The sequence below is a fragment of the Bradyrhizobium sp. 179 genome, assembly GCF_023073535.1.
GTDB lineage: Bacteria > Pseudomonadota > Alphaproteobacteria > Rhizobiales > Xanthobacteraceae > Bradyrhizobium.
Window position 1 is genome coordinate 1 of record NZ_JADPJR010000107.1, and the last position, 51555, is coordinate 51555.

Annotated in this window: 43 protein-coding genes and 5 pseudogenes; 25 read left to right on the forward strand and 23 right to left on the reverse strand. The window is 62.9% G+C overall.

Annotation, left to right across the window (positions count from 1 at the left end; all coding sequences use genetic code 11):
* Positions 1-941 precede the first annotated feature (941 nt).
* Positions 942-1163, forward strand: a complete 222-nt coding sequence (locus tag IVB12_RS24645; protein ID WP_247302891.1) for a hypothetical protein — start codon at positions 942-944, stop codon at positions 1161-1163.
* A 450-nt stretch (positions 1164-1613) separates the two neighbouring features.
* Here IVB12_RS24645 and IVB12_RS24650 read toward each other — a convergent pair whose 3' ends face one another.
* Positions 1614-2039, reverse strand: a complete 426-nt coding sequence (locus IVB12_RS24650; protein WP_247302894.1) for an NUDIX domain-containing protein — start codon at positions 2037-2039, stop codon at positions 1614-1616.
* A 444-nt stretch (positions 2040-2483) separates the two neighbouring features.
* Positions 2484-2981 (reverse strand): annotated as a pseudogene (locus IVB12_RS24655) (transposase); the annotation flags it as partial.
* On the opposite strand from IVB12_RS24655, the gene IVB12_RS24660 reads away from it, so the two are divergent.
* Positions 2941-3162, forward strand: a complete 222-nt coding sequence (locus tag IVB12_RS24660) for a hypothetical protein (RefSeq protein WP_247302966.1) — start codon at positions 2941-2943, stop codon at positions 3160-3162. The pseudogene IVB12_RS24655 and the gene IVB12_RS24660 sit on opposite strands and share 41 nt — an antisense overlap.
* Before the next feature lie 189 nt (positions 3163-3351).
* On the opposite strand, the gene IVB12_RS24665 is transcribed toward IVB12_RS24660, so the two are convergent.
* From IVB12_RS24665 to IVB12_RS24675, 3 genes and pseudogenes are all read right to left on the reverse strand, one after another.
* On the reverse strand, positions 3352-3969 hold the full coding sequence (locus tag IVB12_RS24665; protein WP_247302896.1) for a hypothetical protein: 618 nt from the start codon (positions 3967-3969) through the stop codon (positions 3352-3354).
* Positions 3966-5131: pseudogene (locus IVB12_RS24670) on the reverse strand (ERF family protein). The gene IVB12_RS24665 and the pseudogene IVB12_RS24670 overlap by 4 nt, the downstream one beginning before the upstream one ends.
* Positions 5115-5666 (reverse strand): annotated as a pseudogene (locus IVB12_RS24675) (endonuclease); the annotation flags it as partial. The pseudogenes IVB12_RS24675 and IVB12_RS24670, both read right to left, overlap by 17 nt.
* A 321-nt stretch (positions 5667-5987) precedes the next feature.
* Here IVB12_RS24675 and IVB12_RS24680 point away from each other — a divergent pair.
* Positions 5988-6527, forward strand: a complete 540-nt coding sequence (locus tag IVB12_RS24680; RefSeq protein ID WP_247302898.1) for an HAD family hydrolase — start codon at positions 5988-5990, stop codon at positions 6525-6527.
* Positions 6528-8434: 1907 nt separating this feature from the next.
* Here IVB12_RS24680 and IVB12_RS24685 read toward each other — a convergent pair.
* The 3 genes from IVB12_RS24685 to IVB12_RS24695 form a co-directional block, all read right to left on the reverse strand.
* Positions 8435-8692 (reverse strand): hypothetical protein, encoded by a 258-nt coding sequence (locus tag IVB12_RS24685; RefSeq protein WP_247302901.1) that lies wholly within the window; start codon positions 8690-8692, stop codon positions 8435-8437.
* Positions 8693-9344: 652 nt separating this feature from the next.
* Positions 9345-9650, reverse strand: a complete 306-nt coding sequence (locus tag IVB12_RS24690) for a hypothetical protein (protein ID WP_247302903.1) — start codon at positions 9648-9650, stop codon at positions 9345-9347.
* 484 nt (positions 9651-10134) lie between these two features.
* Complete coding sequence (locus IVB12_RS24695) at positions 10135-11358, reverse strand: AMP-binding protein (RefSeq protein ID WP_247302904.1); 1224 nt, start codon at positions 11356-11358, stop codon at positions 10135-10137.
* Between the two features lie 89 nt (positions 11359-11447).
* Here IVB12_RS24695 and IVB12_RS24700 point away from each other — a divergent pair, with 89 nt between their 5' ends.
* Positions 11448-12599 (forward strand): AGE family epimerase/isomerase, encoded by a 1152-nt coding sequence (locus IVB12_RS24700; RefSeq protein ID WP_247302906.1) that lies wholly within the window; start codon positions 11448-11450, stop codon positions 12597-12599.
* Here the strand turns inward: IVB12_RS24700 and IVB12_RS24705 are convergent.
* The 6 genes from IVB12_RS24705 to IVB12_RS24730 all read right to left on the reverse strand — a co-directional run bounded on the left by IVB12_RS24705 (position 12596) and on the right by IVB12_RS24730 (position 19741).
* A complete protein-coding gene (locus IVB12_RS24705) occupies positions 12596-13435 on the reverse strand; it encodes an ABC transporter ATP-binding protein (protein ID WP_247302908.1) in 840 nt (279 codons plus the stop codon). The genes IVB12_RS24700 and IVB12_RS24705 overlap by 4 nt on opposite strands.
* Before the next feature lie 141 nt (positions 13436-13576).
* The gene (locus IVB12_RS24710) at positions 13577-14860 is read right to left on the reverse strand and encodes an ABC transporter substrate-binding protein (RefSeq protein WP_247302910.1); all 1284 of its coding nucleotides are present in this window, start codon (positions 14858-14860) and stop codon (positions 13577-13579) included.
* 42 nt (positions 14861-14902) lie between these two features.
* Positions 14903-15976 (reverse strand): branched-chain amino acid ABC transporter permease, encoded by a 1074-nt coding sequence (locus IVB12_RS24715; RefSeq protein ID WP_247302912.1) that lies wholly within the window; start codon positions 15974-15976, stop codon positions 14903-14905.
* 3 nt (positions 15977-15979) lie between these two features.
* A complete protein-coding gene (locus IVB12_RS24720) occupies positions 15980-16873 on the reverse strand; it encodes a branched-chain amino acid ABC transporter permease (RefSeq protein ID WP_247302914.1) in 894 nt (297 codons plus the stop codon).
* 118 nt (positions 16874-16991) lie between these two features.
* Positions 16992-18923 (reverse strand): long-chain fatty acid--CoA ligase, encoded by a 1932-nt coding sequence (locus IVB12_RS24725; RefSeq protein ID WP_247302915.1) that lies wholly within the window; start codon positions 18921-18923, stop codon positions 16992-16994.
* Positions 18920-19741 (reverse strand): ATP-binding cassette domain-containing protein, encoded by an 822-nt coding sequence (locus tag IVB12_RS24730; RefSeq protein ID WP_247302918.1) that lies wholly within the window; start codon positions 19739-19741, stop codon positions 18920-18922. The genes IVB12_RS24725 and IVB12_RS24730 overlap by 4 nt, the downstream gene beginning before the upstream one ends.
* Before the next feature lie 336 nt (positions 19742-20077).
* Here IVB12_RS24730 and IVB12_RS24735 point away from each other — a divergent pair, with 336 nt between their 5' ends.
* Entirely contained in the window at positions 20078-20752 is a 675-nt protein-coding gene (locus IVB12_RS24735; RefSeq protein WP_247278766.1) for a Crp/Fnr family transcriptional regulator, read from the forward strand.
* Here IVB12_RS24735 and IVB12_RS24740 read toward each other — a convergent pair.
* Both IVB12_RS24740 and IVB12_RS24745 read right to left on the reverse strand, forming a co-directional pair.
* Positions 20749-22011 carry an MFS transporter gene (locus tag IVB12_RS24740; protein WP_247278765.1) on the reverse strand — a complete coding sequence of 421 codons (1263 nt, stop codon included), beginning with the start codon at positions 22009-22011 and terminating at the stop codon, positions 20749-20751. The two genes, IVB12_RS24735 and IVB12_RS24740, sit on opposite strands and share 4 nt — an antisense overlap.
* Positions 22012-22188: 177 nt before the next feature.
* Positions 22189-23028 (reverse strand): uroporphyrinogen-III synthase, encoded by an 840-nt coding sequence (locus tag IVB12_RS24745; RefSeq protein WP_247302921.1) that lies wholly within the window; start codon positions 23026-23028, stop codon positions 22189-22191.
* Between the two features lie 145 nt (positions 23029-23173).
* Here IVB12_RS24745 and purU point away from each other — a divergent pair, with 145 nt between their 5' ends.
* Positions 23174-24037, forward strand: a complete 864-nt coding sequence (gene purU / locus IVB12_RS24750; RefSeq protein ID WP_247302923.1) for a formyltetrahydrofolate deformylase — start codon at positions 23174-23176, stop codon at positions 24035-24037.
* Between the two features lie 113 nt (positions 24038-24150).
* On the opposite strand, the gene IVB12_RS24755 is transcribed toward purU, so the two are convergent.
* On the reverse strand, positions 24151-24435 hold the full coding sequence (locus tag IVB12_RS24755; RefSeq protein WP_247302925.1) for a hypothetical protein: 285 nt from the start codon (positions 24433-24435) through the stop codon (positions 24151-24153).
* Between the two features lie 507 nt (positions 24436-24942).
* Between IVB12_RS24755 and IVB12_RS24760 the strand changes: the two genes are divergently transcribed.
* From IVB12_RS24760 to IVB12_RS24785, 6 genes are all read left to right on the forward strand, one after another.
* Positions 24943-26121: an ABC transporter substrate-binding protein gene (locus tag IVB12_RS24760; RefSeq protein WP_247302927.1), complete on the forward strand. Its 1179-nt coding sequence runs from the start codon at positions 24943-24945 to the stop codon at positions 26119-26121.
* 240 nt (positions 26122-26361) lie between these two features.
* Positions 26362-27231 (forward strand): branched-chain amino acid ABC transporter permease, encoded by an 870-nt coding sequence (locus IVB12_RS24765; protein ID WP_247302929.1) that lies wholly within the window; start codon positions 26362-26364, stop codon positions 27229-27231.
* A gap of 8 nt (positions 27232-27239) precedes the next feature.
* Entirely contained in the window at positions 27240-28268 is a 1029-nt protein-coding gene (locus tag IVB12_RS24770) for a branched-chain amino acid ABC transporter permease (protein ID WP_247302930.1), read from the forward strand.
* On the forward strand, positions 28265-29020 hold the full coding sequence (locus tag IVB12_RS24775) for an ABC transporter ATP-binding protein (RefSeq protein ID WP_247302932.1): 756 nt from the start codon (positions 28265-28267) through the stop codon (positions 29018-29020). The genes IVB12_RS24770 and IVB12_RS24775 overlap by 4 nt, the downstream gene beginning before the upstream one ends.
* Complete coding sequence (locus tag IVB12_RS24780) at positions 29013-29729, forward strand: ABC transporter ATP-binding protein (protein ID WP_247302933.1); 717 nt, start codon at positions 29013-29015, stop codon at positions 29727-29729. The genes IVB12_RS24775 and IVB12_RS24780 overlap by 8 nt, the downstream gene beginning before the upstream one ends.
* Positions 29730-29808: 79 nt before the next feature.
* Positions 29809-30927 (forward strand): cobalamin-independent methionine synthase II family protein, encoded by a 1119-nt coding sequence (locus tag IVB12_RS24785; protein WP_247302935.1) that lies wholly within the window; start codon positions 29809-29811, stop codon positions 30925-30927.
* Positions 30928-31157: 230 nt separating this feature from the next.
* Here IVB12_RS24785 and IVB12_RS24790 read toward each other — a convergent pair.
* Positions 31158-31635: pseudogene (locus tag IVB12_RS24790) on the reverse strand (tetratricopeptide repeat protein); the annotation flags it as partial.
* 175 nt (positions 31636-31810) lie between these two features.
* Between IVB12_RS24790 and IVB12_RS24795 the strand changes: the two are divergent.
* From IVB12_RS24795 to IVB12_RS24835, 9 genes and pseudogenes are all read left to right on the forward strand, one after another.
* Positions 31811-33166 carry a hypothetical protein gene (locus IVB12_RS24795; RefSeq protein ID WP_247302938.1) on the forward strand — a complete coding sequence of 452 codons (1356 nt, stop codon included), beginning with the start codon at positions 31811-31813 and terminating at the stop codon, positions 33164-33166.
* Between the two features lie 60 nt (positions 33167-33226).
* Positions 33227-34423 (forward strand): methionine adenosyltransferase, encoded by a 1197-nt coding sequence (gene metK / locus IVB12_RS24800; protein WP_247302940.1) that lies wholly within the window; start codon positions 33227-33229, stop codon positions 34421-34423.
* Between the two features lie 128 nt (positions 34424-34551).
* Positions 34552-35973 (forward strand): adenosylhomocysteinase, encoded by a 1422-nt coding sequence (ahcY, locus tag IVB12_RS24805; protein ID WP_247302942.1) that lies wholly within the window; start codon positions 34552-34554, stop codon positions 35971-35973.
* Positions 35974-36138: 165 nt separating this feature from the next.
* The gene (locus IVB12_RS24810) at positions 36139-36555 is read left to right on the forward strand and encodes a nuclear transport factor 2 family protein (RefSeq protein WP_247302944.1); all 417 of its coding nucleotides are present in this window, start codon (positions 36139-36141) and stop codon (positions 36553-36555) included.
* A 50-nt stretch (positions 36556-36605) separates the two neighbouring features.
* Positions 36606-38069, forward strand: a complete 1464-nt coding sequence (locus IVB12_RS24815; RefSeq protein ID WP_247302946.1) for an NAD(P)/FAD-dependent oxidoreductase — start codon at positions 36606-36608, stop codon at positions 38067-38069.
* Between the two features lie 161 nt (positions 38070-38230).
* Positions 38231-38386 carry a hypothetical protein gene (locus IVB12_RS24820; RefSeq protein ID WP_007612486.1) on the forward strand — a complete coding sequence of 52 codons (156 nt, stop codon included), beginning with the start codon at positions 38231-38233 and terminating at the stop codon, positions 38384-38386.
* A 129-nt stretch (positions 38387-38515) separates the two neighbouring features.
* The gene (locus IVB12_RS24825) at positions 38516-39445 is read left to right on the forward strand and encodes an aspartyl/asparaginyl beta-hydroxylase domain-containing protein (protein WP_247302948.1); all 930 of its coding nucleotides are present in this window, start codon (positions 38516-38518) and stop codon (positions 39443-39445) included.
* Positions 39446-39458: 13 nt separating this feature from the next.
* Positions 39459-39915: pseudogene (locus IVB12_RS24830) on the forward strand (nuclear transport factor 2 family protein).
* A gap of 164 nt (positions 39916-40079) precedes the next feature.
* Positions 40080-41420: an MFS transporter gene (locus IVB12_RS24835; protein ID WP_247278749.1), complete on the forward strand. Its 1341-nt coding sequence runs from the start codon at positions 40080-40082 to the stop codon at positions 41418-41420.
* A gap of 61 nt (positions 41421-41481) precedes the next feature.
* On the opposite strand, the gene IVB12_RS24840 is transcribed toward IVB12_RS24835, so the two are convergent.
* From IVB12_RS24840 to galE, 3 genes are all read right to left on the reverse strand, one after another.
* The gene (locus tag IVB12_RS24840; protein WP_247278748.1) at positions 41482-42183 is read right to left on the reverse strand and encodes a fumarylacetoacetate hydrolase family protein; all 702 of its coding nucleotides are present in this window, start codon (positions 42181-42183) and stop codon (positions 41482-41484) included.
* A gap of 38 nt (positions 42184-42221) precedes the next feature.
* Complete coding sequence (locus IVB12_RS24845; protein ID WP_247302951.1) at positions 42222-44024, reverse strand: ABC transporter ATP-binding protein; 1803 nt, start codon at positions 44022-44024, stop codon at positions 42222-42224.
* A gap of 118 nt (positions 44025-44142) precedes the next feature.
* A complete protein-coding gene (gene galE / locus IVB12_RS24850; protein ID WP_247302953.1) occupies positions 44143-45156 on the reverse strand; it encodes a UDP-glucose 4-epimerase GalE in 1014 nt (337 codons plus the stop codon).
* A gap of 126 nt (positions 45157-45282) precedes the next feature.
* Between galE and IVB12_RS24855 the strand changes: the two genes are divergently transcribed.
* Entirely contained in the window at positions 45283-46320 is a 1038-nt protein-coding gene (locus tag IVB12_RS24855; RefSeq protein WP_247302955.1) for a glycosyltransferase family 4 protein, read from the forward strand.
* 10 nt (positions 46321-46330) lie between these two features.
* Here the strand turns inward: IVB12_RS24855 and IVB12_RS24860 are convergent, their stop codons facing one another.
* Together IVB12_RS24860 and waaF are read right to left on the reverse strand one after the other, a co-directional pair.
* Positions 46331-46501, reverse strand: coding sequence for a hypothetical protein (locus IVB12_RS24860; RefSeq protein ID WP_247302956.1), 171 nt, complete (start codon positions 46499-46501; stop codon positions 46331-46333).
* Positions 46498-47568 carry a lipopolysaccharide heptosyltransferase II gene (waaF, locus tag IVB12_RS24865; RefSeq protein WP_247302959.1) on the reverse strand — a complete coding sequence of 357 codons (1071 nt, stop codon included), beginning with the start codon at positions 47566-47568 and terminating at the stop codon, positions 46498-46500. Before waaF ends, IVB12_RS24860 begins: the two co-directional genes overlap by 4 nt.
* 157 nt (positions 47569-47725) lie before the next feature.
* Here waaF and rfaD point away from each other — a divergent pair, with 157 nt between their 5' ends.
* From rfaD to IVB12_RS24880, 3 genes are read left to right on the forward strand one after another with little or no spacing between them, the layout of a single operon-like run.
* Positions 47726-48706, forward strand: coding sequence for an ADP-glyceromanno-heptose 6-epimerase (gene rfaD / locus IVB12_RS24870; protein ID WP_247302961.1), 981 nt, complete (start codon positions 47726-47728; stop codon positions 48704-48706).
* Positions 48707-48734: 28 nt separating this feature from the next.
* Positions 48735-50219 carry a D-glycero-beta-D-manno-heptose-7-phosphate kinase gene (rfaE1, locus tag IVB12_RS24875; protein WP_247302962.1) on the forward strand — a complete coding sequence of 495 codons (1485 nt, stop codon included), beginning with the start codon at positions 48735-48737 and terminating at the stop codon, positions 50217-50219.
* On the forward strand, positions 50216-51502 hold the full coding sequence (locus tag IVB12_RS24880) for an O-antigen ligase family protein (RefSeq protein WP_247302964.1): 1287 nt from the start codon (positions 50216-50218) through the stop codon (positions 51500-51502). The genes rfaE1 and IVB12_RS24880 overlap by 4 nt, the downstream gene beginning before the upstream one ends.
* Positions 51503-51555 lie beyond the last annotated feature (53 nt).

Below are 51555 nucleotides of genomic sequence, written 5' to 3' on the forward strand. Positions count from 1 at the left end.
ACCGATCTCGATAAAACTTGCCAGCGTCCAGACCGGCCATTCCGGTGGTTGCGTCAGCCCTTTCTGGACTTGCGCCAGGTAGCGCATGACCTAAACTTTCCGAACCGTCAAAAATGGGGCGGATAGAGGGCGTCTCGTGCTATGCATCGACCTAACATTGCGATCCGAAACACGCTAATGCGCTGCGTCTGCGCACTGTTTTCAACAGCTCGGCACGCATAGGAAAGGAACACTTTCATTCCGGCAATTTGAAGCGCCGTAGAGCAGCTGCTGATCGAAAGCAGCCCTTTAGGTTGCTGTGTAGTTCGAAGAGTCGCGACAGAGTCAGGGGGTAGGCTGTCCGGAATCCACTTGGCATGTTGCTTACGCGTTGCCTCCGATCATCCCGGACGATCGGCTCGACCGTGCATAAATGCTCAGGCCACTGGGTAATCAGTCTCCGCGCATCCACAACTCTTTCGCAGTGGAAAAATTCTGAGGCGGCAGACCCGTGCCGTTTCGCCCCACAAAACTGGCCCGCCACAACAAGCGGTTTTGTCCGGCATGAATGCCGAGTGGCTGCGCAAGCGGAGCTGCCCGAGGCCATTCACCTTGCGTTGCGTGAGTCAACGAAGGGACAGGCGGCGAGCGGGATCAGGACGGGCGTCCGTGCAATGTGAACATTTTTCCGTCCCGAACGGTTGAGCGCCGTTCGGCCGGCTGAGCAAAATTTGCCAGACATCGCCCCGTACGGATACGCTGGAAGGCCTATCAGTGCCGGATTGAAGCTTCGCGACTGGCCTCTACTGACAAGACTTGGACCAAAACCAAACATGCGTGGCTGCGGCCGAGCAGTCAGCATCTTGAAGCATCTGCGCCCTTCGGCCACCTGAAGACAATGACCTTCATCGCTGCGCTGCGCCGCGATTGGATTGGTGCGCCCTGGCTCGGTGGCGCGCCCCGTGAATGGTGAGCTCTTCACGCTCTACGTCGAAAAGGTGCTGGCGCAAAGTCTGGCAGAAGGCGAAATCATGATCTTCAAAAACCTCAGAAAACCCAAGGGCTCGAGGCAACTTGGAAAGCCAGTGCCGGGGAAAATATTCATTCGTGGCGTGCATTTATGCAAAAAGCGTAGAAGGCCAGGAGCTGAACACGAGCTAGATGCACTCGCCGAACGCTTTTAAGGGATTCCCCCTCTGGACATGGCGCACGATCCTGGCCGTAGGCTAAAGTTACCATCCAGCAGGACCAAAAGAAACCGGGCCGAAGTTGCGAGTCGGCAGGAGTATGGACTGTAGATTACGAACGGCATCACCGACCGCGGCCGGCATCTATCATGAAACGTAGGAGGGGGAAGGTGAAGCGGCGCCGGGCAATCCACTGCTGCCTACGTCTTGTCCGTGCGCTCACCCACGGGTGAGCATCATACTGTTCAGTTTAATTCGGAGACCTGCTCACGAAGGCGAATTGCTCGCGATGATTTTGCTCGTTTGTGCCTTTTGGAGCAGCAGCCAAGCGCAAATATGCGGGACTCATCCGGTGGGACCTTGGCGCCTCGATCTCCGACCGGCAATGAACTCAGGCGGCAAACGCCACGCCAAACTCGAGGGCAGTTTGCAGCTAAACGCACAGGACTAAAGGCGAAATCCAAAGCACTGGAGGGCAACATGAGCGGACGGGACCAGCTTATGGGCGATTTTTGGAATCGATGCAGGCTGCATCAGAAGTAGCGTTCCTTCACTGACAATCAACTGTTCGAGGGGGACATTGCGGGCTACGAAGATCTCTCCATGTACGACGCCCCCTGGCACGTCGGGATCGTCTCCAGCTCGCGTAGCCAAGTGCTCAAAACGGCAAGCCGGCAAACGACAGCCGATCTCCTCATAAACCTCTCTTACAATACATTCCAGGAAAGACTCGTTGCCTTCGCGATGGCCTCCAAACAATCCAACTTTCCCCGGATGTAGGATTCCAGGAACAGTGTCACGCTGCTGCAATAGAAGACGCCCGTCCTGAGCAAGAAGAATGGCGGCGGTCGCTTCCCGTCGTTTACCGTTCATGAGATTGCATCAAAGCGCCATCGGTGGTCGATGATAGAATTGATCGTCGCCGACCGTTTGCGCTGACAGGTGCCTCCTTGATCGACGACGAGCCGAACAGGACCTTGCTGAATCGTAAGGTTTGGCGGCGCAACCGGCGCGCCGAAAACACTAATGCGAGCGCGCGAGATCTGCATATTTAAACAACCATGTCTCTCGTCGTCAGAGCTTGATCTAGGAGCGAAGGTCGAGCGGCAATTGGTCGCCTATGTCCGGTCTTCGGGTTGCGCGAACTTCACGTGGTGAGCATCGCCGGAGCTCTCGTTACAAATTAGACGAGTCTGTGACTTGGCAATCGTGTCCCGTGGAGTGGTGTAGCTGGCGGAAGACATCAGCTTGCCACGACGGGCAAGCCACCCGGGAAATCATAGCTCAATGGGACGGTAGTTTCTAGCGTAGGATAGCGGCGCGCTGCACAGCCCATTCTCGTCTTGTTTGAGCAGGATCGTGCCGACAAGGCGAACGAGGTCCTTGTCGGGAAGCTGCCGACGACCTCGGTCACCGCTGGATCTGGCCGATAAGGCGCTCGATCGGGTTGATCGAGTGCAGCTTGGCGGGTGCGGAGCCGGAACAGTCATGCTAGGCAAGCATAGCTTCAATAATGAAAGTGAGCGAGCTTGGGGCAGTTTGGGACGGAGCTGGTCGGCAACCGGTAGCGATGGCTGAGACGACGCGCCTGCCGCTCTTGCCGGCATGCGCCAGGTCCTTGTTGGCGCGGCAGCTCTGCTGGATGCCGTTGAGCTTGGCGACAGCCTTGACCTGCGAGGCGTCACGCTGGTGGTCTTCGACGCCCATTAGGGCCCTAGGGCGGGGAACCTTGCGCAAGAACGCGGTCCAGAATGCCTCGGCCTCGGAGCAGCCGATGTCCATGCCGAAAATCCCGCGTCGGCCGTCACTGTTGACGGCGGGAGTTCTGCCAGGGATTAGAAACAGCGGCCAAGTTGTGGCTGTTCCCGCCCGGCAGCCAATCCTGCTGGAGCAGATCTTTGCGATTTCCGCTGCGACAGGTATCCCGCTCCTGATCCTCGCGCTTATGCTCACCATGGTCGCAGCCCAGCTTCCAATTGGCTTCCATCTGGTCTGAACCGAGAAACATGAGTTGGGAAATTCTGCGCAAAAGGTAGGCCGCTTAATGCCCCTCGAGCCCATTTGTCGCTGAGCCCACCCCTGTCGGCCAGGTGCACAGCCATCGAGGCGTTGAGACTTGGCGTGTTTTGATTTACGAGGGAGGGCTCTGATGGTGCTTCTGCAGTTTATAAGTCCATACGTGAGGTCAGTCCTGATCTTCGGATCTTCGTGCTATCGTGCAGTTTGATGTGGCGCGATTGGAGTTTGCTTGGCCCGATCGGCGAAAATTTATCAATTCTCTTATTAGCAGGAGCCGCCGAAGCTGCGTTCCGTTCAGGAGCGCTTCAAACAGGGACAGAATTTCGCGTGCCTGGATGTAGACTTCCATGTTCAGGGCGTGCTGATCGAAGCCGTAGGAGCGGAGCCGGGTTTCGATTTCAACCGCGGCAGACCGGTCGAGCTGCCAATCCAGCGCGTTCCTAATCGTGTAGATTTCGGCGGCGTCCTGTAAGTCGGGAGGCATGCCCGCGACGTCCACGCGCCGAAGCGTCATCTCGACAGCCTTCTGCCGGTACGCGCCAAGGAGCCTGTGTCGCAGAACCCGGTAGCGCTGCATCTCCCAGGAGAGTTCGGCAATGTCGATGGTGAGGAGCCATTCGATAGCGGACCGCGGATTGATGTCGCGAAAGATTGCAGCCTGAAGCGCGTGATAGTGATCGATGTTCTCTCCAGCCAGGAGCTGTGGTGGAGGACAAAGCGCTTCGAGGTGAGGGGGCAACACAGCCAGCGTTAGCGGGTGAGGACGATCGATTGGAGTATTCATTGCCGTTGCACGTGCAAGAGTGGAGTTTGGCTAGGTGCAGAGTGGCTCGCTCCATCCGTCAGATGAACGGGGCTCGCATCCCAAAGATCCTTGGCGATTGATAACAGGTTCGCCCACCAAGCTCGCTCGTTGCCGTGGCGGTGGAGCGATTGATGGTGCGATCGGCAGAGCGGCACCGTGAACTCGTCGCTCACCTTGCGCCCTAATGTTCTTGGCTGAGCAAACTTCAGATGATGCGCATCAGCGGAGGTCTTCTGGCAGACCAGGCAACCCTGGCTGCGGATGAACGCGAGGTGATCCTTGCTGCGTCGTCGGGGCGGCTCTTTCGGGAAGGCGAGGCCGACTTGCTCTTCGGGAGTAGGAGCAGCTGCATGAACTTTGCTGGGCGCCGCCGTTGGGCCTCCATCGGCGGGAACTCGGTCCACTGAGGACACAGGCTGCTGGTCTGCTAAATAGGCGTCGGGAAGGGCGGCTTCCTCAAATGTTTTCTGGTAGGCGGCCTCGAGTACGCGGGCGTCCGCCTCCAGAAGGGTGTTCTTGAGCGGGAGGCCGATCTTGGCCCAGGCAAGCAGCTCTTCGCTGCCCTCCCGCTGCGCAAGCTCGCCCAAGAGCCGGTCCAGGAGCTCGGCGGAGCGTTCAGGGCTAAGAGAGGAGGGCGGTTCAGGCCGCTTTTAGGGGCCTTCCCCTTCGGTCCTAGCGCACTCTGTGGTCGCTTGGCAGCTGGAGGCGCTGGAACGATGTCAGGGGCGTCCAAATCATCCTCCCCGGCGATCCCGCCCAGGGCAAAGAGAGCATATCGGCGAGCGTAGGTCAGCGCTGTTCCCATCCGATGCGGCGCTTCAACCTCCTTGGCGGCGCACACCGGAAGGTCCGAGGAGATCCATTCGCCGGAGGCGTGGGCCAGCAGGGTCGTGAGATGGATCTGGCCCGTGCCCTGCTCGATCCGGCTGGTCTGGATGGTGGCGATCTCCTGCTGGCTTAGCGTCTTGCGGACGATGTCAAGGCCAGAGGCTAGCGAAGCGTAACGGAAGGTCCGGTCGTCTTCCCGCGGGAAGGGCGACCGGATCACGGCGGTGAGGGTCTTCTCGGGGTTCATGAGTTCAGCCCGGGCGCGGGCAAGCGCGGCCGCGATGGTCCCGATCCGCTCACTGGACTGGTGCATCGGAGCCCTCCGTCGCGCCGTGGGCCTCGAAACTCACCGCGCCGGACTTGGAGCGCTTGGCTTTGATGCCGTGGCCGGTCGCCTCCTTGGCATCCTCCGGCATGAGCTTCTTCAGATCAGCCTTGGCGGTCTCATGCTCGCCATGGGCCTCCCGGGTTCGAAGGTAAGTCGCTGCCAGTTCAGCCCAGTGATTGGACGTCGACATGTCGACGACTCTGACGGCTTCCAGGCGTGGGCGCGGCGTCTCGATATTGAAGAGTGCTGGAGGCTCACCGCTTTGGACGCAGCGCCAGAACTTCTTTTCGGCCGTGAGCAATAGGTGCTGGTAGAGCGGATCGGCGTGGACTCTGATTTCTACCTATTTTCCGCCGCCGGTGATGATTGAGAGCACCGAGCTTCGCGCGGCCGTGACCCACATGTTATGCTGTAGCTGCGCCATGTGTTTTTCGGCTGCCGCTTCCTCGGTGAAGGCCCACGGCAGCATGAACTTCGCCTCAAACACTGCGTCGGTTTGCTCGACGGTGCCGTCCAGGGTACCGGCGCTATAGTCGCGCTACGCGCCCGGTGGAATCAGTAACGCTCCAATCGCATACGAATGCCAGTCCTTTCTGCAGCAACATTGTTGCTCGCTTTAGCCGCAGCAATGGCTCTTATTCTCACCCGCTTAGGGCAAGGACGGGAGGAGTCTGACCGGTATCAAAGCGACAAAACGAAGCCAATCGACGCATGAACAGCAAAGAGAAAGACGCGAGATGCGCTGGCAGAGCACGATCCTGCCTAATCCTGCGACATGTTGAAAAGAAGCAGGGATTGTCGGAAGATCAGCTGTTCTCCATGAAACGTGGGCCCGTAAGAATTGATGCGTCCGGCAGTTTTTTTTGATCGTGATGGCGTCCTCAATGAGGACGACGGCTATGCTTTTGACCCGAACAAAATCCGGTGGGTGAAAGGGGCCCAGCAGGCCGTCAAGGCAGTCAATGATGCTGGTTATTTCGCGTTCGTCGTGACGAACCAATCAGGAATTGCCAGGGGGATTTACGAGGAGCAGCATGTTCGCAATTTGCACGAATGGATGTTGCGTGAGCTTGCTGTCGTTGGTGCGCATATTGATGCGTTTGAAGTTTGCCCGCATCACCCTGATGGTCTGATTGCGCGGTATCGTATCCTCTGCAACTGCCGCAAGCCGCAACCGGGGATGATCAAAGCTCTGCTTGAACGGTATCCGGTAGATGTCGGTGCCAGCTTCATGATCGGCGACAAGCAGAGCGATCTTGCTGCAGCGCAAGCGGCCGGCATCGCAGCCCATTTGTTCGATGGGTCAAACCTCCATGCGTTCATCGCCCCGCTGTTGAATGAACGGGGTTCCGATCACCCCGCATCGAACACGGTCGCATAACCGCCGCGGGAAAGGGAGATTCACGCTTGCGATCGTTCACTCGTTAGCCGAATTAAGGAGGTAAGTTGGCGTCAAAGCGACAAATCGAAGCCAATCGGTCGAACGCAGCAAAGAGTACAGGCCCGCAAACGAGCGCCGGGAAAGCAACCTCGAGCCGCAACGCTTATAGGCATGGCTTATCGCGGTGGGACGAAGCCGCTGGTTCTGGGCCCGCCGGGTTCGATGCAGCCCTTGCAGAGGAGCTTGACGACACGGGCTTGGAAGTCGCACTTCAACATCTGGCTCAAGCCAGGAGCCGACAGGATCGCCTCCGAACTCTTAGGCTCCGTCTGATCGCCGCCGTGATCGAGTGCGCTGAACCAAAGCCAAATGAGAGATCTGTCGAGTTTGGAACGATATGAGAAGGCCGCCCTGTCGCGGCAGCGGAGAGGGCTCAAACGCCTGAAGCGGAAAAGTGGATAAGGTCGTCCACAAGGAGCCGTGCCGACCATCGAAGCGGGAGTTCACTGTTCTACTTGATGGTGCGGCAGAACTTACGTCGACCCAGCCCGCCCTTGAGGTTCCTCATTGGCCCAATTCGATCCTCTGATAAGACGCCGTAGCGAGTCGGTCAGCAATTCCGTATTAAGTTCCTTCGAGATCACATCGAAAAAACCGAAATGAGACTTGCATCGTCGGGCAAAACAGTGGTTTATAGGGTGCTGGTCCCACTCAGAAACGACGAACCAGCCATGACTGATGACTTCAAAGCGTTATCTGATTTGCCCGCGCTCGCTAGGCTCAATGGTTCCGAAGGAATTACGGCAAGCTTCTCGGCGCTCTATACCTGCGCTCCATCAATGCCGCCCGTGGACGCTCCTGGCTTTGGACCGCGTTGCTTTCGGCCGCTTGCTCCGCGGCACTGGCATGGCTCGGCAGGCGGGGTGCGTTGTTATAAGCTGCCGGGTAATAGCTTGAACGAGGCGATTGCCGGATTGAAGTGAGTAATTCCTGTCGCGCTCTCGCTGCTCCGGAAAAATCGCGGAAAGGGGCGGCGCAACCTACGACCAGGCGAGCGATCTTCCCCATGCGTTCTTGCACGAGCTCCGGCGCAAGGTGCAGCCACGTAGCTCTCGGCGAAGCGGCTAAACCACGCCGCCAAAATCGATGCCTTCCTTGGCAAGCTCCTCGGCTTCCTCGGCGGAAGTGGTGGGCTTCGTATCAAGGTAAGGATGCTCGGAAGCCGGCAGGATGGTGCGGATGTTCTGGCCGTCGGCCCGGGTGATGCGGGCAACCCAGCGCCTATGCCCGCGCTCAAAACGCTGGATGTGGTACTGCGTGTCGTAGTCAAAACGCTTGAACGCAACTGACGCTAGCGCGGTCCTCCTTCTAGCCGCGGTGATGCCGCTGCAAAGGTCTTAAAGCCAAGCTAAGATCGCCACCGTGAGCCGCGCAATGGGTCGGACTGCAACGTTCTACGATTCGGGAAATCGGGCCGGAGAGTAAGGCGTCCTCAGTCCGTCATATTGATCCTCCGGACAATTTGGTTTTGCTACCTTCTCAATCGCGTCGTAGGGTGGCACGGCGAGGCGATGCAAAGCGGCCAGGCCCAAGAACTCGCAGCTCGCTTGAGGCGTTGCCGGGAGCTTGCCAGCCCTTCAGGACAGAACCTGCGGCGAATGATCCGGGACCTCGAAGTCCAGAAGTAGCAAGGCCGGCTTCGCCGCTGCGGCCGGGAGCCCGGATTTTGCAACGGTGTTGTATCGCCATGCCAAGGGAGATTACCATAACGCTTTGGTCTTTAGCCGCCGCCTGCGTGGTGGCGTTTAGCTTTGCGGCTATCCTTTCTCCTCAGTAGCCTCCAGTTGTGATGGGCCGGCCGATTGGCAGCCTCTGCTACTTTGGCCGACTTTTTGGTCTGCTCAGAGTCACGGCAGGAAAACTTCGGCAAGCGTGATATTACTCGGAAGCATTCCAATCTTCGGTTGACGATCCCCCGAGGGACCATCGTGCAGATTAAGCTTCCAGTGACCGATCTCAAAGCAGCACAGCGTATCGAAAGCATTGCGCTCCAGGACGAAACCGGGAGCCACGTAGGCCAATACCTGTTTGGGAAGGGCCATGGCCGAACCGTATTCCTGTTGGGGAAGTACAGAGGCAGTTTCAAAACGCACGCGGAGTGCCAAGCGTTCGTCGATGGAGTCCTTGCGGTGATCAGTGCTTCTGATGAGTCAGCACCTCTGCTGTAGGGCGGCGCGCGTCCACGTCGGCAGACTACCATGGCCATCGACTCGTCACGGCGGGCGTAGCAAATCCGATATTGGCTTTGAGCCCTTCTGTGACACTGGGCTCATAACCGCAATTCCGCCGCCATGGGGGTGAGCGGATATTGGTCTCGGTATCAGCGCCGCCCGCGGATATCCAACGAGCAGCTCTTACGGAAAGGCAGGCCGTCCCGTTCACACGCAGGCAATCGCTCCAGCCGCCCGAACTGATGCGTCCTCCTGCCGCTTTAATCGCGGCGGCGGCGTGTTCGACAAGCCGTGCCCTCAGCTCTGACCAGACAGGACGCCCATCGAGAAATTCGCAATTCGGCTTCGGTGTGTAGCCGAGCAATCGATAGAGATTCCGAAAATTGCCAAAGTGGGTTCGACAGGTCGCAGAGCAGGGAAGGCCCGGAGTTCGATTGATAATGGTCGGTGTCAGACGGCCTTCTTTGAGAAGAGTCTTGCGTAGACGAACGAGCAGAGCTTCAGTCGAATCGCCGCAAATCAGACGGTGCGCTCCGATCCGCCATAGGTCTTTCGCCCCGAAGCGGAGATGCCTTGCCGCGTCTTGCTAGTAGACATTCTCGCCCCCTGCGCGGGCAATGGCGAGTGCCTCCTCCAACGCCCTGAGGCGCCCGACGTCGCGCTCATATTCAACAAGATACGGATGCAGCGTCTCTTCGTCCCAGGGCGGCGGTCCCTCCCTTAGGAACACGTATCCTGCGAGATCAATCGGCACGTCCTTGGGAACATGGAAGACTGATGACTGCCGCAGGGCCTCTGGTTCAAGCAGCCCAGCCCGATCAAATTCCCGCAAGAGCTGCTTGATGGCTTGCAGCTGTCCGCTAGCCGCTTTGGCGAACTGGCTATGAAGCATAGCCTCATGCGGATGCAGTTTCGTTGGCCGGCCGCCGAGCTTGACGATCTAGCAGGGACGCGACATCCGGCCTCTTCGATGAGCGGCCTGCGTCTACCTCTTTATGTCGATTTGGCTGTCGCCGCGTCCCGAACTGCGTGTGCTTTGGCGGCTTGCCGTACCCTATTTCATAGGAACGCGACTTCGCTCCAGCGCGAGCTGGCTCGTGTTCGGGACTGTCGTCATCGTCAGATTGCATCGTCTCAACTCCTCGTTTGGCGTAACGCCCCAGGAGTGAGACCATCTTCTGCAGCAGAAGCCACGCAAAGACGCCGCACACCGAGGCGCCACTGGCGCGCATCCGGTTCATGTCGGTTCTATCGGTGTTGCGGGAGTTCGGCCGCTAAATGGTTGAATTCACTATTTTTGTCACGGGCTTGGGTCGGCTGCCGGCCGAAGTTTATTGAGTTTGGCCTGTTAATGCCCGATCGCGTGATTAGCGGCGTCAGCGTTCGTCCGCGATCACCTTGCCGTCATTCGGCAGCACGCCGGGGCTGACCAGCTCGACGTTGCCGCCGAGCTTCGTCACGGCACGCAAGGTGCTGGCGATCTGCTCGCGCAACGCGTCGCTCACGGCTGTCGTTTCCGCTTTCAGCGTCATTGCGTCGGTCTCGCCCTGGCGCGAGACGACGAGGCGTAGTCGTCCGAGTGCGGAATGGCGCTTGCCGATTTCGGCGATCTGCTCGGGGCGGACGAACATGCCCTTCACCTTTGTAGTCTGGTCGGCGCGGCCCATCCATCCCTTGATGCGCATGTTGGTGCGCCCGCACGGACTGACGCCCGCCAGAGTCGCGGTGAGGTCGCCGAGTGCGAGGCGGATCCAGGGATGGTGCGGGTCGAGCGAGGTGACGACGATCTCGCCGACGTCGCCCGGCGCAACCGGATCCCCCGTGCCGGGCTTGACGATCTCCAGGATCAAGTCCTCGTTCACGACCATGCCTTCGCGAGCTTCGGTCTCGAACGCAATGAGGCCGAGATCGGCGGTGCCGAAGGCCTGATAGGCGTCGATGCCGCGCGCCTTGATCTCTGCCTGGAGCGAGGGCGGAAACGCCGCGCCCGAGACCATAGCGCGCTTGATCGAGGAGACGTCGCGGCCGCCGCTTGCTGCGGCGTCGAGCAGGATCTTCAGGAAATCCGGCGTGCCGCTGTAGCCGACCGGCCGGTAAGCCTCGATCAGCTCGAATTGCTGTTCGGCATTGCCGGGACCTGCCGGAATCACCGCGCAACCAAGCGCGCGTGCCGATGCGTCGAAGATGAAGCCGCCCGGTGTGAGATGGTAGCTGAAGGTGTTGAGCACGATGTCGTTCGGGCGGAACCCGGCTGCGAACAGCGCCCGTGCGCCGCGCCAGGGGTCGGCTTGGCGCCCCTCCGGCTCGAAAATAGGCCCAGGGGAGGTAAAAAGGCGGGCGAACGACCCTGGCGCGGCCGCCACAAGGCCGCCGAACGGCCTAGAAGCCTTGTGCAGGGCCGGTAGTTCCGACTTGCGCAGCACCGGCAGGCCCGCCAGCGCCTCTCTAGACCTCACCGAGGCGGGGTCGAGGCCCCTCAGCCGCTCGGCATAGGCTGGAGCGGCCATCGCGCCGCGCAGGACCTCCGGGAGCCGCGAAAACAGCTCGGCCTCGCGCGCGCCCTGGTCGCGCGTTTCGAGGGCGTCGTAATGAGCGGTCATGGCTGATCTTTCCGGGTTGGCATGGTCCGTTGCACGCCGCCGCCGGCATCGGTATCAGACCGCCATTGGCGAGGCTTGAAGACGACCCGATGGCGGACGAAGGAAGTATTGCGGCGGACGAGGCGGTGGGCGTCGTCGCGCGCCTGAAGTGCCGCATGATCGACGAGGCGCTGCCGCTGTGGTCGACCGTGGGCTGGGATCACGCCACGGGCGGTTTCATCGACCGGCTGCACCCGAACGGTACGGCGGACGCGGCCGCGCCGCGCCGCGTGTTCGTGCAGGCGCGCCAGATCTATTGCTACGCCAAGGCCGCGCAGATGGGCTGGTATCCCGAGGGGCGAGCGATCGCGCTGAAGGGGCTGGAGCATCTGTTGGACAGAGCGAAGGCGCCAGACGGCCGGCCCGGCTATGTGCACCGGCTGACGCCGGAAGGGGCGGTGCTGGATGCCCGCCGCGATGCCTATGACCACGCCTTCATCCTGTTTGCGCTCGCGACGGTCTACGCCTTCGACCGGGATGCACAGGTGCGCGCCGAGATGGATGCGCTGCTCGGCTTCCTCGACGGCCATCTGCGCTCGCCGCATGGTGGCGTCCACGAAGGCCTTCCGGTCTCGCTGCCGCGCCGGCAGAACCCGCACATGCATCTGTTCGAGGCGATGATCGCCTGCTTCGAGGCGACCCACGATCTGTCGTTCCAGAACCGCGCCGGTGAGTTCTTTGCGCTGTTCCTCGCCAACCTCTATGACAAGCGGAAGTGCGTGCTCGGCGAGTATTTCGAGGAGGACTGGTCGAAGATCGAGCCGATCAGCGTCGAGCCGGGTCACCAGGCGGAATGGGTCTGGCTCCTGAAGGGTTTCGAACGCATCACGGGATGCCCGACCGGGCAGCGGCGCGCCGAACTGTTGGCGACCTCGCTGCGCTACCGCGACGAGGCCACGGGCTGCCTGATCGACGAGGGCGACGACGCCGGCAACATCCGCCGCAGCACGCGTCGGCTGTGGCCCCAGACCGAGATCGCGAAGGCGTGGATCGCGCAGGCCGAGTCCGGCGAGGCCGGCGCGGCGGACGAAGCGCGCGCAGCGCTGTTGCGGCTCGAACGGCATTATCTCAGCCATCCTGTGAAGGGCGGCTGGTACGATCAGTTCGACCGCGACGGCAAATCGCTGATCGACACCATTCCTGCGTCGTCGTTCTATCATGTTCTGTGCGCCGTCACGGAAGCGGAGCAGGTGTTGGGTTAGAGCCAACGCTTGCGCCGCTTGAAGCTCTTGAGGTTCTTGAAGCTCTTGCGCTGGTCGCCGGCGCCGCCGAGGTAGAATTCCTTGACGTCCTCGTTGTCGCGCAGTTCGTCCGCGGTGCCGTCGAGCACGACCTTGCCTTGCTCCATGATGTAGCCGTGGCTCGCCACCGAGAGTGCGGCGCGCGCGTTCTGCTCCACCAGCAGAATGGTGACGCCGAGGTCGCGGTTGATCTTCTGGATGATCGAGAACACCTCCTTCACCAGCAGCGGCGACAATCCCATGGACGGCTCGTCCATCAAGATCATTTTCGGGCGCGCCATCAGCGCGCGGCCGATCGCAAGCATCTGCTGCTCGCCGCCCGAGAGATAACCGGCAAGTCCGGTGCGTTCCTTCAGGCGCGGGAAGTAGTTGAAGACCATGTCGAGGTCGGCATCGACCTCGCGATCCCTGCGGGTGAAGGCGCCGAGCCTGAGGTTCTCTAGCGAGGTCATGTCGGCGACGATGCGCCGGCCCTCCATCACCTGGAAGATGCCGCGGCGCACGATCTTGTCGGGATCGATGCCGTTAATGCGGTCGCCCTCGAACAGGATCTCGCCACGCGTGACCTCGCCGTCCTCGGTCTTGAGTAGTCCCGAGATCGCCTTCAGCGTCGTCGACTTGCCGGCGCCGTTGGCCCCTAGCAGCGCCACGATCGCGCCCTTGGGCACATCGAGGCTGAGGCCGCGCAGCACCAGGATGACGTCGTCATAGACGACCTCGATGTTGCGCACGCTGAGGAGGGCGGACGCAGGCACGATGCTGGGGTTGGGGCGCGTTGCTTCGGCAGTCTGGGTCATACAGTCTTCTCCGCTGTCGTCACCCGCGAAGGCGGGTGACCCAGTATTCCAGAGACGCCCAACGTTCCCGAGAGGTCGCGGCGTACTGGATCCCACGCCTTCGCGGGGGATGACAGTTGTGTGGGGGGCGAAAGCGGGGGCTCACCACCCCAGCAATTCCGCCTTGCGCGGCAGTTCGACGGTCTTGACCTTCTCGAGCTTGATCGTGCCCTTGGCCATGAGGTCGTTGAGGTCGCCATCGGTCGCACCTGAGACCTTGGTGCGATAGAGATCGACCTTCAACGTGCCGCGGTGGTCCTTGTCGGTCCAGGTCGAGGGATTGCAGACGCCTTCCATCCCGGCCGGAACCCAGTCCTTCTTCTGGTAGAAGCCTTTGGCAACGTTCTCGCCCGTGGCGCCGCCGTTCTTGGCAGCCCAGTCGAGCGCTTCCTTCATGTACAGCGCTGAGCAGACGGCGGCGACGTAGTGTACGGGGCGATAGACCTTGCCGGTGGGATCTGACATCTTGGAGATCTCCATCAGGGTCTTCATGCCGGGCGCATCGCCGCCCCAGCTCACCGCGGTGCGCAAGGGGAAGATCACGCCGTTGGCGGCATCGCCTGCAGTCTTGGCGGCGTTCTCGTCCATGCCCCAGACGTTGCCGAGGAACTGGATCTCGACGCCCGCGGTCTTGCAGGCCTTCATCACCGAGATATTGGAGGCCGCGGTGTTGCCGAGATAGGCGTAGTTGGCACCCGAAGATTTCAGGCTGAGGCACTGCGCGCTGTAGTCACCGGGTGCGAGCGCGAACACGAGCGGCGGCAGCACCTCGAAGCCGAGCTCCTGTGCCATGGCTTCGCCGGCGGCCTTCGGCGCGTTCGGATAGGGATGGTTGGCGCCCATGTGGACGAATTTCGGCTTGCCGGACTTTCCCTTGGCCTTCCAGTCCTCGGCCGCCCACATCAGCATCGCGCGTAGCGCGTCGGAATAGCTCGGGCCGTAGAAGAAATTGTAGGGAGCAGGCTTGGCCTTGCCGCTGACGCCTTCGGGATCGGTCAGCGCGGCGGCATAGGAGCCGGACATGTCTGGAATCTTGTCCTGTGCGAGGAAGCCGGTCAGCGCCTCGGTGTCCGCGGTGCCCCAGCCCATGATCGCAGCGACCTTCGAGTCCGGCGCCGACCACTTCTTGTAGAGCGCGATCGCACGCGGCACCTGGTAGCCATAATCGTTGGTGTCGACGTTGAGCTGCTTGCCGCCGACGCCGCCGTTCTTGTTGACCCAGGCGAAGGTGTCGGCGACGGCCTGTCCATAGGGCGTGCCCACGTCGGAGGTGCCGCCGGAATAATCGGCGAGATGTCCGATCGCGATCTGTGCCTGCGCGCTTGCCGAGAATGCGGCGATCGCAAGCGCGAGCGATGCGGTGCTCAAAAGGGACTTCATCGTCATGGGTCGGTTCCTCCTGTTATTGTTTAAGTGAAGCTTCCGCGCTCAATGCGAGAACGGGTAGAGTTTCCAGTAAGCCTTGATCTGCCGCCAGCGATGCGCGAGGCCATCAGGCTCGAACATCAGGAACGCGATGATGATCACCCCGATCGCGATCTCGCGCAGGAAGGTGATGTTGTTGTTGAGCGAGAGCGCCTTGTCGATTGCGCCTCCCTTCAAGTGCAGGCTGAGGAATTCCATCGATTCCGGCAGCAGCACCACAAAGGCGGTGCCCATCAGCGTGCCCATGATCGAGCCGGTGCCGCCGATAATGATCATGGCCAGGAACAGGATCGAGCGCTCTATGCCGAAACCTTCCTGGGAGACCACGAGCTGGTAATGCGCATAGAGCGCACCGGCAATGCCGGCGAAGAAGGCGGCGAGGCCGAACGACAGCGTGCGGTACTTGGTGAGATTGATGCCCATGATCTCCGCTGAGAGATAATGGTCGCGGATCGCCACCAGCGCGCGACCGTCGCGCGTGCGCATCAGATTGGTGACGAGGATGTAGCTCGCCAGCACATAGGCCAGCACGACGTAGAAATACTGCCTATCGCCGCGCAGCGTGTAGCCCAGAATCGAGAACGGCTCGGCGCTCGCAGGCACCGATCCGCCCGAGAACCATTCGGCGCGGGAGAAGAAGTCGAGCAGGATGTATTGCGCGGCCAGCGTCGCGATGACGAGATAGAGGCCCTTCAGCCGCGCCGCAGGGATGCCGAAGATCAGCCCGACCAGCGCAGTGACGATCCCGGCGAGCGGGATCGCGAAGAATACCGGGATCGGCGCGTTGTTGGAGATATAGGCCGATGTGAACGCGCCGAGCAGGAAGAAGGCAGCGTGCCCGATCGAGATCTGGCCGGTGAAGCCGACCAGGATGTTGAGGCCGAGCGCGGCGATCGAGAAGATGCCGATCTGGATCAGGATGCTGAGCCAGTAGCCGCTGAAGAATTGTGGCGCGAGACACAGCAGCAGCACGCCGGCGATCGCAAAATTGCGGCTGGTCGTGGTCGGGAAGATCGTGGTGTCCGCGCCATAAGTGGTGCGGAAATCACCAGCGGGGATGAGGGCAGGGCCGGCCATGGGTCAGATCCGCTCGATGTCGTGGGTGCCGAACAGGCCGTAAGGCTTGATCATCAGCACGATGATGAGGACGTAGAAGGGCGCGATCTCGTAGAGATTGCCCCAGTGCAGATATTCGCTGTCAACATATTGCGCGACGTTCTCCAGTAGCCCAATGATGATGCCGCCGAGCACGGCGCCGCCGACCGAATCGAGTCCACCGAGGATCGCCGCCGGAAACACTTTGATGCCGTAGGCCGCAAGGCCAGAGGACACACCGTTCACGACTGCAACGACGACGCCGGCGACGGCCGACACCGTCGCGGAGATCGCCCAGGCCATCGCGAACACGCTTTTCACGGAAATGCCGAGCGACTGCGCGACCTGCTGGTTGAATGCGGTGGCGCGCATCGCAAGACCATATTTGGAGACGCGGAAGAACCAGGCCATGCCGATCATCATCGCCACCGACACCACAAGGCTCATGACATAGACGGTCTGGATCTGAAGGCCGAACAGGCTGACCGACTGGCTCTCGAACACGCGCGGGAACGGCTGCGGATTGACGCCGAATATCCATTTCAGCGTCGCCTGGAGCACGGTGGAGAGGCCGATCGTCACCATGATCACCGAGATGATGGGCTCGCCGATCATCGGCCGCAGGATCAGGACCTGGACCGCGATGCCGAAAACGAACATGAACACCAGCGTCATCGGCATGCCGATCCAGAATGGCACCTGGTATTTCGCCAGCAGGGCCCAGCACACCCAGGCGCCGACCAGCAGGAGCTCGCCTTGCGCGAAATTGACGACCTGCGTCGCCTTGTAGATCAGCACGAACGACATCGCGACCACGCCATAAAGCGTGCCGACCACGAGGCCATTAACCAGGAGCTGAAACAGGAAGGCGGTGTTCATGTCGGTCGACCCAGCTCGTCATTGCCAGGCCCGACCCGGCAATCCATCGATGTGGACGGAAGCTTGCTCGGAAGAGGATGGATGCGCGGGTCAAGCCTGCGCATGACGATCATGCGTGTCACTCCGCGGCCTCCGCCATGTGCCGATGCCCACCCAGATCCACGACGCGCAGGGTCGTGCGGACGCGCTGCGTGGTGCCGTCCTGGAAGCGGATCACGGTGTCGACGGGAATGTCTGAATCGCCGCGGTAGATCGCATCGATGATCCCTGCGTACTTCTCGTTGATGACGCTGCGGCGCACTTTGCGTGTGCGGGTGAGTTCGCCGTCGTCGGCGTCGAGCTCCTTGTAGAGCAGCAGGAAGCGCGAGATGCGCTGGGCCGGCGGCAGCGTCGCGTTGACGGTCTCGACCTCCTGGCGCAGCAGCGTATAGACCTCGGCCCGCGAGGCGAGGTCGCTGTAAGTCGTGAACGAGAGCCGGTTCTTCTCCGCCCATTTCGAGATGATGGAGTAGCGGATGCAGATCATGGCGGCGAGGGTGTCGCGGGCGGCGCCCAGCACCACGGCCTCGGCGATATAGGGCGAGAACTTCAGCTTGTTCTCGATGAATTGCGGCGAGAAGCGCTCGCCGCGCGATGTCTCGGCGAGATCCTTGATACGGTCGATGACGACCAATTGCCCCTGAGCGTTGAAATAGCCAGCGTCGCCCGAGCAGAGCCAGCCGTCCTTGAGGTCAGCGACGCTCGCTTCGGGGTTCTTGTAATAGCCGAGGAACATGTTGGGATGCCGCACCAAGATCTCGCCGACGCCGTGGACGTCGGCGTTGTCGATCCGGATCTCGACATTGTCGGCCATTGGTACGCCTGTCGTGTCGGGATCGACCTTGCCCTCGGGATGCAGCGTATAGGCGCCCAACAGCTCGGTCTGGCCATAGAGCGTGCGCAGCGGCACACCCATCGCCTGGAAGAACTTGAACGTATCAGGACCGAGCGCCGCGCCGCCGGTCGCCGCCGAGCGCAGACGGGTGAAACCGAGCCGGTCGCGCAGTGCGCGGAACAAGATCGCGTCGGCAAAACCCGAGCGCTTACGGTGCGCGAGTGCGGCCAGACCCGATTTCATGCCGACATCGAACAGGCGCTGCTTCAACGGCGTGGCGTCCATCACCTTGGCGCGGACATCGGCTGCGATCGATTCCCAGACGCGCGGCGCGAACAATACGAAGGTCGGCGCGATCTCGCGCAGATCGTTCATCATCGTATCGGGCTCTTCGACGAAGTTGATCTTCATCCGGCACAAGAGGCCTTTGCCGAGCACGTAGACCTGCTCCATGATCCAGGGCAGCGGCAGCACCGAGACGTATTCGTCATCAGGTCCCTTCGGATCGAAGGCGAGATAAGTCGCGCAATGGCCGAGCACGCGGCCGGCCGCGAGCATCGCCAATTTTGGATGCGAGGTGGTACCAGACGTCGTGCAGAGGATCGCGACGTCCTCACCCTTGGTCGCATCCACGAGCCGATCGTAAAGCTTCGGATCCCGAACGGCCCGCGCGCGGCCGAGCTCGGCGAATTTCTCGGCCGACATCAGCCTGGGATCGTCATATTTCCGCATGCCGCGCGGATCGGAATAGATGATGTGCTTCAGCTTCGGCACGCGCTCGGCGAGGGTGAGCAGCTTGTCGACCTGCTCCTCGTCCTCCGCGAAGACGAGCTGCGCTTCGCCATAGGTCAGGAGATAGGCGGCTTCCTCGTCCAGCACGTCGCGATAGAGCCCGAGGCTCAACCCGCCAACGGCATGGGTCGCGACTTCCGCCGCGACCCAGTCCGGCCGGTTGTCGCCGATGATGCCGATGACGTCGCCGCGGCCGAGGCCGAGCTCGACGAGCCCGAGCGCGAAGTCGCGCACCCGCGTCTGGTAGTCGTTCCAGGTGAAGATGCGCCAGAGCCCGAGATTCTTCTCGCGCAGCGCGATCTCGTTGCCATGCTCCCTCGCATTGAGCCGGAGCATCTTGGGATAGGTGTCGGCCTGCGCTACGCGTCCTGCGTAATCCATCATGCCGCGCTCTCCTGCGCCGGCGGGGCATCGTCCGGATCGACCAGCACTTCGTCTTCCTCACCAAGATAGGCACGCTTGACGTGAGGGTCGGCAAGGACCGCCGCGGGATCGCCCTCGGCGATCTTCTTGCCGAAGTCCAGCACCATGACACGATGCGAGATGTCCATCACCACGCCCATGTCGTGCTCGATCATCACCACCGTCATCCCGAACTCCTCGTTGAGATCGACGATGTAGCGCGCCATGTCCTCCTTCTCCTCGAAGTTCATGCCGGCCATCGGCTCGTCGAGGAGGATGAGGCGCGGCTCCAGCGCCATGGCGCGGGCGAGCTCGACGCGCTTGCGCAAGCCGTAGGAGAGGGTGCCGGCGGTGGCTTTTCGCACCGATTGGAGATCGAGGAAGTCGATGATCTCCTCGACCTTGCGGCGGTGCTCGAGCTCTTCCTTGCGCGCGCCGGTGAGCCAGTACAGCGAGCCCGTGAGGAAATTGTTCTTCAGGAGGTGATGGCGCCCGACCATGATGTTGTCGAGCACGCTCATGTGGTGGAACAGCGCGAGATTCTGGAAGGTGCGGCCGATGCCGAGCGAGGCGCGGGCGTTCGGCGTCAAACCGGTGATGTCGCGACCCTGGTAGAGGAGCTGGCCTTCGGTCGGCCTGTAGCGGCCGGAAATACAGTTCACGATCGAGGTCTTGCCGGCGCCGTTGGGCCCGATGATCGAGAACAGCTGGCCTTGCCTGATGGCGAAGCCCACATCGGCCAGCGCACGGACGCCACCGAATCGCAAGGACACGCCGCGCACTTCTAGACTAGTACCCACCAACAAATCCCTCCCGGTGACGGCGCCTTCAGTGGCGCTCTTCATCCGTTGTTTTCGGGCGATCCTAGTACGGTCGTCCTGGTGAGGCCATGCAGCCATTGGTCTCGACCGGAGCCGCGCGACCTTCGTTCCCATCAGGGCTCAAAGGCCGCATCGCCCAAGGTGGCTCTCAATACGGGAAAGCGCTATTTTGAAATGTCTTCGGCCTGACAATTCGGTGACAAAGTTTTTCGGACGGGCGCGGCGTCCATCTTTGGTCGGATGGCCGCCGAGGTGGTCATGTTGCAGTGCAGCAGAAGGGCGGAGTGACGAAACGGTGCGGCTGGCTTCGAGATCATGATTTCAGAGGATCAACTGAAGCGCATCGCCGCCTGGTCGCGCGAGCTCACGGAGGCCGAGATCGAGGTCGCACGCGCCGGAATCACCGAGCGGTCCTACGGCACCGGCGAGACCGTGTTCATGCGCGGCGACACCTTTGGCTACTGGGCCGGCATGGTCTTTGGCCTTGCCCGGATGGGCGGGGTGTCGCGCGACGGCAAGGAGACGAGTCTTGCCGGGCTGACGGCAGGGGCCTGGTTCGGCGAAGGCAGCGTGCTCAAGAACGAGCCGCGACGCTACGACGTGGTCGCGCTGCGCGACAGCCGGGTCGCACTGATGGAACGCAGCGCCTTCATGTGGCTGTTTGAAAACAGTGTCGGCTTCAACCGCTTCCTGGTCCGCCAGCTCAACGAGCGGCTCGGCCAGTTCATCGGCATGCTCGAGGTCAACCGCACGCTTGATGCCACCGCGCGCCTCGCGCGCAGCATTGCCTCGCTGTTCAACCCGATCCTCTATCCCGAATCGACTGCGCATCTGCAGATCACCCAGGAGGAGATCGGCGCGCTCTCCGGCATGTCCCGCCAGATCGCCAACCGCGCGTTGAACCGGCTGGAGAAAGAGGGGCTGCTCCGGCTCGAATATGGCGGCGTCACGATCCTCGATATCGAGCGGCTGCGCGGATACGGGGACTAACGCGCATTGGCGGGGGCGTGCACCGGCCAGAGGTCGGCGCGCCAGCGGATCGCGATTGCCAGCATCGCGATGATCCCTGAGGCGGCATAGAGCGAACCCGTGGCGGAATAGCCGATGATATCGATCAGGCTGCCGGCCGCGAGTAGTCCGAGCGGCAGGCCGTAGATCACCATCATGCGGACGCCCATGACGCGACCGCGCAGATGTGCGCTCGCCGTCCGCATCAGGATCACGGCTGCCGAGATCATCGACATGCTCTGCGCAATACCGGCGAGGACGAGGCAGGCCATCGCCACCGGCAGGGTCCTGATCTCGACGAATACCAGCAGCATGGCGTACCAGGCCAGCGTCGCGCCGATCAGGAGCCGGGCAATGCGCAGTCCGTTCACCAAGCTCAGCGTGATGGAGCCGATCAGCGAGCCGACGGCGAAGCTCGCCGAGAGATAGCCGAGGCCGGTCTGGTCGGTCTGAAAGATCTCCCGCGCGATGTAGGGCAGCAGTCCGCCGGTGAAAGGAAATGCGGTGAGATTGGCCAGGAAGGCGACACACAGCGCCGCGCGCATTCCCGGGCCGTTCCAGGCGTAGACGATCCCCTCCTTGAGGTCGGCAAATAATCGGGACATCGCGTGACTGTTCGCCGGGAGATCGCTCGTGGTGACGGTCCTTTTCGGCCGGGTCAGGCAGAGCATGAGCAGCGCGGCCACGAGATAGAGGCATGCGATCGCCACATAGACGAGGCCAATGCCAAGAACGGCGAACAATCCGGCGCCCGTCAATGCTCCGGCGATGCGGGCGCTGTCCTGGGTGGTGCGCGCAACGCTGATGGCGCCGACCAGTTGCTCGGCCGGCATGATCTCGGCAAGCAGCGCGCCCCGGACGCCGAGATCCGACGGCCGAATCAGGCCCATGATCGCGACGATGACCATGACACTGAGCGGCGACAAATGACCGGTCAACGCCAGAGCCATGATGGTCGACGAGAGCACCGTATAGGCAAGACGCATCGCGACCAGCAGGTCGCGATGACCCATGCGGTCGCCGATCATGCCGAATACCGGCGCCACCAGCGTCCCGACGAACTGGAGCGATGCAAGCACGGTGAGCAGCAGCACTGAGCCGGTCTCGACCAGGATGTACCAGCCGAGCACCAGCGTCTCGACCTCGAATGCCCAGGAGGTCAGCAGGTCGGACGGCCACTGGAAGCGATAATTGCGGATGCGGAATGGCGCGAGCGCCGATCGTCGCGCGGCTGCGCTCACGACGCGATGACGCGTGTCACGGCGATTCCTTTACTTTGTTTCTTCTTCTGCGCGAGAAGGTAGCGTCGGTGACGCCGGTGTCAATCGAAGCTGCCGCATGCCGCCATGCGCCGCCGTTTCAGCGCGCCGGCCCACCGCAAGCGCGCGACCGGATTGCGGAGACCCGGCCCCCGCGGATCAACGCGTCGCCACTGGCTTCCGTTCTGCCAGCGCCGCGGCCATCGCCGAGATCAGCGGACGCATGAAAAAGGCGTCCTCTGGCGGTGAGATGTCTGTACGCAGCCCGTGCGCGGCGAGTTCGCCGGAGACCGCCGGACCTACCGAGGCGATCAGCGTCCGTTCGAGGCCTGCGCGCAACTTCGCCTCGATGCCATGCGCTTTCGCGGCCTCAATCAGGCGGCGGACCTGGCCGAGATTGGTCAGCGCGATGGAATCGATCCGCCCCTCGGCCATGTCGTCGATGGCCGTGACGATGTTGGCATCCGCCGCCTTGGAATCGTAAACATACGGCAGCACGGTATCGACCTCGGCGCCTTGCGCGGCGAGCGCGCCGGTCAGCGCGCTGTGGTCCTTGTCCGGATAGAGCTGAAGGCCGAGCCGCCGGCCCTTCAAGTCGAGCCTGCCCAGCATCTCGATCACGCCCTCGGTGGTCGGCTTCTCCGTGGTCTGCTGCGCCTCGAGGCCGATCTCGCGCAGCGCCTTGCCGGGCTTTGGTCCGCGGGTGAATTTTCGCGATTTGGCAAGCGCTGCCACGAGAGCCCGATCGAGCCCACGAGCCACGGCGAGCTTCATGATCCGGCGCAGGCCTTCGCCGGTCATCAACACGAGGTCGTCGAACGGCCTGTCGATGGCGCGGCGGACCCAGGCCTCAACGGGTGCGGGGTCCGGCGCATCGTGAATGGTGAACATCGGGCACTGCACGACCTCGGCCCCTTGCTCGGCGAGAAGCTTGGAAAACTGCGCCTCCTCGCGCGTCTCCAGGATGAGAATGCGGGTGCCGTTCAAGCGATCGGCCATAGGCGTGCTCCGGTCAGTCAAATCGCAATGGTACGTTCATCCTGACTCCGCGCTTGGGATTGGCGCAAGGGCGGCGTCGGTGCTAGAGGAGGCCGCAAATCGCAGCTAGTTCCGCGGGCCTTTGCCCAAACCTTCATCAAGAGACATGCCCGATCATCAATATGTCCTGACCCTGTCCTGTCCGGATCGCCCGGGCATCGTGTCGGCTGTGTCGACGTTCCTCGCCCACAATGGACAGAACATTCTCGACGCCCAGCAGTTCGACGATGTCGAGACCAAAAAGTTTTTCATGCGCGTGGTCTTCACCGCGGCCGATCTCGCCGTGGAGTTGTCGGCGCTCCAGACCGGCTTTGCGGCAATCGCCGAACGTTTCAGCATGGAATGGCAGATGCGCGACCGCGCCGCGCACCGCAAGGTCATGCTGCTGGTGTCGAAGTCCGATCACTGCCTGGTCGACATCCTCTATCGCTGGCGCACCGGCGAATTGCCGATGATCCCCACCGCGATCGTCTCCAATCATCCGCGCGAGGTCTATGCCGGGCTCGATTTCGGCGGCATTCCGTTCCACCATCTGCCGGTGACCAAGCAGACCAAGAGCGAGCAGGAGGCGCAGATCCTCGACCTCGTCGCCAGCACAGGCACCGATCTCGTCGTGCTCGCCCGCTACATGCAGATCCTGTCGGACGATCTCTCGGCAAAACTGTCGGGGCGCTGTATCAACATTCACCACTCATTCCTGCCGGGCTTCAAGGGTGCAAAGCCCTATCACCAGGCCCACGAGCGCGGCGTCAAGCTGATCGGCGCGACCGCGCATTACGTCACGCGTGATCTCGACGAGGGTCCGATCATCGACCAGGACGTCGAGCGCATCAGCCATCGCGATACGCCCGAAAACCTGGTCCGCAAGGGCCGCGACATCGAGCGCCGTGTGCTGGCCCGCGCGATCCGCTACCATCTCGACGACCGGGTCATCCTCAATGGCCGCAAGACCGTGGTGTTTGTGGATTGATGCGCTGTCATCCCGGGGCGCCTCAAAGAGGCGAACCCGGTATCTCGAGATTCTCGGCGTGCGCAAGTTGCGCGCGATGGTCCGATGCTGACGCATCGCCCCGGAATGACGGCCTACCGCATCGCGCTGCTTGACGAAGATCCCGTCGCGCCCTTCTGCGCCTGCTCTTCCTTTTCGCGATCGGCGGCGGGCATCAGCCGCTTGCGTTCGCGCTCCTTCATGTAGGCGTCGTATTGCGGGGTGCCCGGCCGGGGCGGGGCATCCGCCGGCAGGCCGCCGGCCCATTGCGGGACGTAGTCGCCCATGCCGGCAGAGAGTCTTTCGTTGACGGTGCCGCAGCCGGCCAGCCCCGCTGCGAGGGCAGCGAGGACGAGGACGGAACGAAGAATCTTGGGCATTGTATCGGTGCGCGCGCGTTCGGTCGTTGGACGCCGGACCGGGCCGGCGCGAGGAGAATAGCCTTCAACACGGTAAAATAGACTTATTCGAGGTGGGTATTTTACTACCGAGGAGTGTCGATAGCTGAGGTACACATTCTGCAAAAGAGAGCGAAATCCTCCATCCACGCAGTCCGTCGCGCTTCTAGACTGCGGGCCGAGGCTCGCGAGGAAGTAGCGTGACCGCGAACAACGGGTTTTCGTTGATAAGTCCATTTTATTTGTACAATCGTACAAATGGCGTCAATCTGGACGCTCGGGTCGCCGGCGTAATCGCGATGCCGCTTGCCGCCGTCGACAATCGGAGCGCGGCTTGCGCCGAATGGTCGCCAAACGTCCGATTGACAATAAGGGCGCGAAAGACGCCATGTGGCGCGGCGACATGGCGCGTGCGCGCTAAGGTAAAGGCAAGGACCGGGCACTCGGTTCGATGCACAAGAGGTCAGGAATGAAGGGGAGGGACATCTGATGTTCGAGCTCAAAACGTTTTCACGGACGGCAGCAGCGGCCGCCATCGCGGGCCTCGCCGCCATCGCCCCTGCGAAGGCGCAGGACGCCGTGAAGATCGGTCTGATTCTGCCGATGACCGGCGGCCAGGCCTCGACCGGCAAGCAGATCGAGAACGCGATCAAGCTCTACATGCAGCAGAAGGGCGACACCGTCGCCGGCAAGAAGATCGAGATCATCGTCAAGGATGACGCCGCGATTCCCGACAAGACGAAGACCGCCGCGCAGGAGCTGATCGTCAACGACAAGGTCAATTTCATCGCCGGCTTCGGCGTGACGCCCGCCGCGCTCGCGGCGGCGCCGCTCGCAACGCAGGCCAAGATTCCGGAAGTCGTCATGGCGGCCGGCACCTCCATCATCACCGAGCGTTCGCCCTACATCGTGCGAACCAGCTTCACGCTTGCGCAGTCCTCGACCATCATCGGCGATTGGGCGGTCAAGAACGGCATCAAGAAGGTGGCAACGCTGACCTCGGACTACGCGCCCGGCAATGACGCGCTGAACTTCTTCAAGCAGAATTTCACCGCCGGTGGCGGCGAGGTGGTCGAAGAGGTCAAGGTGCCGCTGCAAAACCCCGACTTCGCGCCGTTCCTCCAGCGCATGAAAGACGCCAAGCCTGACGCGATCTTCGTGTTCGTGCCGGCCGGCCAGGGCGGCAACTTCATGAAGCAGTATGCCGAGCGTGGTCTCGACAAGGCCGGCATCAAAGTAATCGGACCGGGCGATGTCACTGACGACGACCTGCTCAACAACATGGGCGACGCCGTGCTCGGCACGGTCACCGCGCATCTCTACTCCGCGGCGCATCCCTCGCAGATGAACAAGGATTTTGTTGCCGCTTACAAGAAAGCCTTCGGCAACCGTCCGGGCTTCATGGCGGTGAGCGGCTATGACGGCATCCACCTGATCTACGAAGCGCTCAAGAAGACGGGCGGAGACACCAACGGCGACAAGCTGATCGAAGCCATGAAGGGACAGAAGTGGGAGAGCCCGCGCGGCCCGATCTCGATCGATCCCGAGACCCGCGACATCGTGCAGAACATCTACATCCGTAAAGTCGAGAAGGTCGACGGCGAGCTCTACAATGTCGAGTTCGCGACCTTCGAGGCCGTCAAGGATCTCGGCAAGACCAAGAAGTGATGCGCTCTTCTAAACCTCTCCCGCTTGCGGGAGAGCGTAGGCCACCTTTGGTGGCCGTCCTTTAAGAGTCGCCGAGGCGAAGCCTCGGCTATCGCGAAGTGCAGGGTGAGGGCTCTTTTCAAGTCGGGGATTGTCCCGTTGCCGAGATACCCTCTCCCCAGCCCTCTCCCGCAAGCGGGAGAGGAGCAGAGCAGCCTACTCCGCTAGACCTGATACTTTTTCGACAACGATCTGCTCCCGATGACCGCAATCCTCACCAACCTGTTCGATGGCGTTGCCTACGGCATGCTGCTGTTCGTGCTCGCTTGCGGGCTTGCAGTCACGCTCGGCCTGATGAACTTCGTCAATCTTGCCCATGGCGCCTTCGCCATGGCCGGAGGCTATATCTGCATGGTGCTGGTCAACCGGATGGGCTGGTCGTTCTTCGCCGCCCTGCCGCTCGCCTTCGTCTCCGCAGCCGCGATCGGCATTGCGCTCGAACGCACGCTCTACCGCCACCTCTATGCGCGCAGCCATCTCGACCAGGTTCTGTTCACCATCGGCCTGACCTTCATGTCGGTCGCGGCCGTCGACTACATCCAGGGATCCTCGCGCGTCTTCATCAATTTGCCGGCCGCGCTCCAGGGCCAGTTCGACCTGTTCGGCGTCGGCATCGGCCGCTACCGGCTGATGATCATTGTGATCTGCGGCTTGCTCACCATCGCTTTGCAGATGGTGCTGGCCAAGACCCGCTTCGGCAGCCGTCTGCGCGCCGCCGTTGACGATCCGCGCGCCGCCAGCGGTCTCGGCATCAACGTGCCGCAGGTGTTCGCGCTCACCTTTGCCTTTGGTTGCGGGCTCGCCGGCCTCGGCGGCGCGCTGAGCGCCGAGATCCTCGGCCTCGATCCGTACTTTCCCCTGAAGTTCATGATCTACTTCCTGATCGTGGTCACCGTCGGCGGCTCGTCCTCGATCACCGGTCCGTTTTTGGCCTCGCTCCTGCTCGGCATCGGCGACGTCGCCGGCAAATATTACGTGCCGAAGATGGGCCCCTTCGTGATCTACACCATGATGATCGTGATCCTGATCTGGCGCCCGAACGGCTTGTTCGGCCGCACGGCCGCGCGCTGAGTTTGCCGATGAGCGCCTCCTCCGACGTCGGTTATCACGCCCAGCGCCAGGCGCGCTGGCACTTTGGCGAAATCGCCTTCTGGCTCATCGTGCTGGCCTGCGGCTTCGCCTTCCCCACGCGCTATCTGATCATGACTGACATCCTGCGGCTGGCGCTGTTCACGATGTCGCTCGATCTCATCCTCGGCTATGCCGGTATCGTCTCGCTCGGCCATGCCGCATTCTTCGGCGTCGGCGCCTATGCGGCGGGGCTTCTCGCGCTGCACGGCATCATCAAAGAGCCCGTGCTGGCGCTCGTCGCCTCCGGCCTTGCCGCGATGGTGCTCGGCTTTGCCACCAGCTTCCTGGTGATCCGCGGCGTCGACCTGACCCGACTGATGGTGACGCTCGGCATCGCCCTGCTGCTGGAAGCACTGGCCGAGCGCTTCTCCAATATAACCGGTGGCAGCGACGGCCTGCAAGGCGTCGAGATGCAGCCGATCTTCGGCGAGATCCCGTTCGACATGTTCGGCAAAGCCGGCTTCTTCTACTCACTGGCTGTGTTGTTCCTGCTGTTCCTGTTCGCGCGCCGCGTCGTGCATTCGCCGTTCGGCCTGTCGCTACGTGCGATCAAGAACAATCCGCTGCGGGCCGCCGCGATCGGCATTCCGGTCAACCGCCGCCTGATCGCGATCTACACGCTGGCGGCGTTCTATGCCGGCATCGCAGGCGCACTGTTCACCCAGACCACCGCGATCGCCTCGCTCGACGTGTTTGCGTTCGAGCGCTCCGCCGATCTGATGCTGGTGCTCGTGATCGGCGGCACCGGCTATCTCTATGGCGGGCTGATCGGCGCGGTCGTGTTCCGCATGCTCCAGGAATTGTTCTCGACCATCACCCCGCAATATTGGCAGTTCTGGATCGGCCTCGTGCTGGTCGTGATCGTGCTGATCGGCCGCCAGCGCCTGCACCGCTGGGTACTTTATGTGCCGAACCTGATCATCAAGCAGGTGGCCGGGCGCAAGGCCGTTGTTGCTGTGCCGGAGAGCGACGCATGACTATCGCGCTCGAAACGAAGAATCTCGAAAAGCAGTTCGGCGGTCTGCGGGTCACCCGCGACCTGTCGCTCAAGGTCGAGCAGGGCGCCCGTCACGCGCTGATCGGCCCCAATGGCGCGGGCAAGACCACCGTCATCAACCAGCTCACCGGCGTGCTCAAGCCGAACTCGGGCCGCATCGTGCTCGAAGGCCAGGACATCACGGATCTGCCCGTGCACAAGCGCGTGCTGCGCGGCTTGTCGCGCACCTTCCAGATCAATCAGCTCTATCCCGACCTGACCCCGCTCGAAACCATCGGCCTTGCCGTCTCCGAGCGCCTTGGCCATGGCGGCGACTGGTGGCGGCGGATGGGCACTCGCAGCGACGTCAATGGCGAGATTGCCGATCTGCTCACGCGCTTCCATCTGCTCGACGTCATGAACGAGCAGACCGTGACACTGCCTTACGGCAAGCAGCGCCTGCTCGAGATTGCAGTCGCAATCGCGGCCAAGCCGCGCGTGCTGCTGCTGGACGAGCCTGCCGCCGGCGTGCCCGAGAGCGAGCGCCACGACATTCTGACGGTCGTCGGCGCGCTGCCGCGCGACGTCACCGTGCTGCTGATCGAGCACGACATGGACCTCGTGTTCTCCTTTGCCGACCGTATCTCGGTGCTGGTCTCGGGCGCGCTGCTCACGGAGGGGCCGCCCGAACAGGTCGCGCGCAATCCGCAGGTCAAGGCAGTCTATCTCGGCGAGGAGGCGGTCAATGTCTGACTTGCTCGCGATCGACGCGCTTCGCGCCGGCTATGGCGAAGCCGTGGTGCTGCCCAACATGTCCTTGCGCCTCGCCGAGGGGCAGGTGCTGGCGCTGCTGGGCCGCAACGGCACCGGCAAGACCACGCTGATCAATTCCATCGTCGGCGTCACCCGCCGCTTCTCCGGCTCCATCGCGCTCGCCGGGTTCGACGTCACGGCCATGCGGCCGGACCAGCGCGCGCGCGCCGGGATTGGCTGGGTGCCGCAGGAGCGCAACATCTTCCGCTCGCTCACGGTCGAGGAGAACATGACCGCGGTGGCGCAGCCCGGCGCGTGGACGGTGGAGAAGGTCTACGAGATGTTCCCGCGGCTGAAGGAGCGGCGGAGCAATTTTGGCAACCAGCTCTCTGGCGGCGAGCAGCAGATGCTGGCGATCGGCCGCGCACTGACCCTCAATCCGAAGGTCCTGCTGCTGGACGAACCGACCGAGGGCCTCGCCCCCATCATCGTCGAGGAGCTGCTCAAGGCGATCGGCACCATCACCCGGGCGGGCGGCATCTGCTCGATCATCGTCGAGCAGAATGCGCAAAAGATTCTGGGGCTGGCCAACCGTGTTGTGATATTGGAGCGCGGAACGATCGTCCACGACGCCCCGAGCGCCGCGCTGAAGGCCGACCCCTCGGTCCTCGAGCGTCACCTCGGCGTCGCCGGGGCGGCGACCCACTAACTTGTCCGACGCGTTTTCTTAACGCGAACCGGTAGCCACTTCGCTTGAGAACGCTATAGAAAATATCCGGGAGTAACAAATGCAGCGAACCAAAGCCCCCTTCCGCGCCGACGAGGTCGGCAGCCTCCTGCGTCCAGCCAAGATCAAGGAAGCGCGCAGCCGTCTCGAGAAGGGCGAGATCTCTGCCGACGATCTGCGCAAGATCGAGGACAGGGAGATCGAGAAGGTCGTGCATAAGCAGGCCTCGATCGGGCTCAAGCTCGCGACCGACGGCGAATTCCGCCGCTCCTGGTGGCATTTCGACTTCCTGGCCAAGCTCACCGGCTGCGAGCTGTTCCACCCCGACACCGGCATCCAGTTTGCGGGCGTGGAGACGCGCCATGATGCGGTTCGTGTGGTCGGCAAGCTCGACTTCCCCGACAACCACCCGATGCTGGATCATTTCCGCTTCCTGAAGAAGTATGCCGACCAGGCCCACGTGACCGCCAAGATGACGATCCCGTCGCCGGCGGTGCTGCATTTCCGCGGCGGCCGCAAGTCGATCTCCAAGGAGGTCTATCCCGATCTCGACGCCTTCTACGAGGACCTCGGCAAGACCTACCGCAAGGCGGTGAAGGCGTTCTACGACGCCGGCTGCCGCTATCTCCAGTTCGACGATACCGTCTGGGCCTATCTCTGCTCGCAGGACGAGTTGCAGAAGGCGCGCGAGCGCGGCGACAATCCGGACGGCCTCCAGCAGATCTATGCTCGCATCATCAACTACGCGCTGGCCGAGAAGCCCGCCGACATGGTGGTGACGACGCATGTCTGCCGCGGCAATTTCCGCTCGACCTGGATCTCTTCGGGCGGCTACGAGCCGGTTGCCGAGACCATGCTCGCTGGTACCAATTACGACGGCTATTTCCTCGAATACGACAGTGACCGCGCCGGCGGCTTCGAGCCGCTGCGCTTCCTGCCCAAGGGCAACAAGGTCGTCGTGGTCGGTGTCATCACCTCGAAGTTCGGCGAGCTCGAGAAGAAGGACGACATCAAGCGCCGCCTGGAAGAAGCCGCCAAGTTCGCCCCGCAGGAGCAGCTCGCGCTGTCGCCGCAATGCGGCTTCGCCTCGACCGAGGAGGGCAACATCCTCTCCGAGGAAGAGCAATGGGCCAAGCTCAGCCTTGCGGTCGAGATCGCCAAGGAAGTGTGGGGCCAGTAACCCCATTAGCTCCGCTGTCATTCCCCGAAGGCGGGGAATTCAGTACGCCGCGGCTTCTCCGGATCTCTCACTGTCTCTGCAATACTGGATCGCCCGGTCAAGGCCGGGCGATGACAGCTGAGTTGGGCGATAGCGCGTCGTCACTTCGCCGCCAGGTTGACCTCGACCAGCAGACGAGGAATTCGACGACGGCACCTGCTTGTTCTTCGTGATCGAGACCACCTCGGCCCGAACGAGAACGCCGACTTCGGGTCGACCCTGATTGACCTCTCGTAATCGGCAATGGCCTTGGCATAGTCACGCTTGCCGCGCCAGGCATTGCCTGCCGCGATTTTGGAAGATGATGCCGTTGGGCGGGCCGAGCTTCAGCGCGTGGCCGAAATCCGCGATCGCGACCTCGTACTCGCCTTTGTCGTAATAGGCCCATCCGCAAGCTGTAGATCGCCTGGCCGGCTGGAGCCGATCGCTTCCGTGGCGTCGGCGACGAACTTGGCGTAGTCGCCCTTCTTGTTCACGCGGCCGCACGCCAGAAGTTTTGCCCCTGAAGACTTTCAGCGCGATGATCCTGGTGCGGGCGTCGACCATCTGGTCTGCCGGCGTCGTCACGGTCGTGCAGAGCGGACCGAGCTGATTGCGCGCCTGCCCGAAGGCGGGCGCGGACCACGGCGCACGTGTGACCAGGCAGAGCGCGACGAGCAGGCGGCGCATGGCGGTGATCTCGTAAGAGGAGAAGCGCTGGTTTGTTTTCCGGCGTGGCGCAGGGGTTCACGGCTTCCGCCCTGGCGCACCCGGCAAACCGCGGCGGCTCGATCCGCTATTCCATGAGTGGGCAGAATTTGCTAGGACGTGTGACCCACCCCATCTGCCCAACGCTTTCCCACTCATGAAAAACGACGAAATCCTGAGCCAAATCGCCGAGTTCTGCCGCAAGGCGGATATGGCGGAATCGACCTTCGGCCGCCGCGCGGTGAACGATGGGAAGCTGGTGCACCGCCTGCGCGAGGGCAAGCGCATCACCATCGACACGCTGGAGCGGATCCAGGCCTATATGGCCGCATCGATGGCCGGCGGCGTGCCGCCGTCGCGGGGACTTCAGGTGCCGCCGGAAAAACGCGACCCGCGCGGCAATTTCCGTTTCTTCGAGAACCGCCAGAAATACCTGCTGTTCGTCCACACCTGCAGCGAGAAGCGGGTGATCGCAGACAGGGTTGCCCTGGAGCTAAGCTCCATCCACCCGCGCCCGCCGGCGCTGCGCCTGTTCGACGCCGGCGTCGGCGACGGCACGGTGCTGGCGCGGGTGCTGCGCGCAACGCACCAGCGCTTTCCGCACATGCCGTTCTATGTCGCGGGCAAGGAGCTCAGCCTCGAGGACCTGCGCCTGACGCTGGAGAAGGTGCCGGACCGCATTTTCGAGCATCCGGCGTCGGTGTTCGTCTTCACCAACATGTTCTACGCCGAGGCGCCCTGGCTCACGCCGGCATCGCCTGCGGCGGCGGCGGCCACCGTCTGGCACGAAGTGCCGCTCCGCGGCGCCTCATCGGGCGAGTTCGAGCAGCAGATCGCGGAGCTGAGGCCGTTTTTGGAGCAGAATTGGCGCGCTGCGATTAGCCCGCGCACGGCTATGCCGCTCTATGAGCGACCCGTCGTCCTCGTGCTCTATCGCGAGGACCATAGGTTCCTGTTGGATTCGACCATTCCGCGGCCGGGACAGGCCGAGGCCAATTTCGACCTCGTCATCGCATCTCAGCCCTACCGGGCCCTGTCCTCGGTCAATTTCAGGGCCAAGCGGATCATTGCACCGCTGGCGCGGGCGCTCCGGCCTGGCGGCCGGCTGATCGGAATTCACTCCCACGGCCAGGATCCGGGCATGGAAATGATCCAGGCGATCTGGCCTGGAGAAAATCCTTTCTCAGTCAGCCGTCATGAGCTACTGCGTGCAGTTAAGTATGAACTTGGATCGGTGGGCCGCGACTTAAATTTTAATGCCTACGCGGATAACCGTTCGATCTTCAGGTATGATATGGAAGCGCTGCCCAACGAGGTCACCGGCACCATCGGCACCTCGACGGCCTTTGCAGCGTGGAATGCGGCGGTGTATGTCGCTCAGATTGAGGACGACCGGTTGACTGAAATGACTCAAAACGGCCGCACTCTGGATGCCGCCAGGGACGTGCTGCGAAAGTACAATGGGCTCTGGTTTCTCGACGAATCCTACGTCATCTCGCGTCGGCGTGATTGACATCATCAAAAGTAAACATCGCAAACGCCCGCCGGCTAATGGCGGAACAAGGGGTTACTGATGCGCGCGTCCTATCTCTTCACCAGTGAGTCCGTGTCCGAGGGTCATCCGGACAAGGTCTGCGACCGGATCTCCGATGAGATTGTCGACCTGTTCTATCGTGAAGGGCCGAAGGCGGGCATCGACCCCTGGCAGATTCGAGCCGCCTGCGAGACGCTGGCCACCACCAACAAGGTGGTGATCGCCGGCGAGACCCGCGGTCCGAAGTCGGTGACAAACGAGCAGATCGAGAGCGTCGTCCGCGGCGCGATCCAGGACATCGGCTACGAGCAGGACGGCTTCCACTGGAAGACCTGCGACATCGAGATCCTCTTGCATCCGCAATCGGCCGACATCGCGCAGGGCGTCGACGCGCTGCAGCCGGGCGAGGTCAAGGAAGAAGGCGCGGGCGACCAGGGCATCATGTTCGGCTACGCCACCAACGAGACGCCCGACCTGATGCCGGCGCCGATCTTCTACGCCCACAAGATCCTCCGCCTCATCTCCGAAGCGCGCCACTCCGGCCGCGAGAAGGTGTTGGGCCCGGATTCCAAGAGCCAGGTCACCGTGCAATACGAGAACGGCAAGCCGGTCGGCGTGCGCGAGATCGTGGTGTCGCACCAGCATCTGGTCGAGGATCTCACCTCCAAGCAGGTGCGCGACATCGTCGAGCCCTATGTGCGCGAGGCGCTGCCGAAGGACTGGATCACGCCGAAGACGATCTGGCACATCAACCCGACCGGCAAGTTCTACATCGGCGGCCCCGACGGCGACTCCGGCCTGACCGGCCGCAAGATCATCGTCGACACCTATGGCGGCGCGGCCCCGCATGGCGGCGGCGCGTTCTCCGGCAAGGATCCGACCAAGGTCGACCGCTCCGCGGCCTATGCCGCGCGCTATGTCGCCAAGAACGTCGTTGCCGCCGGTCTTGCCGACCGCTGCACGCTCCAGCTCGCCTATGCCATCGGCGTGGCACGTCCGCTGTCGATCTACATCGACACCCACGGCACCGGTAAGGTGTCGGAGGACCAGCTCGAGAAGGCCGTCGCTAAAGCGATGGATCTCACGCCGCGCGGCATCCGCAGCCATCTCGACCTCAACCGCCCGATCTACGCGCGCACCTCGGCCTACGGCCATTTCGGCCGCACGCCCGACAATGAGGGCGGCTTCTCCTGGGAGAAGACCGACCTCGTCGAGCCGCTCAAGCGCGCGCTCTAGTTTTACGCCTCATCCTGGGCGCGCCCGCAACGCGAGCGAAGCCGGGAACCTTATCCATCACATCGAGATGCCGGGTCCGCCTCTTTGGGCGACCCGGAATGACGAGTTCAACAAACAGGACACTCGCAATGAACGCGAAGCCCGGCTTCACCGATTACATCGTCAAGGACATTTCGCTGGCCGATTTCGGCCGCAAGGAAATCTCGCTCGCCGAGACCGAGATGCCCGGCCTGATGGCCACCCGCGAGGAGTACGGCCCGAAGCAGCCGCTCAAAGGCGCGCGCATCGCAGGTTCCTTGCACATGACGATCCAGACCGCGGTGCTGATCGAGACGCTGGCCGCCCTCGGCGCCGACATCCGCTGGGTCTCCTGCAACATCTATTCGACCCAGGACCACGCCGCCGCCGCGATCGCGGCCGCCGGCATTCCCGTCTTCGCCGTCAAGGGCGAGACGCTGACCGAGTACTGGGACTACACCGCAAAGCTGTTCGACTGGCATGGCGGCGGCACGCCCAACATGATCCTCGATGACGGCGGCGACGCCACCATGCTGGTGCATGCCGGTGTTCGCGCCGAGAACGGCGACACCGCCTTCCTCGACAAGCCTGCTTCCGAGGAAGAGGAGATCTTCTATGCGCTGGTCAAGCGCCTGCTGAAGGAGAAGCCCAAGGACTACTTCGGCGAGATCGCCAAGAACATCAAGGGCGTCTCGGAAGAGACGACGACGGGCGTGCATCGCCTCTACGAGATGGCCAACAAGGGCACGCTGCTGTTCCCGGCGATCAACGTCAACGACAGCGTCACCAAGTCGAAGTTCGACAACCTCTATGGCTGCCGTGAATCGCTGGTCGACGGCATCCGCCGCGGCACCGACGTGATGCTGTCGGGCAAGGTCGCCATGGTTGCGGGCTTCGGCGACGTCGGCAAGGGCTCGGCCGCTTCGCTCCGCCAGGCCGGCTGCCGCGTGATGGTTTCCGAAGTCGATCCGATCTGCGCGCTGCAGGCCGCGATGGAAGGCTACGAGGTCGTGACCATGGAAGACGCCGCGCCCCGCGCCGACATCTTCGTCACCGCCACCGGCAACAAGGACATCATCACCATCGAGCATATGCGCGCGATGAAGGATCGCGCCATCGTCTGCAACATCGGCCACTTCGACAACGAGATCCAGATCGCGTCTCTGCGTAACCTGAAGTGGACCAACATCAAGCCGCAGGTCGACGAGATCGAATTCCCCGACAAGCACCGCATCATCCTGCTGTCGGAGGGCCGCCTCGTGAACCTCGGCAACGCGATGGGCCATCCGTCCTTCGTGATGTCGGCGTCGTTCACCAACCAGACGCTGGCGCAGATCGAGCTGTTCGCCAACAACAAGGACGGCAAGTACGAGAAGAAGGTCTACGTGCTGCCCAAGACGCTCGACGAGAAGGTCGCGCGCCTGCACCTCGCCAAGATCGGCGTCAAGCTCACCGAGCTGCGCAAGGACCAGGCCGACTACATCGGCGTGAAGCCGGAAGGCCCGTACAAGTCGGACCACTACCGGTACTGATCCGACCGCGATTGCGACACCAGGGCCCCGGAGCGATCCGGGGCCTATTTTTTGTTGGCCGCGCCTGTGATACGCTCGCAGGTAGAGCCACAACAAGCCCGCCACTTTTTGCAGCGGGCGGCCTTTTCCGATGTTCATTGTCAAAATGCATATGGAGGGAATGCGATGTCCAGCGAAGCCAACGTTCAGCTGCTGAAGGAAGCCTATCGCCAGTGGAACGACAGCAAGGGCCAAAGCGTCGACTATTGGTTCGACAACGTCATCGGCCCGCAGATCAAGTTCGATTCGATTCCGCGGGGAGCCGAGCCGGTCCCTTTCGCGAGGCGTTATGACGACCGGACCGAGCTGCGCGGCTATTTCGACGGCCTGCTTGCTGACTGGAGCATGGAGTACTACACGATGAACGAATACGTTGCGCAGGGCGATGCCGTCGTCGCGCGCGGCGAATGCGCATGGACGAACAAGAAGACCGGAAAGGTCGCGCAGACGCCCAAGGTCGATTTCTGGCGCTTCAAGGATGGCAAGGCGGTCGAGTACCACGAGTTCTTCGATACCGCCTGCGTGGCCGCTGCTGCGACCTGACGGTTGCAATTTGCCGTGGCGCTGCCATCCTCTGAGCGGGGAGAACCGCGGTGGCCGAAGAAGAACATTTCGACGTGCTGATCGTCGGTGCCGGCCTGTCCGGCATTGGCGCGGGCTATCATTTGCAGACCAAGTGCCCGACCAAGAGCTACGTCATCCTGGAGGGACGCGACTGCATCGGCGGCACCTGGGACCTGTTCCGCTATCCCGGCATCCGATCCGACAGCGACATGTTCACGCTGGGCTATTCCTTCAGGCCGTGGACCGATCCCAACGCGATCGCCGACGGGCCGCAGATCCTGAACTATGTGCGCGAGACCGCCGCCGAGAACGGCATCGAGAAGCACATCCGCTTCCGTCATCGCGTCAAGCGCGCATCGTGGTCGACGCAGGAGGCGCGCTGGACCGTCGAGGCCGAGCGCACAACAGGCGAGGGCGCAACCGAGCTCGTACGCTTCACCTGCAATTTCCTGTTTATGTGCTCGGGCTATTACAAATACGAGGCGGGCTACACCCCGGAGTTCAATGGCACGGCGGATTTCCAGGGCCGCATCGTGCATCCGCAGAAATGGACTGAGGACATCGACTATTCGGGCAAGCGCGTCGTCGTGATAGGCTCGGGCGCGACGGCGGTAACGCTGGTGCCGGAGCTCGCCAAGAGAGCGGCGCAGGTCACCATGCTGCAGCGCTCGCCGACCTATGTGGTGTCGCGTCCCGCGCACGATCCCTTTGCCAACAAGCTCCGTCGCAATTTGCCGGCGCGGCTCGCTTATCACCTGATCCGCTGGCGCAATGTGATGTGGGGGATGTTCTTCTTCCAGCTCAGCCGGCGCCGGCCCGCGAAGGTGAAGGACCTCATCCTCAAGGGCGTCAGAAACGCGCTGGGGCCCGACTACGATGTCGCGACCCATTTCACGCCGCGCTACAATCCCTGGGACCAGCGGCTGTGCCTCGTGCCGGACGGCGACTTGTTCAAGGCGATCCGCGAGCAGCGCGCCTCCGTCGTCACGAATGAGATCGATACCTTCACGCGCGATGGCATCCGCCTGAAGGACGGCCGCGAACTTGCCGCCGACATCATCGTGACGGCGACTGGCTTGGTGCTCCAGGTCGTCGGCGGGCTCGAGATCAGCGTCGACGGCCACGCCGTCGATTTCGCCAACACGCTGACTTACAAGGGCATGATGTATGCCGACGTGCCGAACATGGCCTCGGCGTTCGGTTACACCAACGCGTCTTGGACGCTGAAATGCGATCTCACCTGCGAATATGTCTGCCGGCTCATCAACTACATGGACCGGCACAATTTCCGTCAGTGCATGCCGCACAATGACGATGCCACGATCAGCGCCCAGCCGTCGCTCGACTTCAGCTCGGGTTATGTGCAGCGCTCGATCGCCAGGATGCCGAAGCAAGGCTCGAAGCGGCCGTGGCGGCTGTATCAGAACTACGCACTCGACATCGTCTCGCTGCGCTTCGGGCGGATCGACGACGGCGTGATGCGATATTCCTGACCCCGCCGCTGCTGCGGCGGGTGTGCCTTTGAGGTGAGTGCGGTGGCGCGATCGGCCGCCGGGTTGAGCCTGGCGCACCAGACGAACGGTTAACGCCGGCTTAACCGATTGAGTCCTAGCCTGTCTCGGCCGGGGTTACTCGCAAGGCCGAGGTGAGCCCAATGGAAGCCCAGAGAATTGCGGTCGACGCCGTCGTCGCGCTGACCGATTGCGACCGCGACGCCGTCATCGCCTTCATCCGCCGTCTCTATCTCGCCGGCGTCACCGACCCCAAACGCCTGACCTTCAAAGGGCTCCAGGCGCTATCGCGGGCGTGACCGCCTCTCGGTTCAGGTTCCATGCTCCTGCTCGCGCCAGTGTGAGTGCAACCCAGCGGTGAATATCTTGCCGCCCCGGTCGGGTGGGGATAGATGACGTCCCCGGCTGGGTCACTGGGGAACGGGGATATGCTGAAACAGCTTTTTGCGCCGCAACTTGTTGTTCTTTATGTGCTGGCGGTCTCGACGATTTACGTTCACTTCCGCGGCAAGCAGCGGCTGCGCTTCGCGCGCCAGCTCGGGGATCACTCGACCTATCTCGCGCCCTACAACGTGTTGATGTATGTCGGCTCGGCCGTGCCCAACAAGCCGGTGATCTCGGTCGATCAGTTTCCCGAGCTGAAGCTGCTGAGCGAGAACTGGGAGATCATACGCGACGAGGCGGTGCGCCTGTTCGACGAAGGTTTTATTCGCGCGGCCGCCAATAACAACGACTGGGGCTTCTACTCTTTCTTCAAGAGCGGCTGGAAGCGGTTTTACCTAAAATGGTACGACGACTTCCTGCCGTCGGCGCGCACGCTCTGCCCGAAGACGGTGGAGCTGCTCAACGCGATCCCGAGCGTGCACGGCGCGATGTTTGCGATGCTGCCGCCGGGCGGCAAGCTCGGCGCCCATCGCGATCCGTTCGCGGGCTCGCTGCGCTATCACCTCGGCCTCGTCACGCCGAACTCGAACAAGTGCCGCATCCTGGTCGACGGTGTCGAATGCGTCTGGCGCGACGGCGAAGCCTTCATGTTCGACGAGACCTTCATCCACAGCGCGGAGAATGCGACCGACGTCAACCGCATCATCCTGTTCTGCGATGTGGAGCGGCCGATGAAGTTCGGCTTCATGACCGCCATCAACCGCTGGGTCAGCCAGCACATCGTCAAGGCGTCGGCGACCCAGAACGTCGACGGCGAGAATGTCGGCGTGCTCAACAAGATGTTCGGCAAGCTCTACGAGATCCATCTCGCCAGCCGCAAGGTCAAGGAATGGAACCGCAACGTCTACTACACGCTGAAATATTCGCTGACGGCGCTGATCCTCGGCCTCGTCGTGCTGTCGGCGCTGCGGTGATCAGGGCGTCGCGATGAGCCCCTTGCCGGTCGCGAATACGGAGATCGTGCTGTTCTTCCGCCACTGGCTGGAGAGTTTTGCCGGTTATGTCCGGGAGGTCGATTACGCTTCGGCGCGGCCGCTCTTCCATCCGGACGTGCTTGCCTTCGGCACGCATAACGACGTCATCCCTGGTCTTGATCAGTGGGTCTCGACACAGTGGAATAACGTCTGGCCCAAGACGACCGATTTTCATTTCGTGCTCGATCAGACCTCGATCCTGGCATCCGCCGATGGCACGATGGCCACTGTGATCGCCATGGGCGAGCACGGGCTATCATCCCGATGGCAGCCCGTTTCCACGCCCCGGCCGGGCCACGATGGTGTTTGCCAGGAATGGCGAAACGTGGCTGTGCGTGCATTCCCACATGTCGCTCAATCGCGGTGTGCCGCAGGCAAGCCACGCCAATCGGCCCGTGAAGGCTTGGTAGCGCCAAGCCATCCGGCAGCGTGCCCCGCGGCTTTATTGGCCGACTAAAGTTTTACACTCTCGTTCCACCTCGGCCGGAACCCTTGGAACCTGATCTCGTTTGTTCCTCAAGGAACAACCGGTGAAAAATACGCAACCGGGGGGCTGTCCGAGGGAAACGCTCCCATGGCAACACTCGGCCTTGACGCCACCCGACTTACTCCATCCGAGCATCAGCGCCAGCTTCGTCGCGCGGTGATCGCGTCCACGGTAGGGACCGCGATCGAATGGTATGATTTCTTTCTCTACAGCACCGTCACCGGTCTGGTTTTCGCAAAGCTGTTCTTTCCGCAGTCCGACCCCTGGGTTGGCACGCTGGAGGCGTTTGCGATCTACGCAGTCGGCTTCATCGCGCGCCCGATCGGCGCGGCAATCTTTGGTCACTATGGCGACCGCATCGGCCGCAAGTCGACGCTGATCGCGACGCTGCTCTTGATGGGACTGGCGACCGCCGCGGTGGCCGTGGTGCCGACCTATGCGAGCATCGGCATCTGGGGCGCCGTGATCCTGACCGTGCTGCGATTCATTCAGGGCGTCGGCGTTGGCGGCGAGTGGGGCGGCTCGGTGCTGATGTCGATGGAATGGGCCCGCAGCGACCGATCCCGAGGATTGATCGCGTCATGGCCGCAATTCGGCGTGCCCTGCGGTCTGTTCCTCGCTAATCTCGCCGTGCTGGCGTTCAGCCAGATGGCGGGCGATCAGTTCCTGGCGTGGGGCTGGCGCATTCCGTTCGCGCTCAGCATCATCCTGGTCGGCGTCGGCCTTTATATCCGGCTCGGCATCCTCGAAACGCCGGTGTTCTCAAAGCTCGTGGCCGAACGTCAGGTGGACCGCACGCCGATGCTGACCGTGATCCGGGAGTATCCGAAGGAGATTCTGCTGTCCGCCTTTGCGCGCATGTCGGAGCAGGCGCCGTTCTACATCTTCACAGCCTTCGTCTTTTCCTATGGCATCGGCACCTTGCATGTCTCGCGCGACTTCCTGCTGACCGCGGTGCTCTCGGCCTCGGTGCTGTCGTTCGTCTCGATCCCGCTGTGCGGACATATCTCCGATCAGATCGGCCGCAAGAACATGTACATGATCGGCGCTGCCGTGACGGGCATATTCGGCTTCGTTTATTTCGCGATGCTCGACACCGGATCGCCAACCATCATCTTCGTCGCGATCATCCTGTCGCTGATTCCGCATGACATGCAGTACGGCCCGCAAGCCGCCTTGATCGCCGAGAGCTTTACCGGACGCCTGCGCTACAGCGGCTCCTCGCTCGGCTATCAACTCGCTTCCGTGATCGCCGGCGGTCCGGCGCCGCTGATCGCAACCTGGCTGTTCGGCACGTTCCACTCGGCGACCGCGATCGCAATCTACATCGCGATTTGCGCTGTCGTGACGCTGGCCGCGACCGCGATGATGACCGATTACACCGGGAAGGACATCAACGTGGCCGGCGCGCATGAGCGGCGAACTTGAGCGCGTAAAAGCCCCGGACGCGACGTCCGGGGCTTTGCGTTTTCCTTGATTTGAGCTCAGCCTATTCTGGCTGGCCGATCGCAACCTTCAACGTGCCGATGCCGTCGACGCCGCATTCGAGCTTGTCGCCTACCTGGAGCTGCGACACGCCGGCCGGCGTGCCCGTCATGATGATGTCGCCGGCGGCGAGCTTCACCTGCTGCGAGAGCTGCCAGATGATTTCGGGCACGTTCCAGATCAGCTCGGTGAGATCGCCCTTCTGCGCTTCCTTGCCGTTGACCGTGAGCCAGATCTTGCCCTTGGCGGGATGGCCGATCTTCGATGCCGGTTGAATCGCGGAGCACGGGGCGGAGCCGTCGAACGACTTGCCGATCTCCCACGGCCGCTCCTTCTTGCGCGAGGCGATCTGGAGGTCGCGGCGGGTGAGGTCGATGCCGACTGCGTAGCCGTAGACGTGGTCGAGCGCCTTGTCGGCGGGGATGTTCAGCCCGCCGCTCTTCATCGCGACGACCAGCTCGACCTCGTGATGCAGATCCTTGGTCAGCGGCGGAAAGGGAATGGTGGCGCCATCAGGCACCAGCATGTCGGCGTGCTTGGCGAAGAAGAACGGCGGGGCGCGCTCGTCATTGCCCATCTCGCGGATGTGCTCGAGATAATTGCGACCGACGCACCAGATGCGGCGCACCGGATACCGGCCGCTCTCGCCGACGACGGGAAGCGAAGCCTGGGGCGGAAGCGGAATGACGTAGGAGGCGGCGTTCATGGAGCGGATCTCGCGGGTCTTGAGGTTGATAACGAACTCTATGCGGTTGCGCTGATCGGCGCCAGAGCGCCGGAATGGTGATGCTGCAGGCGGAAGAACGACGCATAGCGCCCGCCGCGGCGCAGCAGATCGTCGTGCCGGCCGTGCTCGACGATTTCGCCGCCCTCGACCACCAGGATGCGGTCTGCGTGCATGATGGTGTGCAGGCGATGCGCGATCACGATGGTGGTGCGGTTCTGGCAGAGATGCTCGATCGCCTCCTGCACCTGCCGCTCGGACTCGGAATCGAGCGCGGCGGTGGCTTCGTCCAAGAGGATGATCGGCGCGTTCTTGATCAACGCGCGCGCCACCGCGATGCGCTGGCGCTGGCCGCCCGACAGCTGCGTGCCGTGCTCGCCGACGGGCGTGTCATAGCCGAGCGGGAAACCCATGATGAAATCATGTGCGCAGGCCGCCTTCGCGGCCTCGACGATTTCCTGTTCGCTCGCGCCCGGCCTTCCGAAGGCGATGTTGCTGCGGATGGTGTCGCGGAACAGATAGACGTCCTGGCCGACATAGGCGGTCTGCGCTCGAAGCGATTTTCGCGAGACCGACGAGATCGACTGCCCGTCGATCACGATCTCGCCTTGTGTCACCTCGTGGAAGCGCAAGAGCAGCGCCAGCACGGTCGACTTGCCGCCGCCGGACGGGCCGACCAGCGCGGTAACCTTGCCCGGCTCGGCGACGAAGCTCATGCGGTTGAGCACGGTCTCGCCTGAGCGATAGGAGAAGCTGACGTCGCGCAGCTCGATGCGGGCATCTGACAGCTTCAGCGCCGGCTTGTCGTCGTCGGACTGCTCGCTCGCCGGACTGTCGACGACCTCGAGCAGCATGCGCGCGCCGACCAGCTGGCTGTTGAGGTCGATGTTGAGCCGCGCCAGCCGCTTGGCCGGCTCGGTCGCCATCAGGAATGCCGTCATGAAAGAGAAGAACGCGCCGGGCGTCGCATTGAGCGCGACCACGCTGTAGCCGCCATAGAGCAGGCAGCCGGCAACGGCGAATCCGCCCAGCATCTCCATCAGCGGATTGGAGCGGTTGGCGACGCGGGCCATCTTGTTGGCATTGCGCTCGACGATCGCGATGTTCTCGTCGATGCGCTTCTGCATGGTATCTTCGAGCGTGAACGCCTTCACGGTGCGGATGCCCTGCAGCGATTCCTGCATGGTTTCCATGATGTCGGCGGTGCCGGTGAACTGGTTGTAGGCGAGGCCCTTGATGCGCTTGACCAGCTTGCGCAGCACCAGCATCGCAGGCGGCACCGCGACGAGGCCGATGAACGACATCAGTGGGTCCTGCCATACCATCACGCCGATCATGGCGAGCAGCATCAAGAGGTCACGCCCGACGGCGTTGACCAGCATGTTGAGCACGTCGGTGATGGACTTGGCGCCGGCGGTCAGCCGCGCCAGAAATTCGGACGAATGCCGCTCGGAGAAGAACCCGACGCTTTCGCGCATCAGCTTGGCGAAGAGCTGACGCTGATTGGTGGCAAGGATGGCGTTGGAGATCTTGGTCAGGATCACCATGTGGCCGTAGGTCGCGACGCCCTTGATGAACAGCAGCACCACCGTGATGCCCGAAAACATCGCGATACCTGGAATGTTCTTGTCGACATAGGCCTGGTTGATGACCTGGCCGAGCACATAGGTCGCGCCTGCGGTCGCGCCGGCGGCGAGTGCCATCAGCGCGAAGGCGACGAGGTAGCGCCTCCAGTAGACGACCCCTTGTTCCAAGACCAGGCGGCGAATCAAGACCGCTGCTGCATAGGGGTCGTCAGTGATTTTCTTTGGAAACTGGGCCATCCGGTGTCCATTGACGGCGCGGGACAAAGCCTGCCCGTGCGTCAGGGATCGATGGGCCTCTGTGCCCGCTCGGCTACAGTTTTTCAAGCCCAATTAAGGGCTTGCGCTCGGGTTGATTCTAGGCCGAGACGGCGTGGCGGAGCTCGCCATGGCGCTCGCGGAACAGCTTGTCCTCCCAGGCCAGGGCGTGCGCGGCGATGGTCTCGAGGTCATCATACTGTGGGTGCCAGTCGAGCAGGCCGCGGATGCGGCTGGTGTCGGCGACCATGGTCATGATGTCGCCAGGCCGGCGCGCAGCGTATTGCACGGCGAAGCTGCGGCCCGAAACCCGCCGCACCGCGTCGATGGTCTCCAGCACCGAATAGCCACGGCCATAGCCGCAATTGAGCGTCGTCGAGGCGCCGCCATTGCGCAAATAGGCCAGCGCCGAGCGATGCGCCTGCGAGAGGTCGGTGACGTGGATGAAATCGCGGATGCAGCTGCCGTCCGGGGTTGGATAGTCCGTGCCGAACACGTCGATCTTGGCGCGCTGGCCGGTGGCGGCTTCAACTGCGATCTTGAGCAGATGCGTGGCGCCGGCGGTGGCAAGGCCGATGCGCGCCTGCGGATCGGCGCCGGCGACGTTGAAGTAGCGCAAGGTCACATATTGCATGCCGTAGGCGTCGGCGACGTCATGCAGCATGATTTCGGTCATCAGCTTCGACGAGCCGTAAGGCGACAGCGGTCGCGTCGGCGCATGCTCGGGCACCGGCACCTGGTCAGGATCGCCGTAGACGGCGGCGGTCGAGGAGAAGATGAAGCGGCTGATGCCGCGCTTGACCGCGACGTTGAGCAGATTGCGCGCGGTCATGAAGTTGTTGCGATAATAGCCGAGCGGATCGCGCATCGAATCCGGCACGACGACCGAGCCCGCGAAATGGATGATGCTCTCGATGTCGTGCTGCGCGATCACGCCTTCGAGCAGGTTCTCGTCGCCGGCATCGCCGATGAACAGCGGCACGCCTTCCGGCAGATAGGTGGAAAAACCCGTGGAGAGATCGTCGATCACGACGACGTCCTCGCCGGCTTCCGCCAGCGCCAGGACCGTGTGACTTCCGATATAGCCGGCGCCGCCGGTGACTAGCACAGTCATGATCTCACCCGTCTTCGATCAACGCCTAAAACTACCGCCCGCGTGGTGAAGAGGGGGTATCGGCGCGGCTGAACTGGTCACTATGCTTAATGTTGCGTATAGGGATCTTTCGAAACGGAGCATGACGTGGCGAATTTCCCCGGCGATCTCGAAGTGATCGTGCCAAATCTGCACAGGCGCTATTCCGGGGTCACCGCGACCAATCGGATGGTGGCGCCGCGGCTCGCAAGGCTGTTTCGCGCGGCCTGGTTCGGCTCCGATGCGCCGGCGGGGATCGGCCGCCTGAGCGCTGCGGATTTTCTGAAGCTATGGCGCCGCAAGGCGCCGCTGATCTGGCATGCGCGGCGCAACAACGAGATGATCGCCGGCGTCGCGTTGCGCGCGCTCGGCTGGCCCCTGAAGCTCGTGTTCACTTCGGCGGCGCAGCGGCATCACAGCTGGATCACGCGCTGGCTGATCCGGCGCATGGATGCGATCATCGCAACGAGCGACATCTCGGCATCCTTCCTGAAAGTGAAGGCAACCGTGATCCCGCATGGTGTCGACACCGACGTCTACGCACCGCCGACAGATCGCGCCGCGGCCTTCGCCGAAGCCGCGCTGCCCGGCCGCTACGCAATCGGCTGCTTCGGCCGCGTGCGCGCCCAGAAGGGCACCGACGTATTCGTCGATGCGATGTGCCGGCTGCTGCCGCGACATCCGGATTTCTCCGCTGTGATCGTCGGCCAGGTCACGCCCGAGCAGACGCGCTTTGCCAACGACCTGAAGCAGCGCATCGAGACGGCCGGCCTGCAATCGCGCATCGTCATGACCGGCGAATTGCCGATCGAAGCGGTGCAGCGCTGGTATCAGCGATTGACGATCTACGCCTTCACCTCGCGCAACGAAGGTTTCGGCCTGACGTTGATCGAAGCGATGGCGACCGGCAGCGCCCTCGTCGCCGCACGCGCCGGCGCGGCCGAACTCGTGGTCGAGGATGGCGTGAGCGGCGTGCTGGTGCCGCCGGGCGATGTCGATGCGCTGGTCGCCGCGCTGGAGCCGTTGATGCGAGATGTGGACGCCGCGACCGCAATGGGCGCGCGCGGGCGGGCGCGGGTGCTCGCAAAGTTCAGCCTGGATGCGGAGGCGGCGCGGATCGGCGAGATCTATCGGCCGCTGCTCTGAACCGGTTTTTTCACGACGCCAAACAAAAAGCGCGAAAACAATCCCATGCACAGTAGCCGGGAGTAGCAAAATCAACGGGTTGGCCGCCGGCACGATGTTTTGCGGATTTTTCGAATCGTGTTTGACCTGTCGGGCAAAACACTGGCAGGATGTCATCATCGGCAATGGCCAGATCGCTCACGTCGTCGCCCGCGCTTCCGCTTCACTCAACACCCGCTGCGCAATCGCGACCACCTCGCTCGCCGCGATGTGGCGCATGCAGCGGTGGTCGTTCATCTTGCAGACGGTGCTCTGGCACGGCTGGCAGGACAGCACGCTCTTGTTCTGGACCACGGTGGCGGCAAGGCCGTTGAGTGGGGCCCAGAGATAGGGGTCGGTTGGCCCGAAGATGCCCATGGTGGGCGTGCCCAGGGCGGCTGCGATGTGCATCAGGCCGGAATCGTTGGAGATCGCGACGCCGGCCGCGGCCATGGCCAGCACGCCGTTGCGCAGATCGTTGCCGGTGAGGTCTCGCACCCCCGCGCCGCCGGCCGCGACGATCTCCTGGGCGAGGCCTTTCTCGGCAGGGCCGCCGACGACCCAGACCTCCAGGCCGCGCTGGACCAGCAACCGGGCAGCCTCGGGATAGTAGGTCCAGCGTTTGGACGCTCCGACCGAGCCGGGCGCCAGCGCTACGGCTGCGCCGGCGCTGAGGCCATTGGCCTGCCGCCAGCGGGCGATCTCCTCGGCCGGGACCCGCAATTGCGGCACCGGCCATTCCGGAGGCAGCGGCGCGCCGTCGGGCTGGGCGAGGGCGGCGTTCTTGTCGATGAAGCGGGGCAGCTTCTTCTCGCCCCAGCGCCAGCGGTTGAGCAGGCCGAACCGGAACTCGCCGACGAAGCCGACCCGTTCGGGAATGCCCGCTAGCGCGGGCGCGATGGCCGCCTTCCAGGTCCGGGGCAGCACCAAGGCGGTGCCGTAGTTCCGCTCGCGCAGGCGTTTTGCCAGGCTGAGCTGGCGGCCAATTGCGAGCCGGCCGCGCGGCAGGTCCCAAACGACGCCAGCGCGCACGCCGGGCATGTAATCGACCAGCGGGGCGCACAGCGAGGTGGTCAGGAGATCGACCGGCCGGTTTGGCCATCGCTGATTTAGCACCCGCACGACGGTGTGATTCCGGACGAAATCGCCGATCCACATGTAGGGAATGATCAAGATCGGGCGCGTGTCGTCCCGGTCTGCATGTTCACCAAGTTGCGAATTTTGATTCATTGTTAATGCGATCGGGCGGGCTGATATAGGCGCTCGGTTAGCCGCTCCCAGCCAGCAGGTAAAGCCGGCTGAGGAACGATGCCAAAACCGCTTACACTTTGGCAGATCATGCGCTACGGCAGGACCGGGCATTCAGAAAATCGGGCAGGTAGGTGGAATGTTGCTGGTGACCGGCGGGGCCGGTTTTATCGGATCGAACGTCGTCGCCGCGCTGAACCAGGCCGGCCGCAGCGACGTCGTGGTCTGCGATCTCCTCGGCTCTGACGGCAAATGGCGCAACCTCGCCAAGCGGCAGCTTGTGGATATCGTCCCGCCGGCCGAACTGGAGGGCTGGCTGAAGGGCCGCAAGCTCGACGCAATGATCCATCTTGGTGCGATTTCCGAGACCACCGCGACCGACGGCGATCTCGTGCTCGAGACCAATTTCCGGCTCTCGATGCGCCTGTTGGACTGGTGCACGGCGAATGCGGTGCCGTTCATCTATGCCTCATCGGCCGCGACCTATGGCGATGGCGCGAATGGCTTTGACGACGATTCCTCGCTGCCGGCGCTGAAAAAGCTGCGGCCAATGAATCTGTACGGCTGGAGCAAGCACCTGTTCGACCTCGCTGTTGCCGAGCGCGTAGCGAGGGGCGACCGGCTCCCGCCGCAATGGGCAGGCCTGAAATTCTTCAACGTGTTCGGCCCCAACGAATACCACAAGGGCTCGATGATGAGCGTGCTGGCGCGCCGCTTCGATGACGTGAAAGCGGGCCGCGTCGTGCAATTGTTCAAGTCGCATCGCGAAGGCATCGTCGACGGCGACCAGCGCCGCGATTTCATCTATGTCGACGACGTCGTGCGCGTCGTCATGTGGCTGCTGGCGACGCCGTCGGTCTCCGGCCTCTTCAACGTCGGGACCGGCAAGGCGCGCAGTTTCAAGGACCTGATGCTGGCAGCCTATGCAGCCCTCGGCAGAAGCCCCAACATCGAATACATCGACATGCCCGAGGCGATCCGGGGCAGCTATCAATACTTCACCCAGAGCAAGGTCGATCGTCTCCACCGCGCCGGCTATAACGGCGGCTTCACGACCCTTGAGGACGCGGTCAAGGCCTATGTCGGGGATTACCTCGACCGGCCCGACCGCTTCCGCTGAGGCCCCAAGGAGCTGAGGCCCAAAGATCATGCCGACAGCCATCCTCGATTTTGATGCTCTCGCACAAGCCATCAGCGGCCGCACGGTGCTGTGCATCGGCGACATCATGCTGGACGAGTTCGTCTATGGCGAGGTGTCGCGAATCTCGCCGGAAGCGCCCGCGCCGGTGATCTCGGCACAGCGCAGCGAGATCCATATCGGCGGCGCCGGCAACGTCGCGCGCAACGTCGCCTCCCTCGGCGCGCGCTGCATCTTCGTCGGGCTGATCGGCGAGGACGATGCGGGCAGGCGGCTCGCCTCGGCGCTGGCGGAGTACGCCGGCATCGACAGCGTTCTGGTGAGCGAAGCCTCGCGCCCGACCACGCGAAAAGTCCGCTTTGTTTCCGAGCATTTTTCCACGCATATGTTGCGTGCGGATTGGGAGCAGGCGGGGCCTGCCTCCGATGCGACCGAGACGAAGCTGATCGAGGCGATCCTGCCGCAGATCGCGCGCGCCGACATCGTGCTGCTGTCCGACTACGCCAAGGGCGTGCTGACCGCACGCGTGATCCGCCACACCATCGACGCCGCGCGAAAGCTCGGCAAGCCCGTCATCGTCGATCCCAAGAGCCTGAACTGGGCGATCTATCGTGGCGCCACGCTGCTCACGCCCAACCGCAAGGAGTTTTCGGAGGCGACGCGGAGCCGCGCCGACACCACGCAGAGCATCGTCGATGCCGGCGAGGACGTGATGCGGCTCGCCGATTGCGAGGCGATCCTGGTCACGCTGGGCGAGCACGGTATGACGCTGGTGCCGCGCAGCGGCGAGGCCGTCCATGTTCCGGCGTTCCCGGTGAAGGTGCGCGACGTCTCCGGTGCCGGCGACACCGTCGCCGCCGCGCTTGCGGTCTCGCTCGCAGCGGGCGCGGACTGGGGCACGGCGCTGCGCATGGCCAATGCCGCCGCCGCCGTCGCCGTCGGCAAGCAGGGCACCGCCACCGTGAGCGCGGCCGAGCTGCGGCGAAAGATCCTGCCCCATGCCTATCTCGCCGCCGAGGTGAAGATCGTGCTCGAGCCGGACGCGCTCGACGCGCAACTCGCCGAATGGACGAGGCAGGGCCAGCGCGTCGGCTTCACCAATGGCTGTTTTGACATCCTCCACCCCGGCCACGTCAAGGTGCTGACCGCGGCGCGCGCCGCCTGTGACCGCCTGATCGTGGGTCTCAACAGCGACGCGTCGGTGCGGCGGCTGAAGGGCGCCGATCGTCCGGTCCAGGACGAGCGCGCGCGTGCCGAGGTGCTGGCCGCGCTCGAGGCCGTCGATCTCGTCGTCATCTTCGAGGAGGACACGCCGATCGAGCTGATCACCAAGATCAAGCCGGCTGTGCTGGTGAAGGGCGGCGACTATACCCGCGAGCAGGTGGTCGGCCACGAGGTCGTCGAGGCCACGGGCGGGACGGTCGTGCTGGTCGACATCCTCCAGGGCTTCAGCACCACCGCGCTGGTGCATCGCGCGCGGGGAGGGAGCAAGTGACGGTGCTCGCCCGCGAGACGACGGGCCATATGCTCTTGCGACGCCTGCGCAGCCCGGCGGCCTGGCGCGAGACCGTCGATCTTTTTGCGGTGCTGACCGCGGCTTCGCTGCCCTGGTCGACGTCGCTCGCGGGGATATTCAATGCTCTCATGCTGCTGTGCATGGTGCCGTTTCTCGACCTCCGCGCATTCCTGCAGTCGCTGAAGCGTCCGATCTGCGTTGCGCCGATTGCGCTGGTCGTTCTCGCGCTGGCGGGGACGCTGTGGTCGGACGCGTCCTGGGGCGCGCGCCTATATGCGGTCAACCCAACCGTCAAGCTGCTCGTGCTGCCCGTCCTGCTCTACCATTTCGAGCGCTCGCGGCGCGGGCATTGGGTGATCGTCGCGTTCCTGGTGTCCTGCGCGCTGTTGTCGGTGATGTCGTGGCTGGTCGCCTTCTATCCCAACCTCGCGCTCAAGACCGATGCGCCCGAACGCGGCATCTTCGTCAAGAACTACATCGACCAAAGCCAGGAATTCACGCTCTGTGCGGTCGCGCTCGCCTATCCGGTCGTGACGCTGCTGCGTGAGAAGCGTTACTGGCTGGCCGGGCTGCTCACCGCGCTGGCGCTCAGCTTCTTCGTCAACATGGCCTTCGTGGTGGTGTCGCGCACGGCGCTCGTCACCATTCCGATTCTGTTCGGCGTGTTCGCGCTGCTTCACCTCAAAGGCCGCAGCATAGCGATCGTTGCCGCCGTTCTGCTCACCGGCGCCGTTCTGGCCTGGCAGGCTTCGCCGCATTTGCGGCAGACTGCCGAGAGGTTCGCCAGGGATTACACCGGCTATGTGGAAAGGGGCGAGCCGACCTCGATGGGCATGCGGCTCGAGTTCTGGCGGAAATCGCTCGGCTTCTTCGCGGAGGCGCCGATCTTCGGCCACGGCACAGGCTCGACGCGCGGATTGTTCGAGCGGGTCGCAACGCCCCGCGGTCAGTACCAGGCATCCGCCGAAGTGATCGGCAATCCCCATAATCAGACGCTGAACGTCGCCGTGCAATGGGGCGCTATCGGCATCGCCGCTCTCTATGCGATCTGGATCCTGCATCTGCTGTTGTTTCGTGGCGAGGGGCTTGCCGACTCTATCGGGCTGCTGGTGGTGGTGCAGAACGTCTTCACTTCGTTGTTCAACTCCCATCTGTTCGACTTCCACGAGGGCTGGATGTACGTCATCGGCGTCGGCGTTGCCGGCGGCATGGTGATCCGGGCACGACAGGCCGAGGCGAAAGCGGGGGACTGCGGTTCCTGAACGGGCGGCGCGCGGTTGGTACGCTCTGACTGGCATGTCTTGCCGAGATGGGC

Excerpts from the sequence above, each read along its gene's own strand:
- IVB12_RS24665 (WP_247302896.1), bottom strand. The coding sequence starts at position 3,969 with ATGAATACTCCAATCGATCGTCCTCACCCGCTAACGCTGGCTGTGTTG.
- ahcY (WP_247302942.1), top strand. The coding sequence starts at position 34,552 with ATGAACGCGAAGCCCGGCTTCACCGATTACATCGTCAAGGACATTTCG.
- IVB12_RS24845 (WP_247302951.1), bottom strand. The coding sequence starts at position 44,024 with ATGGCCCAGTTTCCAAAGAAAATCACTGACGACCCCTATGCAGCAGCG.
- IVB12_RS24810 (WP_247302944.1), top strand. The coding sequence starts at position 36,139 with ATGTCCAGCGAAGCCAACGTTCAGCTGCTGAAGGAAGCCTATCGCCAG.
- IVB12_RS24690 (WP_247302903.1), bottom strand. The coding sequence starts at position 9,650 with ATGCTTCATAGCCAGTTCGCCAAAGCGGCTAGCGGACAGCTGCAAGCC.
- metK (WP_247302940.1), top strand. The coding sequence starts at position 33,227 with ATGCGCGCGTCCTATCTCTTCACCAGTGAGTCCGTGTCCGAGGGTCAT.
- IVB12_RS24760 (WP_247302927.1), top strand. The coding sequence starts at position 24,943 with ATGTTCGAGCTCAAAACGTTTTCACGGACGGCAGCAGCGGCCGCCATC.
- IVB12_RS24795 (WP_247302938.1), top strand. The coding sequence starts at position 31,811 with ATGAAAAACGACGAAATCCTGAGCCAAATCGCCGAGTTCTGCCGCAAG.
- IVB12_RS24715 (WP_247302912.1), bottom strand. The coding sequence starts at position 15,976 with ATGGCCGGCCCTGCCCTCATCCCCGCTGGTGATTTCCGCACCACTTAT.
- IVB12_RS24660 (WP_247302966.1), top strand. The coding sequence starts at position 2,941 with ATGTCCATGCCGAAAATCCCGCGTCGGCCGTCACTGTTGACGGCGGGA.
- waaF (WP_247302959.1), bottom strand. The coding sequence starts at position 47,568 with ATGAATCAAAATTCGCAACTTGGTGAACATGCAGACCGGGACGACACG.
- rfaD (WP_247302961.1), top strand. The coding sequence starts at position 47,726 with ATGTTGCTGGTGACCGGCGGGGCCGGTTTTATCGGATCGAACGTCGTC.
- IVB12_RS24785 (WP_247302935.1), top strand. The coding sequence starts at position 29,809 with ATGCAGCGAACCAAAGCCCCCTTCCGCGCCGACGAGGTCGGCAGCCTC.
- IVB12_RS24735 (WP_247278766.1), top strand. The coding sequence starts at position 20,078 with ATGATTTCAGAGGATCAACTGAAGCGCATCGCCGCCTGGTCGCGCGAG.
- IVB12_RS24765 (WP_247302929.1), top strand. The coding sequence starts at position 26,362 with ATGACCGCAATCCTCACCAACCTGTTCGATGGCGTTGCCTACGGCATG.
- IVB12_RS24770 (WP_247302930.1), top strand. The coding sequence starts at position 27,240 with ATGAGCGCCTCCTCCGACGTCGGTTATCACGCCCAGCGCCAGGCGCGC.
- rfaE1 (WP_247302962.1), top strand. The coding sequence starts at position 48,735 with ATGCCGACAGCCATCCTCGATTTTGATGCTCTCGCACAAGCCATCAGC.
- IVB12_RS24840 (WP_247278748.1), bottom strand. The coding sequence starts at position 42,183 with ATGAACGCCGCCTCCTACGTCATTCCGCTTCCGCCCCAGGCTTCGCTT.
- IVB12_RS24780 (WP_247302933.1), top strand. The coding sequence starts at position 29,013 with ATGTCTGACTTGCTCGCGATCGACGCGCTTCGCGCCGGCTATGGCGAA.
- IVB12_RS24820 (WP_007612486.1), top strand. The coding sequence starts at position 38,231 with ATGGAAGCCCAGAGAATTGCGGTCGACGCCGTCGTCGCGCTGACCGAT.
- galE (WP_247302953.1), bottom strand. The coding sequence starts at position 45,156 with ATGACTGTGCTAGTCACCGGCGGCGCCGGCTATATCGGAAGTCACACG.
- IVB12_RS24710 (WP_247302910.1), bottom strand. The coding sequence starts at position 14,860 with ATGACGATGAAGTCCCTTTTGAGCACCGCATCGCTCGCGCTTGCGATC.
- IVB12_RS24775 (WP_247302932.1), top strand. The coding sequence starts at position 28,265 with ATGACTATCGCGCTCGAAACGAAGAATCTCGAAAAGCAGTTCGGCGGT.
- IVB12_RS24695 (WP_247302904.1), bottom strand. The coding sequence starts at position 11,358 with ATGACCGCTCATTACGACGCCCTCGAAACGCGCGACCAGGGCGCGCGC.
- IVB12_RS24650 (WP_247302894.1), bottom strand. The coding sequence starts at position 2,039 with ATGAACGGTAAACGACGGGAAGCGACCGCCGCCATTCTTCTTGCTCAG.
- IVB12_RS24755 (WP_247302925.1), bottom strand. The coding sequence starts at position 24,435 with ATGCCCAAGATTCTTCGTTCCGTCCTCGTCCTCGCTGCCCTCGCAGCG.
- IVB12_RS24835 (WP_247278749.1), top strand. The coding sequence starts at position 40,080 with ATGGCAACACTCGGCCTTGACGCCACCCGACTTACTCCATCCGAGCAT.
- IVB12_RS24720 (WP_247302914.1), bottom strand. The coding sequence starts at position 16,873 with ATGAACACCGCCTTCCTGTTTCAGCTCCTGGTTAATGGCCTCGTGGTC.
- IVB12_RS24725 (WP_247302915.1), bottom strand. The coding sequence starts at position 18,923 with ATGATGGATTACGCAGGACGCGTAGCGCAGGCCGACACCTATCCCAAG.
- IVB12_RS24700 (WP_247302906.1), top strand. The coding sequence starts at position 11,448 with ATGGCGGACGAAGGAAGTATTGCGGCGGACGAGGCGGTGGGCGTCGTC.
- IVB12_RS24745 (WP_247302921.1), bottom strand. The coding sequence starts at position 23,028 with ATGGCCGATCGCTTGAACGGCACCCGCATTCTCATCCTGGAGACGCGC.
- IVB12_RS24825 (WP_247302948.1), top strand. The coding sequence starts at position 38,516 with ATGCTGAAACAGCTTTTTGCGCCGCAACTTGTTGTTCTTTATGTGCTG.
- purU (WP_247302923.1), top strand. The coding sequence starts at position 23,174 with ATGCCCGATCATCAATATGTCCTGACCCTGTCCTGTCCGGATCGCCCG.
- IVB12_RS24705 (WP_247302908.1), bottom strand. The coding sequence starts at position 13,435 with ATGACCCAGACTGCCGAAGCAACGCGCCCCAACCCCAGCATCGTGCCT.